Annotated in this window: 46 protein-coding genes; 22 read left to right on the forward strand and 24 right to left on the reverse strand. The window is 64.0% G+C overall.

Translation table 11 applies throughout. The features are described from left to right. Positions 1-171: 171 nt before the first annotated feature. Complete coding sequence (gene hemN / locus H2509_RS18555) at positions 172-1,521, forward strand: oxygen-independent coproporphyrinogen III oxidase (protein WP_182167963.1); 1,350 nt, start codon at positions 172-174, stop codon at positions 1,519-1,521. 72 nt (positions 1,522-1,593) lie between these two features. On the opposite strand, the gene H2509_RS18560 is transcribed toward hemN, so the two are convergent. The 6 genes from H2509_RS18560 to mscL all read right to left on the reverse strand — a co-directional run bounded on the left by H2509_RS18560 (position 1,594) and on the right by mscL (position 6,786). Next, positions 1,594-2,301, reverse strand: a complete 708-nt coding sequence (locus H2509_RS18560) for a Crp/Fnr family transcriptional regulator (RefSeq protein ID WP_182167964.1) — start codon at positions 2,299-2,301, stop codon at positions 1,594-1,596. A gap of 328 nt (positions 2,302-2,629) precedes the next feature. Next, the gene (locus tag H2509_RS18565; protein ID WP_209002058.1) at positions 2,630-2,968 is read right to left on the reverse strand and encodes a response regulator; all 339 of its coding nucleotides are present in this window, start codon (positions 2,966-2,968) and stop codon (positions 2,630-2,632) included. 169 nt (positions 2,969-3,137) lie between these two features. Beyond that, on the reverse strand, positions 3,138-3,758 hold the full coding sequence (locus H2509_RS18570; RefSeq protein WP_182167966.1) for a response regulator transcription factor: 621 nt from the start codon (positions 3,756-3,758) through the stop codon (positions 3,138-3,140). Positions 3,759-3,786: 28 nt separating this feature from the next. Next, positions 3,787-4,938, reverse strand: coding sequence for a two-component system sensor histidine kinase NtrB (locus tag H2509_RS18575; RefSeq protein ID WP_182167967.1), 1,152 nt, complete (start codon positions 4,936-4,938; stop codon positions 3,787-3,789). Positions 4,939-5,029: 91 nt separating this feature from the next. Continuing rightward, entirely contained in the window at positions 5,030-6,199 is a 1,170-nt protein-coding gene (locus H2509_RS18580) for a pyridoxal phosphate-dependent aminotransferase (protein ID WP_182167968.1), read from the reverse strand. 158 nt (positions 6,200-6,357) lie between these two features. Continuing rightward, positions 6,358-6,786, reverse strand: a complete 429-nt coding sequence (gene mscL, locus H2509_RS18585) for a large conductance mechanosensitive channel protein MscL (RefSeq protein WP_182167969.1) — start codon at positions 6,784-6,786, stop codon at positions 6,358-6,360. A gap of 241 nt (positions 6,787-7,027) precedes the next feature. Between mscL and H2509_RS18590 the strand changes: the two genes are divergently transcribed. After that, positions 7,028-10,549: a PAS domain-containing hybrid sensor histidine kinase/response regulator gene (locus tag H2509_RS18590; RefSeq protein WP_182167970.1), complete on the forward strand. Its 3,522-nt coding sequence runs from the start codon at positions 7,028-7,030 to the stop codon at positions 10,547-10,549. A gap of 31 nt (positions 10,550-10,580) precedes the next feature. Here H2509_RS18590 and H2509_RS18595 read toward each other — a convergent pair whose 3' ends face one another. Further along, positions 10,581-11,249 carry a response regulator transcription factor gene (locus tag H2509_RS18595; protein WP_182167971.1) on the reverse strand — a complete coding sequence of 223 codons (669 nt, stop codon included), beginning with the start codon at positions 11,247-11,249 and terminating at the stop codon, positions 10,581-10,583. 411 nt (positions 11,250-11,660) lie between these two features. Here H2509_RS18595 and H2509_RS18600 point away from each other — a divergent pair, with 411 nt between their 5' ends. From H2509_RS18600 to pip, 3 genes are all read left to right on the forward strand, one after another. Next, positions 11,661-11,978 carry a DUF4212 domain-containing protein gene (locus tag H2509_RS18600; RefSeq protein WP_182167972.1) on the forward strand — a complete coding sequence of 106 codons (318 nt, stop codon included), beginning with the start codon at positions 11,661-11,663 and terminating at the stop codon, positions 11,976-11,978. Continuing rightward, positions 11,969-13,804: a sodium:solute symporter family protein gene (locus H2509_RS18605; protein WP_182167973.1), complete on the forward strand. Its 1,836-nt coding sequence runs from the start codon at positions 11,969-11,971 to the stop codon at positions 13,802-13,804. The genes H2509_RS18600 and H2509_RS18605 overlap by 10 nt, the downstream gene beginning before the upstream one ends. A 187-nt stretch (positions 13,805-13,991) precedes the next feature. Beyond that, entirely contained in the window at positions 13,992-14,948 is a 957-nt protein-coding gene (pip, locus tag H2509_RS18610) for a prolyl aminopeptidase (RefSeq protein ID WP_328805122.1), read from the forward strand. A 24-nt stretch (positions 14,949-14,972) separates the two neighbouring features. Here the strand turns inward: pip and H2509_RS18615 are convergent, their stop codons facing one another. Continuing rightward, positions 14,973-15,431: a secondary thiamine-phosphate synthase enzyme YjbQ gene (locus H2509_RS18615; RefSeq protein ID WP_328805123.1), complete on the reverse strand. Its 459-nt coding sequence runs from the start codon at positions 15,429-15,431 to the stop codon at positions 14,973-14,975. 188 nt (positions 15,432-15,619) lie between these two features. On the opposite strand from H2509_RS18615, the gene H2509_RS18620 reads away from it, so the two are divergent. Together H2509_RS18620 and H2509_RS18625 are read left to right on the forward strand one after the other, a co-directional pair. After that, positions 15,620-16,594 (forward strand): alpha/beta hydrolase, encoded by a 975-nt coding sequence (locus H2509_RS18620; protein WP_182167974.1) that lies wholly within the window; start codon positions 15,620-15,622, stop codon positions 16,592-16,594. Between the two features lie 135 nt (positions 16,595-16,729). Next, positions 16,730-17,599, forward strand: a complete 870-nt coding sequence (locus tag H2509_RS18625; protein ID WP_182167975.1) for a thioesterase family protein — start codon at positions 16,730-16,732, stop codon at positions 17,597-17,599. A 19-nt stretch (positions 17,600-17,618) separates the two neighbouring features. Here the strand turns inward: H2509_RS18625 and H2509_RS18630 are convergent, their stop codons facing one another. The 5 genes from H2509_RS18630 to H2509_RS18650 form a co-directional block, all read right to left on the reverse strand. Then, positions 17,619-18,107, reverse strand: coding sequence for a hypothetical protein (locus tag H2509_RS18630; RefSeq protein ID WP_182167976.1), 489 nt, complete (start codon positions 18,105-18,107; stop codon positions 17,619-17,621). A 131-nt stretch (positions 18,108-18,238) separates the two neighbouring features. Beyond that, positions 18,239-18,859: a 2-hydroxychromene-2-carboxylate isomerase gene (locus H2509_RS18635; RefSeq protein WP_182167977.1), complete on the reverse strand. Its 621-nt coding sequence runs from the start codon at positions 18,857-18,859 to the stop codon at positions 18,239-18,241. Between the two features lie 82 nt (positions 18,860-18,941). After that, on the reverse strand, positions 18,942-20,573 hold the full coding sequence (locus H2509_RS18640) for a cisplatin damage response ATP-dependent DNA ligase (protein WP_182167978.1): 1,632 nt from the start codon (positions 20,571-20,573) through the stop codon (positions 18,942-18,944). Between the two features lie 19 nt (positions 20,574-20,592). After that, positions 20,593-21,018 carry a DUF4440 domain-containing protein gene (locus H2509_RS18645; protein WP_182167979.1) on the reverse strand — a complete coding sequence of 142 codons (426 nt, stop codon included), beginning with the start codon at positions 21,016-21,018 and terminating at the stop codon, positions 20,593-20,595. Positions 21,019-21,101: 83 nt separating this feature from the next. Continuing rightward, on the reverse strand, positions 21,102-22,118 hold the full coding sequence (locus H2509_RS18650) for a ligase-associated DNA damage response exonuclease (protein ID WP_182167980.1): 1,017 nt from the start codon (positions 22,116-22,118) through the stop codon (positions 21,102-21,104). A gap of 112 nt (positions 22,119-22,230) precedes the next feature. Here H2509_RS18650 and H2509_RS18655 point away from each other — a divergent pair, with 112 nt between their 5' ends. Both H2509_RS18655 and pdeM read left to right on the forward strand, forming a co-directional pair. Beyond that, the gene (locus tag H2509_RS18655) at positions 22,231-24,744 is read left to right on the forward strand and encodes a ligase-associated DNA damage response DEXH box helicase (protein WP_182167981.1); all 2,514 of its coding nucleotides are present in this window, start codon (positions 22,231-22,233) and stop codon (positions 24,742-24,744) included. Continuing rightward, positions 24,741-25,469, forward strand: coding sequence for a ligase-associated DNA damage response endonuclease PdeM (gene pdeM, locus H2509_RS18660; protein ID WP_328805124.1), 729 nt, complete (start codon positions 24,741-24,743; stop codon positions 25,467-25,469). The genes H2509_RS18655 and pdeM overlap by 4 nt, the downstream gene beginning before the upstream one ends. A gap of 3 nt (positions 25,470-25,472) precedes the next feature. Here the strand turns inward: pdeM and H2509_RS18665 are convergent, their stop codons facing one another. Further along, entirely contained in the window at positions 25,473-25,946 is a 474-nt protein-coding gene (locus H2509_RS18665) for a DUF3429 domain-containing protein (RefSeq protein WP_182167982.1), read from the reverse strand. A 150-nt stretch (positions 25,947-26,096) separates the two neighbouring features. On the opposite strand from H2509_RS18665, the gene H2509_RS18670 reads away from it, so the two are divergent. After that, on the forward strand, positions 26,097-26,411 hold the full coding sequence (locus tag H2509_RS18670) for an ArsR/SmtB family transcription factor (RefSeq protein WP_182167983.1): 315 nt from the start codon (positions 26,097-26,099) through the stop codon (positions 26,409-26,411). Positions 26,412-26,556: 145 nt separating this feature from the next. Further along, positions 26,557-27,510 carry a permease gene (locus H2509_RS18675; RefSeq protein WP_235975104.1) on the forward strand — a complete coding sequence of 318 codons (954 nt, stop codon included), beginning with the start codon at positions 26,557-26,559 and terminating at the stop codon, positions 27,508-27,510. Positions 27,511-27,621: 111 nt separating this feature from the next. Here the strand turns inward: H2509_RS18675 and H2509_RS18680 are convergent, their stop codons facing one another. The 3 genes from H2509_RS18680 to H2509_RS18690 all read right to left on the reverse strand — a co-directional run bounded on the left by H2509_RS18680 (position 27,622) and on the right by H2509_RS18690 (position 33,453). After that, positions 27,622-28,398, reverse strand: coding sequence for a TIGR02186 family protein (locus H2509_RS18680; RefSeq protein WP_182167985.1), 777 nt, complete (start codon positions 28,396-28,398; stop codon positions 27,622-27,624). Further along, on the reverse strand, positions 28,395-29,324 hold the full coding sequence (locus H2509_RS18685) for a sulfite exporter TauE/SafE family protein (protein ID WP_182167986.1): 930 nt from the start codon (positions 29,322-29,324) through the stop codon (positions 28,395-28,397). The genes H2509_RS18680 and H2509_RS18685 overlap by 4 nt, the downstream gene beginning before the upstream one ends. 229 nt (positions 29,325-29,553) lie before the next feature. Beyond that, positions 29,554-33,453: a peptidoglycan-binding protein gene (locus tag H2509_RS18690; RefSeq protein WP_182167987.1), complete on the reverse strand. Its 3,900-nt coding sequence runs from the start codon at positions 33,451-33,453 to the stop codon at positions 29,554-29,556. Positions 33,454-33,885: 432 nt separating this feature from the next. On the opposite strand from H2509_RS18690, the gene H2509_RS18695 reads away from it, so the two are divergent. The 5 genes from H2509_RS18695 to H2509_RS18715 all read left to right on the forward strand — a co-directional run bounded on the left by H2509_RS18695 (position 33,886) and on the right by H2509_RS18715 (position 41,308). Further along, complete coding sequence (locus H2509_RS18695) at positions 33,886-34,353, forward strand: MerR family transcriptional regulator (RefSeq protein WP_182167988.1); 468 nt, start codon at positions 33,886-33,888, stop codon at positions 34,351-34,353. Between the two features lie 267 nt (positions 34,354-34,620). Beyond that, positions 34,621-36,405 (forward strand): acyl-CoA dehydrogenase C-terminal domain-containing protein, encoded by a 1,785-nt coding sequence (locus H2509_RS18700; protein WP_182167989.1) that lies wholly within the window; start codon positions 34,621-34,623, stop codon positions 36,403-36,405. Between the two features lie 247 nt (positions 36,406-36,652). Further along, positions 36,653-37,777 carry an acyl-CoA dehydrogenase family protein gene (locus tag H2509_RS18705; protein ID WP_182168134.1) on the forward strand — a complete coding sequence of 375 codons (1,125 nt, stop codon included), beginning with the start codon at positions 36,653-36,655 and terminating at the stop codon, positions 37,775-37,777. An 84-nt stretch (positions 37,778-37,861) separates the two neighbouring features. Beyond that, complete coding sequence (locus tag H2509_RS18710; RefSeq protein WP_182167990.1) at positions 37,862-39,070, forward strand: acetyl-CoA C-acetyltransferase; 1,209 nt, start codon at positions 37,862-37,864, stop codon at positions 39,068-39,070. Positions 39,071-39,091: 21 nt separating this feature from the next. Beyond that, entirely contained in the window at positions 39,092-41,308 is a 2,217-nt protein-coding gene (locus H2509_RS18715; protein WP_182167991.1) for a 3-hydroxyacyl-CoA dehydrogenase NAD-binding domain-containing protein, read from the forward strand. Between the two features lie 52 nt (positions 41,309-41,360). Here the strand turns inward: H2509_RS18715 and H2509_RS18720 are convergent, their stop codons facing one another. The 4 genes from H2509_RS18720 to H2509_RS18735 form a co-directional block, all read right to left on the reverse strand. Continuing rightward, positions 41,361-42,479, reverse strand: coding sequence for a Gfo/Idh/MocA family protein (locus H2509_RS18720; protein ID WP_182167992.1), 1,119 nt, complete (start codon positions 42,477-42,479; stop codon positions 41,361-41,363). A 19-nt stretch (positions 42,480-42,498) separates the two neighbouring features. Beyond that, a complete protein-coding gene (locus H2509_RS18725; RefSeq protein ID WP_182167993.1) occupies positions 42,499-43,278 on the reverse strand; it encodes an ATP-binding cassette domain-containing protein in 780 nt (259 codons plus the stop codon). Position 43,279: 1 nt separating this feature from the next. Next, positions 43,280-44,413, reverse strand: a complete 1,134-nt coding sequence (locus H2509_RS18730) for an ABC transporter permease (protein WP_182167994.1) — start codon at positions 44,411-44,413, stop codon at positions 43,280-43,282. A gap of 92 nt (positions 44,414-44,505) precedes the next feature. Further along, entirely contained in the window at positions 44,506-45,456 is a 951-nt protein-coding gene (locus H2509_RS18735) for a sugar ABC transporter substrate-binding protein (RefSeq protein WP_209002061.1), read from the reverse strand. Positions 45,457-45,803: 347 nt separating this feature from the next. Between H2509_RS18735 and H2509_RS18740 the strand changes: the two genes are divergently transcribed. Beyond that, positions 45,804-46,628, forward strand: a complete 825-nt coding sequence (locus tag H2509_RS18740; RefSeq protein WP_182167995.1) for a MurR/RpiR family transcriptional regulator — start codon at positions 45,804-45,806, stop codon at positions 46,626-46,628. A gap of 61 nt (positions 46,629-46,689) precedes the next feature. Here the strand turns inward: H2509_RS18740 and iolG are convergent, their stop codons facing one another. Beyond that, entirely contained in the window at positions 46,690-47,697 is a 1,008-nt protein-coding gene (gene iolG / locus H2509_RS18745) for an inositol 2-dehydrogenase (protein WP_182167996.1), read from the reverse strand. A 207-nt stretch (positions 47,698-47,904) separates the two neighbouring features. Here iolG and H2509_RS18750 point away from each other — a divergent pair, with 207 nt between their 5' ends. From H2509_RS18750 to iolB, 4 genes are read left to right on the forward strand one after another with little or no spacing between them, the layout of a single operon-like run. After that, positions 47,905-49,839 (forward strand): bifunctional 5-dehydro-2-deoxygluconokinase/5-dehydro-2-deoxyphosphogluconate aldolase, encoded by a 1,935-nt coding sequence (locus H2509_RS18750; RefSeq protein ID WP_182167997.1) that lies wholly within the window; start codon positions 47,905-47,907, stop codon positions 49,837-49,839. 57 nt (positions 49,840-49,896) lie between these two features. Further along, positions 49,897-51,747, forward strand: a complete 1,851-nt coding sequence (gene iolD / locus H2509_RS18755; protein WP_182167998.1) for a 3D-(3,5/4)-trihydroxycyclohexane-1,2-dione acylhydrolase (decyclizing) — start codon at positions 49,897-49,899, stop codon at positions 51,745-51,747. Positions 51,748-51,791: 44 nt separating this feature from the next. After that, positions 51,792-52,676: a myo-inosose-2 dehydratase gene (gene iolE, locus H2509_RS18760; protein WP_182167999.1), complete on the forward strand. Its 885-nt coding sequence runs from the start codon at positions 51,792-51,794 to the stop codon at positions 52,674-52,676. Between the two features lie 11 nt (positions 52,677-52,687). After that, positions 52,688-53,491: a 5-deoxy-glucuronate isomerase gene (iolB, locus tag H2509_RS18765; RefSeq protein WP_182168000.1), complete on the forward strand. Its 804-nt coding sequence runs from the start codon at positions 52,688-52,690 to the stop codon at positions 53,489-53,491. A 3-nt stretch (positions 53,492-53,494) separates the two neighbouring features. Here the strand turns inward: iolB and H2509_RS18770 are convergent, their stop codons facing one another. After that, the gene (locus H2509_RS18770; RefSeq protein ID WP_182168001.1) at positions 53,495-54,838 is read right to left on the reverse strand and encodes an MATE family efflux transporter; all 1,344 of its coding nucleotides are present in this window, start codon (positions 54,836-54,838) and stop codon (positions 53,495-53,497) included. A gap of 111 nt (positions 54,839-54,949) precedes the next feature. Between H2509_RS18770 and H2509_RS18775 the strand changes: the two genes are divergently transcribed. Next, a complete protein-coding gene (locus tag H2509_RS18775) occupies positions 54,950-55,852 on the forward strand; it encodes a histone deacetylase family protein (protein ID WP_182168002.1) in 903 nt (300 codons plus the stop codon). Between the two features lie 11 nt (positions 55,853-55,863). Here the strand turns inward: H2509_RS18775 and H2509_RS18780 are convergent, their stop codons facing one another. Next, positions 55,864-56,136 carry a DUF6460 domain-containing protein gene (locus H2509_RS18780; protein ID WP_182168003.1) on the reverse strand — a complete coding sequence of 91 codons (273 nt, stop codon included), beginning with the start codon at positions 56,134-56,136 and terminating at the stop codon, positions 55,864-55,866. Between the last annotated feature and the right edge of the window lie 786 nt (positions 56,137-56,922).

Below are 56,922 nucleotides of genomic sequence, written 5' to 3' on the forward strand. Positions count from 1 at the left end.
CCCGCGCCACGCTCCATCGTCACCCCGGCCCGCATGAGCGCCGGCCGCGCCGCCAGTGCCGGGGCCAGATATCTTCCGCCCGTGGGCCACGGCTTTAAATTGAAGGAGGAACGGGGCGAGCGCTTGAGGAAGATCAAGGCGAAGACTTCCGCCTCTGTGCGAACTGGCGCCATGACACAGCTCGAACATCGCTACGCGACCCGCAACGTTCCCCGCTACACCAGCTATCCGACGGCGCCGCATTTCCATGCCGGCATCGACGGCGAGGCCTATGCCGGCTGGCTTGCCGGGCTTGATTCCTCGCACGACCTGTCGCTCTACCTGCATGTGCCCTACTGCCGGCAGATCTGTCACTATTGCGGTTGCAACACCAAGGGCGCGCGCAAGGACGCTCCCGTCATTGCCTATGCACGGACCCTGCTTGCAGAGATCGACCTCGTCGTGAAGCATTTGGGCAAGGGCCGCAACGTCGCCCACATCCACTGGGGTGGCGGTACGCCGAGCCTGCTGCCTGCCGACAGCTTCCTTAGGATCGTCAAGCGCCTGCGCGGAAATTTCACCTTCAAAGAAAGCCTGGAGCACGCGATCGAGCTCGATCCGCGCACGGTGACGGAGGAGCTTGCGGACAGGCTGGCCGCCGCGGGCGTGAACCGGGCAAGTCTCGGCGTGCAGGACTTCGACGCCGGCGTGCAGATGGCGATCGGTCGTCACCAGCCCTTCAGCGTCGTCGAGCGCTCTGTGGAGGCGCTGCGCAAGGCCGGGATCGACCAGATCAATTTCGATCTGATGTACGGCCTTCCGCACCAGACCCGCGAGACGATCCTGCATACGGTGGAACTGACGCGACTGCTGTCGCCGGGGCGCGTGGCGCTCTTCGGCTACGCCCATGTACCCTGGATGAAGAAGCACCAGAGGCTGATCGACGAGGCCGCCTTGCCGGGAGCGAAGGCGCGCATCGAACTTGCCGACAGCGCCAGGGCGGCATTGCTCGACGCCGGCTACGAAGCGATCGGGCTCGATCATTTCGCGCTGGCCGATGACAGCATGGCAATCGCGCTGCACGACGGCACGCTTCGCCGCAATTTCCAGGGCTACACCACCGACACGGCAGGCGCCCTAATCGGCTTCGGTTCGTCCTCCATCGGCTTCCTGCCGCAGGGCTATGTACAAAACGCTCCGGATGTCGGCACCTGGACGCGACAGGTAAACAGTGACCGCCTGCCGATCGCGAAGGGGATCGCGCTGTCGTCGGACGACCGGGCACGGGCGGAAATCATCGAGCGGCTGATGACGGTCTACGAGGCCGATATCGGGGCGATCGCGCGCAAGCACGGGCTGGACTTCGCTGGCTTTGCCGAAAGCTTCGGCCAAATCGGCGAGATGGTCGCCGATGGCCTAGCGACGACCGATGGCATGCGCGTGCATATCAGCGAGGCGGGACGCCCGTACGTGCGTGTCGCGGCGGCCACCTTCGATGCCTATCTGGCGCGCGGCGCCGCCCGGCACTCCGTCGCCGTCTAGAATAGAAAAGCCCCGGCCGGAGCCGGGGCAGTGCACTCAGAGAGAAGAGCTGAAAATTCTGCCGGGAGCGTTCTAATGTGCGCCGGTGAGCTGGCACATCCCGCAGACATTGTTGATGCGGATATGGTCCTGCCGCTCGATCTTGATGAAACCGCGGCGCTTGAGATCGGATATCACACGGCTGACCGTCTCGATGGTCAGGCCCAGATAGTCGGCGATTTCCTGGCGCGTCATGGTCAGCGTGACGTTGAACTCGTCTTGCGGCTTGCCATCCGCCGGCCCGAGACAGCCCACGCCACCGCGATTGGGCACCAGGCGCATCAGGAAGGTGGCAACCCGCTCGACCGCCGACTTGCGGCCAAGCAGCACCGCGTGATCGTGCAGGGTCTCCATCTGCGACATCAGGCAGCGGGTAAGCTGCTTCTGCAGCGTGGCGGAGGTCTCGATTTCGCGACGGTCGAAGGAGGACACCCTGATCGGCGTCAGCGATTCCGCCGAGCAGTCGTAAACGTCGTGGCCGGGCACGCCGAAAACGGCGCCCGTATTGAGGATTTCGACCACCTGGCGGCGACCGTCGGGAAGAAGCTTGTAGAGCATCACGACACCGTCTTCGAGCTCGAAGAGCCGGTCGGCCGGGTCGCCTTCGTAGAATAGAACCGTATGTTCGTGATGGCGTTGGGTCTTGATGTGGGAGAACGGAACCGCCTCGCGGGCACTGAACGCCGCGCCGCCTGCGCCATGCCCACCATTGCTTGCAAGCCCACGATCCAGATATGCCATCTCACCCTCCTAATTCGGCGCGAAAACGGGGCATGATCCGTCCAGCCCTGCACTGTCGTGCCCGGAAAGCCACATCCCGTCCGATGCCGCTCGCCGCATTTTCCATGGTGAAATTACCTAATTGCAACGACCGGGGATATTCGGTCGTTTTCGTACGACTTTCTACCTAGTATCAATCACTTACGCGGTAATCGTAGTGCGATTAGAGCCACTTGGCCAAAACCCTACTCTACGTAATCGATCTCAAAAATTCCCGCGCAGACCGATACCTTCGCAGTTGAGGAGCACAATCTCCATATCCATCAGCGCGTGCAGTAATTGAACCCGCTTATAGATACTTCGTCAATGCTTCTTCGCGTAGCGGCTTACGTAAAAGGATATCAGGAGTTTCGCCCTGGAGCATGCGACGAATTGAAGCTTGCGGCTGGCCGGATATGGCAATGATTTTAAGTTGGAGGTTCAAGCTCTTCAGCCAGCGGATGACCTGCATGCCCGGCATACCCGGCAGGCAGAGGTCCACGATCACCGTGTCCCCGTCCACGGGCGGGGTATGGCGGAAAAAGGCCTCCGCATCGGCATAGACAATCGTTTCATGACCGAGTTGCTGCAAAAGCAGCGACAGGGCATCGCCGACGCCAGGGTCATCTTCCACGATGTGGATGGTCACGTGCACTCTCGTCCGGATTGCGTTTCAAAAAATCCGCATTCGGACTATAGCGCCTTTGGGTAGCGACTAAACTACGCACAAACCCTGAAGACGGGCTTATGCGTAGAGTAAAAACACTTGCCAGCACACTGATAACGCTGCGGAATGCAAATTCACCTGAGTCCGGCTGTCATGCCTCGGGCGGCTCTCCTGTCAGTACGATGCGCACCAAGTCGGCCGCATTGCGTGCTCCGAGTTTTTCCATGATGCGGGCGCGATGAACCTCGATCGTGCGCGGGCTGATGCCGAGCGTGCGCCCGGCCTCCTTGTTGGAGGCGCCGGCCGTAATCTGCTCAAGCACCTCCCTTTCGCGCGGCGTCAGTTCCTCGGCGCCCGGAAAGTCGACCTTCGGCCCGCCATTGGCGCTCCGGTTGCGGCGATTGGCGGCTATCGCGTCGCGCACCCGCATGACCACGGTTTCCGCGTCGAAGGGCTTTTCCAGGAAATCGTGCGCGCCCTGCTTGATTGCCTCCACCGCCATCGGAATGTCACCCTGGCCGGAGATGACGAAAACCGGCTTCGTGAATTCCCGCCCGTTGAGTAGGCGGAGGATCTCGATGCCGGATTTTCCGGGCATGTGCACGTCGAGCACTACGCAGTCGGGCTCTCCCTCGTCCAGCCGCACCATGAAGGAATCGCCCGTCTCGAAAGCTTCGACATCAAATCCCTCGATGTCGAAGATCACGGTAAGCGCGTCGCGGACCGAAGGATCGTCGTCCACGATGTGGATCGACAGGGATTCGTCGTTCATACGCTCGGTCCTTTCATTCTAATCGCAATCATTCGCCTGCCGCACTGGGCTCGTCGATCGGCAGCTTGAGCGTGAAGGTGGCTCCGCCGGAGGGGCCGACCGGATCGACGGCTAGGTCGCCGCCATGGTTCTGGGCGAGCGACTTGGATATCGCCAGGCCGAGGCCAAGACCGCTGCGCTTGGAACCGGAGAAAGCCTTGAACAGATTGGCGAGATTTTCCTGAGGCACGCCGGGGCCGGAGTCCGACACCGCGATCGATATGGCCTCTTCGTCGTGCCATGCGCGGATATCGACCGCCTTCTTCTGGCACCCTTTCACGGCGTCCATGGCGTTGCGGATCAGGTTGACGACGATCTGCTGGATCTGCACCGGATCGGCGTTAAGCTCCGGCATGTCCTCGCCGACCTCCAGGCTCAGCAAAACCCCCTCACCCATCTTGCCGAGAGTAACCAGATCCACGCATTCGCGCAAAAGCGTGGGAACGTCGACCGGTTTGCGCTCCGGCTCCCGCTTCTCGACGAATTGTCGCATGCGCTGGATGATCTGGCTGGCGCGTTCCGCTTCCTTAACACCCTTGTCGATGACATCGATCAGCACGCCCTCAAGGCCCACCACGCCTTCTGACTTGCGCTTGATCGCCTGAAGATAGAGCATGATCGCCGTCAACGGCTGGTTGAGTTCATGGGCAATCGCCGCGCCCATCTCGTCGAGAGCATTGATGCGGGCCATCGAGACAAGCTGCGCCTGCGCCTTTGACAAACGCTCCTCGACGAGCTTGCGCTGCCGAATATCGCGCATGATGCCGATAAACTGCCGCCCTTCCGGCGTCTGAGCCTCGCCCACCGACAACTCGATCGGAAATTCCGTCCCGTCACGATGGCGCGCCTTTACTTCCCGACCGATGCCGATGATCCGCCGGACGCCCGTGTCAATATAGCTTCGTACGTAGCCATCGTGCTCACGGGCATAGCTCTCGGGCATCAGGATCTTGACGTTCTTGCCGCGTACCTCTTCCGACTGATAACCGAAAAGCGCCTCGCAAGCCTTGTTGTAAAGAATGATGCGGGCGCTTTCGTCCATGATGACGATACCGTCCACCGCCGTATCCAGTACGCTCAGCAACCGCGCCTTGGAAACGCTGGCCGTCATCGCGAGGCTATCGGTATAAGAGTCGGGCATGTTCGCCTCGTCCCGCGTAACTATGGAATCGGCGCAATCAAGACTTGTTTCTTATTACGCAAAAATCCGTACCTCAAAGATTGCCACATCGTCAACGTGGCAACCATACGGATAGTCGCTCCGCTGCCTTCGCCAAATCGACCTCGCTTCTGGCGAAACAAAGCCGCACGAATCCCTCTCCTGCGGTGCCAAAAGCACTGCCCGGCGCAAGCCCCACGCCCGTCTGCGAAACCAGGCTCTTGGCAAGTTCCCGACTGTCGGCAAATCCCTCGACGGAGAAGAACAGGTAGAAGGCGCCCTGCGGCGGCGCGTAGCGGACACGCGGGCTTTCGTCGAGCGCCCGCCGCATGATCGCAAGACCCCGGCGCGCCCTGGCGATCTGCTCCGCCACGAAGGCTTCGCCCTCCTCCAGCGCGGCGATGCCGGCCCGCTGCATGAAGGCGGCGACACCCGACGTGTTGTACTGGATCAGGTTCTCAATCACCTGCCCCATGACCGGCGGCGCGGATAGCCACCCGATGCGCCAGCCCGTCATCGCCCAGTTCTTGGAGAAGGTATTGACCTGCAGGATGAGGTCGTCCTCCTCGGCGATATCGTAGAAGGACGGCGCGCGCTCCTCCGGACCGTAGGTGAAGCGGCCATAGACCTCGTCGGCGATGATCCAGAGACCGCGGGCGCGCGCTTCCGCCAGCACGAATTCCAGCCACGCCCGGTCCGCCATCCAGCCGTTCGGGTTGGACGGCGAATTGACGTAGATCGCCTTCGTTCGCGGCGTGACGGCAGCAAATAGCCGCTCAGGATCGAGATGCCAGCCATTGGCTGAAAAGGTCATCGGCACACAGACGGCGCGCGCACCCATGATCTCGACGGCTGCCGCCAGATTGGGCCAGGCGGGATCGGGCAACACGACCTCGTCGCCCTCGCCCGCTACCGCCTGCACCGCAAGCTGGATCGCCTGCATGCCCGAACCGGTGACGAAGAAGCGCTCCGGCGAGAAGGGCCGGGAATAGAGCCGGGCGTGATAGTCCGCCAGGGCTTGGCGCAGTGCCGGGATACCGCGCTGCCAGGTATAGAAGGTCTCGCCCGCGGCAAGCGAGCGGTTCGCCGCCTCTGAAATGAAGGAGGGCGTAGGCAGGTCGCCCTCGCCCACCCACAGCGGAATGAGGTCTTCCCGCTCCCGGGCGAAATTGACGACCTCGACGATGCCGCTTTCCGGCGCCAGCCGCGCCTGCGGCCTCAGTTTGGAGAGAATGTCGGTCAACGCAATGCTGCCTTCCAGGTTCGATTCGGAAGCGAGGTTACAACCAAGTGCCTTCCCTCAACCATCCGCCCCAGGCGGGCGGCAGCATTGCATTTCCATAACGTCTTTGTGCCAACGGCGAGCGTCGCGCCGCTCATACCCTCTTGTCGGCCGCAACGCTATTTCGACTTAAGGAGATCCCGGATTTCCTCAAGCAATACCTCCTCGCGCGGGGGAGCGGTGGGCTCCGCCGGCTTCTCCTCCTCCTTGCGGCGAAGGCGGTTGACCATCTTGACCACTATGAAAAGTGCAAAGGCTACGATGAGGAACTTGATCACCGCATTGATGAAGAGGCCGACGTTCCAGGTGACCGCGCCGGCATCCTTGGCCGCCTGCACCGTGGCATAGGCCCCTTCCGGCGTCCCCTGCTTCAGGACCACGAAAATTTCCGAGAAATCGACATTGCCAAGAAGAAGGCCGATGGGCGGCATGATGATGTCGTCGACCATCGAGGACACGATCGCGCTGAAGGCCGCACCGATGACGATGCCGACCGCCATGTCGATCATGTTGCCCTTCATGGCGAATTCCTTGAATTCCTTGAGCATGATTTCACTCCCTCTTGGGAATTGGACAATTCATGGAAGAAATGCAGCTCTCGAAACTTCATAGCACCGCGAATGGCGCCGAAAAACACGCAAGGAAGAACATTCCCCAACGGAATTATCATACAAGGGTGGGTGGCAGGGACGTCCACCTGCGAAGTGCTGATTTACAGCGGGCAAGCTCTGTGGTCGGATTGATGCTGGAAACGCCGGACGAAGGAGGCGTTGAGGAAACGTAGAGTCCATGCTCGACGGATGGATCGTCATTTTCGCAGCCCTCGGCTACGTGATCCTCCTGTTCGCCATCGCAAGCTATGGCGACCGGGCCACCCGGCTCAATGTGCCGGGCAAGGGCCGCCCCTTCATCTATGCTCTTTCACTGTCCGTCTACTGCACGTCCTGGACCTTCTTCGGTTCGGTCGGCGGAGCGACACGTAACGGCATCGAATTCCTGACAATCTATATCGGACCGGTGATCGTCTTCGCGCTCGGCTACCGGCTGCTGCGGCGCGTGATCCGGCTGGCCAAGAGTGAGCGCATCACGTCGATTGCCGATTTCATCGGAGCCCGCTACGGCAAGAACCAGTCGGTCGCCGCCGTGGTTACGATCATCGCCGTGGTTGGCGTCATTCCCTATATCGCGCTGCAGCTGAAGGCCGTGTCGCTGTCAGTGACGGCGATGATCACGGAGCTGAGGATTCCGCTCGGCGAGACCAACGTGCCCGTCTTCGGCGACATTGCCCTGCTGATCGCCATCTGCATGGCTATCTTCGCCTGGGCCTTCGGCACCCGCCATATCGACGCGACGGAGCATCAGGAAGGCATGATGCTGGCGATTGCCTCCGAAGCGATCGTCAAGCTCATCGCCTTCCTTGCCGTGGGCATCTGGGTCACCTATTCGCTGTTCGACGGGCCGGGAGAACTGATTGCCGCAATTGCCGCCCATCCGAAGGTGAGCGACGTCTTCACGCAGGAACTGCACGGCGGCAACTGGATCGTCATGACGACGCTGTCGCTGTTTGCGATCCTCATGCTGCCGCGCCAGTTCCACGTTACGGTAACGGAAAACAATTCCGACGCGGAGCTGAGACGGGCGACCTGGCTGTTCCCGCTCTACCTCGTCGCCATCAACATCTTCGTCGTGCCGATCGCCGCCGCCGGCATGCTGTTCATAGGCGAAGGCACCAACCCGGACACCTACGTGCTGGCCCTGCCGCTCGCCATGGGCGAGCCGTGGCTGGCCCTTTTTGCCTTCATCGGCGGCCTTTCGGCGGCAACCGCCATGGTGATCGTCGCCACGGTGGCGCTGGCAATCATGGTATCCAACGACCTGGTGATGCCCTTCATCCTGCGGCAGAGCTCCGAAGACCAGATCATTTCCTCATCGGGCGAGGATATGAGCCGGCTGCTTCTCAGCATCCGGCGGGTGGCGATCTTCGTCATCCTGATCCTCGCCTACGCCTATTATCGCGCGGCGGGCGATACGGCGGCGCTCTCCTCCATTGGCCTTCTGTCCTTTGCCGCGATCGCCCAGTTCGCGCCGTCCTTCTTCGGTGGCCTCATCTGGCGGCGGGCAACGGCGCGCGGTGCCATCGCGGGCATGCTGACCGGCTTTGCCATCTGGCTCTATACCCTGCTCTTGCCGACCTTCGCCAAATCCGGGCTGATTTCTGCCGACTTCCTGGAAGCCGGTCCTTTCGGCTTATGGCTGTTCAAACCGCAGGCGCTGTTCTCGCTCTCCTTCAACCCCTTCATTCACGGCGTCTTCTGGAGCCTGTCGCTCAATCTCGCCGTCTACGTCATCGTCTCGCTTGCGCGCGCGCCGGAGCCGATCGAACGCCTGCAGGCCAATATCTTCGTGCCGTCCGAGCTTTCCCCCGCGCCCTCGCTTCGGCTGTGGCGCACGTCGGTGACGGTCGGCGACCTGAGAGCGACGATCGCCCGCTATCTCGGCGAAGAGCGCACCGACCGTTCGTTCGCCCGCTATGCCCGCGACCGCAACCAGGAAATGGCGCCGAATGCAACGGCCGACCCGCAAATTCTGCGCTTTGCCGAGCAACTGCTGGCCAGCGCCATCGGCGCCGCCTCCTCGCGGCTGATCCTGTCGCTTCTCGTCAAGCGCAGCGAGCCGTCCGGCAAGGGCGCGATGAAACTGCTGGACGATGCTACGGCCGCCATCCAGTACAATCGTGACCTGCTGCAGACCGCCCTCGACCAGGTTCGCCAGGGTATCAGCGTGTTCGACCGCGACCTCAGGCTCATCTGCTGGAACCGGCAGTTCCGAGAACTGCTCGGCCTGCCGGCCGAATTTGGCCAGGTGGGAACCCCGCTCGACGCCATCATCCGCTTCAATGCCGAGCGCGGCGAGTTCGGCTCCGGCCCGGTGGCAGGCCACGTCGCGGAGCGGGTCGACAAGCTGGTCGTCCATCAGGAGACCTTCCAGGAAAGGCTCTCCTCGACGGGGACGGTGCTGGAAGTGCGCACCAGTCCGATGCCGGATGGCGGCATCGTGACCACCTACACCGACATAACCGAGCGCGTGCTGGCGGAGGAGGCACTTGCCCGCTCGAACGAAACGCTGGAACGGCGGGTGCGCGAGCGCACCCATGAACTGACCCGCGTCAACGAGGAACTGGTGCGCGCCAAGCGCGAGGCGGATGACGCCAATATCGGCAAGACGCGCTTCCTGGCCGCCGCCGGCCACGACATCCTGCAACCACTGAACGCCGCGCGCCTCTATGCCTCAAGCCTCGTCGACCGTTTTGCCGACGGCCAGAACCGAGATCTGGTGCGCAATGTCGAAGCCTCGCTGGAATCGGTTGAGGAGATCATCGGCGCGGTGCTCGACATGTCGCGGCTCGACACCGGCGCGCTGAAACCGGAGGTCACGGTCTTCCGCCTGGACGAGATCTTCAACACACTGCGCACCGAATTCGAGCCTATCGCCGAGGAAAAGGGCCTCGAATTCCGCGTCATGCCGACAAGCCTCTCGGTACGCTCCGACCGCAGGTTGCTGCGTCGCCTGCTGCAGAACCTCGTCTCAAATGCGATCAAATACACGGCAACCGGCCGGGTGTTGCTTGGCTGCCGGCGCCGGCAGGGCAAGGTGGCCATCGAGGTGCACGATACCGGCATGGGCATCCCCGCCTCCAAGCAGCGGCTGATCTTCCTCGAATTCCAGCGGCTCGACGACGGTGCCCGCGTAGCCCGTGGCCTCGGACTCGGCCTGTCGATCGTGGAGCGCATCAGCCGCGTCCTCGACCACCCTGTCGTTCTGGCTTCGACCGTCGGCAGGGGCTCCGTTTTCCGGGTCGAACTGCCTGTTTCCGCGTCCTTGCCCGCCGAGCCCGCCCCCGCCGCCCCGCCTGTTGCGGCAAGCCAGCTCGACGGACTGACCGTGCTTGCAATCGACAACGAGCCGCAGATCCTGGCCGGCATGGAAGTGCTGCTGACGGGTTGGAACTGCAAGGTAATCACGGCGCGCGACGCCCGTGAAGCGGCGCAAAAGATCCTGGATAGCGGGGAGGTGCCCGAAATCCTGCTCGTCGACTACCATCTGGACGAGGGAACCGGCATCGACGCGGTCGTCCATCTGCGCTGGAGGTTCGGTGCCGACCTGCCGGCGATCCTGATCACCGCCGACCGTTCCCGCGCCGTGCGCGCCGAGGCGGAAGAAAAGGACATCGGCCTGCTGAACAAGCCGGTGAAGCCGGCGATGCTGCGCGCCCAATTGTCGCGCGGCCGCGCCAAGGCCGCCGCCGAATAGGCCGCGCCTTTCGTTCAGGAAAAGACCGGAATCAGTCCTGTGTGACGGCCTGCCACTGCCCCTGCTCGATCTTCGAAGCGGCGATGACCGCCTGGGTGCGGCTCTCCACGCCAAGCTTCTGCAGGATCGCCGAGACATGCGCCTTCACCGTCGCTTCGGAGACGCCGAGTTCATAGGCGATCTGCTTGTTGAGCAGGCCTTCCGACAGCATCATCAGCACACGCACCTGCTGAGGCGTCAGGCTCGACAACCGCTGTACCAGGTCGGCCACGTCATCATCGGCGGCTTTCAGGTCGACATCGTCCGGAACCCACATGCCGCCGTCCATGACCACGCGCACCGCGTCGCGGATGACGTCGATGCCGAGCGACTTGGGGATGAACCCGGCAGCCCCGAACTCCATGCAGCGACGGATCGTCTGATGGTCCTCGGTGGCCGACACGATGACGACCGGAACTGCCGGATATTGCGCACGCAGATACATCAGGCCCGAATAACCGCGCATGCCGGGCATGGAAAGATCGAGCAGGACCAGATCCACCTCGTCGCGCGCATCCAGATCGGCGACCGCGTCCTCCAGCGTTCCAACCTCGGTTATGCCGGCAGAGGCGAACAACGTCACGAGCGTCTGCCGCAGAGCGCCGCGAAACAGCGGATGATCGTCCGCGATAATGAAATGATAGGCTGCCGTTTCCGTCACGCCCTTGACCTCCCCTCCCGCCGTCGTCGCGGCGGCGCTATCTTTCTTGCGGATGGCGTTGCGAACCGCCTGCCATCCGGGGCATTTCTTGCGGATGGCGCTCTTTCGAGCCGCCCGCCATCCGGATTGGCCCGAACGTTTCTTGTGCTTCGTGGCCGGTGCAATAGTTCAACACTCTAACAGTCTGATCGATTGGGCGGAATACTTACCAGTTGACCTTACGGCGGAGGGCGCGCGCTCCGACCGCATCTCTAGGCCATTTTCCTGATTTCGCTTTTGTGAAACTCGTATAAGGATCGGCTGGGGTTCAATACCTTGAGCATATCCTTACCGCCAAGTCCGATCCAGATTTGGCGGGATATGCACTGGCGGCACCCATCGGCGATTCGGCCTGCAGCGGGGGAGCAAGGGATGGCACGGCGCAAAAGCCCGAAGGCGCGCGGCGAGACGGCATGGTGGGGACGCACCCGACGATTGATGATCATCACCCTCGTGCTTTGGGCCATTGCCGGATTCGGTCTGCAAGCTTTTGTCGAACCCCTTGACGCAATTACCATCGCGGGTTTCCCCCTCGGCTATGCGGCGGCGTCTCATGGCGCGCTTGCCGCTTTCGTGATCATCGCCTTCTGGTTTGCCGCCCGCCAGGAGCGGATCGACGCCGAAGCCGGCTTTGCCGAACCTGAAGATGACACCGACGAGCTGACGGAGGATCAGCAGACATGGGCGTGAACCCGCAAGGCGATTCGTTCCGACGCAACCTGGGGCGCATCTTCGGCACCTATACCGGCGGCCTCGTCGCCTTCGTCATCCTCCTGGCGGTGTTGGAACAGCTTGGCCTGCCGGACAGCCTGATCGGCTATCTGTTCGTCGCGGCGACCTTCGCCGTCTATGCCGGCATCGGCATCGTCGCCCGCACGGTCAGTCTGTCCGACTATTATGTCGCCGGGCGCCGGGTACCGGCTGTCTACAACGGCATGGCGACGGCGGCCGACTGGATAAGCGGCGCCTCCTTCGTCGGCATGGCCGGCACGCTTTACGTTTTGGGCTATGACGGGCTGGCCTTCGTCGTCGGCTGGAGCGGCGGCTTCATCCTCGTCGCCACGCTGATTGCACCATACCTGCGCAAGCTCGGCGCCTATACGGTGCCCGACTTCCTTGGCGCGCGCTTCGGCGGCAATATCGCCCGCCTCGTCGGCATCATAGTGCTGCTCGCCTGCTCCTTCACCTATGTGGTCGCCCAGATCTATTCGACCGGCCTGATCGCCTCGCGCTTCCTTGGCATCAGCTTCGAATTCGCCGTCTATGTGGGGCTTGGCGGCATCCTGTTCTGCTCGCTCTTCGGCGGCATGCGCGCCGTCACGTGGACGCAGGTCGCGCAATATATCGTGCTGATCATAGCCTACATGCTGCCGGTACTGATCCTGTCGGCGCAGAAATACGGCTTCCCCATCGCCCAACTGACCTACGGCCGCGCGCTGCAGGAGATCGCCGGGCGCGAACAGGAGATGGTGGCAACGGGCCTCGCCTCCGGCGAGGTACTGAAATCCTATATCGAGCCATTCACCTCGCTCGACCGGACGAATTTCTTCGCCCTCATCGCCTGCCTCATGATCGGCACGGCTTCGCTGCCGCATCTCCTGATGCGCTTCTTCACCACCTCCTCGGTGCGTCAGACGCGGCGCTCCGTCGGCTGGTCGCTGCTTTTCATCGCGCTGCTCTATGTGACGGCGCCGGCCTATGCCGCCTTCGCCAAGCTGGAGGTCTATCAGAACGTCATCGGCGCCAGCCTCGATGCGCTGCCGGAATGGATCTACACCTATGGCCGGCTGGGTCTCGTCGACGTCTGCGGCATCAGCGCAACGACGGCGGACGCGGTGCGCGCGGCCTGCGCGGAAATTCCCGGCCATGGCGGCGTGCTGCGACTCGGCGATTTCTCCATCGACCGCGACGTGGTGCTGATCGCCACGCCGGAAATTGCCGGCCTTCCCTACGTGATCGCCGGGCTGGTGGCAGCGGGCGGTCTCGCCGCCTCCATCTCTACCGCCGACGGGCTGCTCCTGGCGATCGCCAACACGCTCTCCCACGACGTCTATTACCGGATGGTCGACCGCAAGGCGCCATCGAGCCGGCGGCTGGTGATCGCCCGCTTCCTGCTGCTGGCAGCCGCGGCGGTCGCTGCCTGGGCAGCCTCCACCCGGCCGGCCGACATCCTGTCGATCGTCGCCTGGGCCTTCTCGCTGGCAGCAGCCGGCAATTTCCCCGCCCTGGTGCTCGGCATCTGGTGGAAACGCTGCACCTCGGCAGGTGCTGTCGCCGGCATGGTCGCCGGCTTCGGTGTCACGCTCTACTACCTCGTCATGACGCAATATTTCGGAATGCCCGAATGGTTCGGCGTCAACAATATCTCCGCTGCCGTCTTCGGCCTGCCTGTCGGTTTCGCCGTGACGATCGCCGTCAGCCTCGTCACCCGCAAGCCGTCGGCGGAAACGGAAGCTCTGGTCGATGCCATGCGCCGCCCGTCCGGAGACCCGGTCATGGGTGAACGCAGCAGCTGAACATACTTCCTCCAAATCGCTTGCAGGCGGCGGGCAACTATCCGCCGCTTTCAGCGCATCGCCGACCTCCGCGTCTTGTCCTGCATCCGCCCGGCATATGAGTTACCTTACGTAATTAAGAAATGCCTCAACATTGATTGATCCCGAGACGGCGGCAGGCCGTATTTCGAGAAAGCGGAGATTTCCAGTGCAGGACCATTTGTTTCCCGAAATTGCCCCTCACAGAACCGGCCGGCTGAAAGTGAGCTCCATCCACGAGCTTTACTGGGAGGAAAGCGGCAATCCGGAAGGCAAACCCGTGGTCATCCTGCATGGTGGTCCAGGCGGCGGATCGAACCCTGCCATGCGCCGGTTCCACGATCCCGAGCGCTATCGGATCGTGCTCTTCGACCAGCGCGGCTGCGGCCGCTCCACGCCCCATGCCGAGCTTGCGGAGAACACGACCTGGGACCTCGTTGCAGATATTGAGCGGCTGCGGACGCATCTGGGGATCGAACGCTGGCAGGTCTTCGGCGGCTCCTGGGGCTCGGCGCTCGCGCTCGCCTATGCTCAGACCCACCCGGGCCGGGTGAGCGAACTGGTGCTGCGCGGCATCTTCACCCTGCGCCGGGCAGAACTGCTTTGGTTCTATCAGGACGGAGCGGGCTGGTTGTTCCCCGAGCTCTTCGAGATCTACCGAAACCATATTCCGGAAGACGAACGCAGCGACATGATCGCCGCCTACTACCGACGCCTGACCCACGCAGACCGCGGTGTACGGGTGACGGCGGCCCGGCACTGGGCCCAGTGGGAAGGCGCCACCCTGTCGCTCAGGCCGGATCCGCGCCGTGTCGCCACCTTCGGCGAGGACGACTTCGCCCTGGCCTTCGCCCGCATCGAATGCCACTACTTCGTCAATGGCGGCTTCTTCGAGCGCGATGACCAGTTGATCGCCAATGTCGACCGCATTCGCCATATCCCCGGCGTGATCGTGCAGGGCCGCTACGATGTGGTGACGCCGGCCCAGACGGCCTTCGACCTTGCAAGGGCGTGGCCGGAAGCGGAATTCGTGATGATAGGTGACGCCGGCCATACCGCCATGGAACCGGGGATCGGCGTAGCACTCGTCGCCGCGGCCGAACGCTTCAAGGATCTCCCGGCCTGACGCGCAAAGCGCTTTCGCGCCCGCTCAGGTCCCCTGATAGTGCAGGGTCATGCTGCGCTGGTGCGGACCGCAGCGATGCTCGATGACAAAGACTTCCTGCCAGGTGCCGAGATCGAGACGACCGTCGACCACAGGCACCTGCAGGCTGACCCCGGTCAGGACGGTCTTGATGTGAGCCGGCATGTCGTCCTCGCCTTCCAGGGAATGCCTCCAGCCGCCGTCGGCCGGCGCCATCCTGTCGAGCGCGTCAAGGATATCGTCCTGTACGTCCGGATCGGTGTTTTCCTGCACGGTGAGCGATGCGGAAGTGTGACGGAGAAATATTGTCAGCAACCCGTCGCAGGCATCGACAGACTGCAGCCAGCGATTGAGTTCCCCGCCGATGGCCAGGAACGACCGTCCGCCGGTGGAGACGACGAGCCGGCCCATATGCTGGCGCAGCTCGCGCGCTTCTTCCTCAAGTGTCCATACGCCTATACTCAAGGTCGAAGCTTTCGGACGCATCGTTTCCCCCGTTATCGTTACGAAAGCGGCAAAGACTATGAGCCCTGTCACACTGAATCGCAAGATTGCATCGACTACCGCAACGTATTCGCGAAAGCGGTCGCGAAACGGCCTGCGGCCTCTCGCACCGCTTGCAAAAATCGGTCTTACGCAGGTAAATCAGAACCATGTCCCTGATCGATCCGAAGCTTTTTCTCGATGAAGCGGTTAGCGCGGAAACGCAGGCGTTCAACCGCGACCTCGCCGGACGCCTCGGCGCCCTGCCCGACCAGTGGAGCTTTCCTCCGGCCGTGATCCGGGAAAGGCGGGCGCAAGGTCTGGGACCGTTTCCGATGCCGGAAAAAAGCCCCTACGCCGAAACGATCCATATATCCGGCCCGCACGGAGACATCCCCTTACGCCTCTTCGTCCCGGCGGCGCGCCGACCAGCCGGCGCCTACCTCCACATCCATGGCGGCGGCTGGACGCTCGGCTCGGCCGAAAACCAGGATCCCCGGCTGGAAGAAATCGTCGAACGCACCGGGCTTGCCGTCCTTTCGGTCGACTACCGGCTCGCGCCCGAACACCCCTATCCGCAAGGGCCGGACGATTGCGAGGCCGCAGCCCTTTGGCTCGTCTCCGAAGGCGCCAAGCGGTTGAATGTCTTACGCTTCGCCATCGGCGGCGATTCGGCCGGCGCCAATTTGGCGGCCGCAACGCTGATCCGCATGCGCGACAGGCACCTCGGCATGCCGTTTCAGGCAGCGATCTTCGAATGCGGCTGTTTCGACCTTTCGCTCACACCGAGTGCCCGCTCATGGGGCAGCGAGAAACTGGTACTGAATACCCGTGACATCACAATGTTCGTGCGGCACTACCTTGCGCATGGGCATGACGCCTACCAGCCGGATATCTCGCCGCTTTATGCCGACCTTCGCGGCCTCCCTCCCGCTCATTTCGCCGTCGGAACGCGCGACCCTCTGCTCGATGACACGCTGTTCATGGCCGCGCGCTGGCAGGCGGCCGGCAACCAGTGCGAACTGGCCGTCTATCCCGGCGGCTGCCACGTTTTCCAACAGTTCGCGCTCGGCATTTCGCGCGCGGCAAACGAAGCGGCAGATGCTTTCCTCTCGACACATGCCGCGTCGGCCAAGAGCGCCTGATTTCGCACGTACAAAGACGAACTCGCAGCATCGGCCAAAATAGCTTAGTATAAATTTCAAAATATACGGCAGGGCGATAAGCCTGGCCGAAATAATCACTACTGTGCATTCGGGCCCCACAACCAGGAAAAGACCATGCCCGCCGTGGAAACCCTGTTTTCCTTCGTGAACAGGTGGGAGTGCGACGAGAACGAGCATCTGAACGTTCAGTACTACTTCTCGCGCTTCGAGGAAGCCGACCGCCAATTTCGACTGCTCACCGGCCTGAGCGATGCGCTGGCCGGGCCCAGGCGCTGCCGTCACGTACGGTATCATCGTGAGTTGTGTGTCGGCCATGTCCTCCTCATGACCTCATATGCAGCGGTCGACGGGCCGCATATGCTGACGATCGTCCACGAGTTGAGGACCGATGACGGTGCGCTGGCCGCGACCGCCATTGATGGCTATTCGGCAGCCGAGGGGACCGTGCGCGAGCTGCGCCGCCGCTTCAAGCCGGTGGAGCTCGCGATGCCGGAATATGCTATGCCGCGCGGCCTGCCGGCAGCCGTCAGCGCGATGAAGAGCACGCTGGACGGCCTGATCGCCGGCGGCGCGGCCATCGTCAACCGCTCGACCGTGACGCCCCGCAACCTGGGGCCGGAAGGGCGGGCCGACGACGAACTGGCGATCGGCCGCTTCACGGAAGCCGCGCCGCATGTCTGGAACATGACGCCCATGACATCGTCATGGCTGGCGGAGCGCGATCTCGGTCGCGTCGCCGTGGAGATGAAGCTTGCCTGGCTTGGACCGCTGAAGGCAGGTGATCCCATCATCGTCGTCAGCGCGCCGATTGCCGCCTCCCGCAGCACCTTCGCATTCCGTCATCATCTGTTCGAGACGCGCGCAAGCCGCCTCGCCGCCGTCTGCGAGACCGTCGCCCTGACCATGGACCTGAAGACACGCAAGGCCGTCCCGCTACCCGACGACATACGCAAGGCAATCCTGGAGCGCACCCTTTCCTCGTAAGGCGCGTGGGGAGAATCGCTCAGTTCGGCTTTTCCTCGAGCTCCTCGCGCAGGCTTTGCATCAGCCCGAAGAAACGCCGCATTGCCTTCTCGGTGAAATCGAGCGCCCTATCGAGCTGCTTTTCGTCTTCGGCCGACAATCCGTCCGGCGAAGGCCGCGCCTCCTTGCCGTTCAGTCCGCCCATGGCTTCTTCTGCAGAGCGGCCAATAGCGAGGATCTTTGCCTCCAGCTCGCGATTGCGTGCCGTCAGTCGCTCGTTTTCTATGGCGAGCGCGGCGATTTCCTCTTCCAGCGCCCGCTCGGCATCGGGCAGGGGAACGCACCGCCAGGCGTCGTTCACCTTCTTGCAAAGCGAGACTCGGCCGCTCTGGCGGTCGAGCCGAAGGAAGCCATCGCCCGTCTCGCTAAGCGAATAGCGATCCTTGTCGAGCGGATTGTCCGCAGCCTGGACGGGCGCCGCTGCCAGCAGAACAGCTGCCAGAGGCGCCGCCAATATCCGTGCCGTCATTCCTCGTCATCCCTGCATTATGGCCTATCCTGTGGCCTGCATCGTGGCATCTGCCATCAACTGCCGCATGGCAACAGTCTATCCCCGGATGGACGGGAAAGCACGGGCGGTGGGCGTTTTCCCCCCCGAACTCAGTCGGCGGTATAGGCCGCGCGGTCCGAGGCAAGCGCATCGGCAAGAAGTTCCAGCCGGTCCTGGCCCCAGAACACCTCGCCCTTCCATACGTAGCTCGGGGAGCCAAAGACGCCCGCATCGACCGCTTCCTGCTGATGGGCGGCATAGCGGTCGGCAATCTCCGTCTTTTCCGAAAGGTCGAGAATGCGCGCCGCATCCTGGCCGAGGTCGGTGAGGATCGACGTCAATACCTCTCGATCGGCGACATTGCGCTCTTCCGCCCAGACCGAGCGCAGCACGCGCTCGGAAAAGAGGCCGACCGGGCCGCCTTCCAGCGCCAGCGCAATCGCAGCGCGGTCTGATGGCCCCGCGTCCACCGGGAAGAAGGCAGGGCGCAGATTGAGAGGCAGGTCCCGCTTGTCGCGCCAGCGCTGCAGTTCGAGGAACCGGTAGGCCTGGCGAACAGCATGACGCTGGCCGAGCGGCAGGCCGCCGGTTTCGGCGAAAACCTGGCCGAGATTCACCGGCTTGAAGCGAACGGCATAATTATGTGCTTCGGCCAGATCGAGGAATGCCCGGTGGCCCATATAGGCCCAGGGAGAAGGATGCGAGTAGTAGTAGTCGATGACACGCTGCATAGCAGATCGTTTCCTGGAAAAAGACCGGTCATGCCTTCATGACCCATTTCGGCGGCAACCCTGCGCCGTGGAACCGTGACGATCAAGCCTTGACGTTGCCGGGAACCAGTGCCTCCAGCAGCTCTATGCGGTCGGCATCCTCCGGCTTCTTGTCCCAGCGCAGGCGATGAACGCGCGGAAAACGCATTGCCAATCCGGACTTATGGCGGGTCGAGCGGGCGATGCCTTCGAACGCGACCTCAAGAACGAGCCCGGTCACTTTTGTGTGGGCAACCTCGCGAACCGGCCCGAAACGGTTGGTCGTATTGTTGCGGACGAAACGGTCGATCTCGAAAAGTTCCTCGTCGGTGAAGCCGAAATAGGCTTTGCCGACGGGTACCAGTTCCTCGTCCCGCCAAACGCCGAACGTGTAGTCGGAATAAAAGGACGACCGCTTGCCGTGGCCGCGCTGGGCATAAAGAAGCACGGCGTCGACCAGATAGGGATCGCGCTTCCACTTGAACCAGAGGCCCTTGGGGCGGCCCGGCACGTAGGGCGCGTCGCGCCGCTTCACCATGACGCCTTCTACGGCCTCCGCATCCCCGGCTTCGATGTGGCCAGCCGGATTGGCACGCGCGGCAGCTAACTCGTCCCAGTCGCGGAAGCCGATCAGCGGCGAAAGTCCGATTGCCGGCAGCGACAGGCGTTCGACGAAACTTTCGAGCTCCCCGCGGCGCGCCTCGAAGGCAAGCTCCCGGAGATCGCGCCCGTCAGAGGAAAGAAGATCGTAGGCGCGGATTGCCACAGGATGGCTTTTCAGCAACGCCTTGGTGACGGACTTGCGGTTGAGACGCTGCTGCAACTCGTTGAAGGATTGGACGCGCCCCGCCCGAACCACCAGAAGCTCGCCGTCGATCGATCCTTCGAAGTCGATTTGCTCGACCAGGTCGGGAAAGGCTTCGGAGATGTCTTCGCCCGAGCGTGAAAAAAGGCGCCGGCGGAAGGTTCCGCTCTCGTCGCGGCCGGCTACGGCCTGAACGCGAATGCCGTCCCACTTCCATTCGGCGGCGAAATGGGCTGGATCGAGTTCGGCGAAAGTTTCCGGCTCGATGGGACGCGCCAGCATCGGCGGACGAAACGGCGCGGGATCCGAGCTTAGGGGCGCAGGGGCACGCCCCTCCGCCCAGGCGAAGAGAGCCTCGTAGGGAGGATCCAGCCCGTGCCAGGCTTCCTCGATCCGGTCCGTATCGAGAGGGCCGAGGCCGGCGACCGCCGTTTTCGCCAGCCGCGCCGATACGCCCACCCGCATGCCGCCGGTGACGAGCTTCAGTAGCGCCCAGCGCCCGGTCTCATCGAGCGTATCGAGCCAGCCGGCGATCAACCCCGGTACCTCGGACTTGCCGGCGCTGCGCAGGCCCACAACCACGTCCGACAGCAGCGGCGGCGGCGCATTGACGCCCCTGTTCGCCGGCCACATCAGGGCGATCGTCTCGGACAGGTCGCCAACGAAATCGTAGGACAACGCGAAAAGTTCAGGATCGGTGCGTTCCGCGATCAGCCCTCGCAGCATCGCCGGCTTGGCATGGCGAAAATCGAGGCCGTCGGTAAGCGCGGCAAGGGCAAGCCCGCGCTCGGGATCCGGGGTCGTGCCGAAATATTGCGTCAGGAGCGCCAGTTTGGCATTGCGCCGCGGCTCGTAGGAGAGCCGATCCAATAGCTCCGAAAACCGTTGCATGCGTGCGGGTAAAGATGCCTCAGGTTTCGTTGACGATCATCGCGATCCGCCAATCCTCGCCGTCGAGGACGAGGTGATAGTGGCAGGCGAATTCGAAGACGGATTCATCCGCGCCGTTGTCCTGCGTCCAGGCCAGTGACACCAGCGCCGTCGAGCCGCTGACATGTGCGGATAGTACCTCGAAGTCCGAGCGCACGACCTCTTCGCGATCGAGCGCTTCGAGCAGCTTCTCGATATTTTCCAGCAGCTCTTCCTCGTCGGCGAAGACGTTACCCTTGCCGAACTGCCATATCACCGCCGGATAGGCGAAGCAATCGGCGATCGCCTCGGCATCGTAGTCGTCGAAGGCCGCGCGGTAACCCTCGAAAAGTTCGGCGATCGCTGCCTGCGCCTCATCGGCATAGGCATCGTCCTCTGCCGGGTTGATTGCGCTCTCGTCGGCCATGGCACCTGCCCTCCCCGCCAAATGATATGTCCACAGGCTCGGCCCGGATCGAATGTGCCTTTTGAATATAACCACAGTCGCGGCTAAACAATGCCCACCGTTTCGCCGTCCCCGCCATCCTCGTAGCCGGCGAGATTGAGCGGCCGCGCGTTCAGCCCGCGGCTGCGGCACCAATGCACCAGCGCGTCTTCAGCGCCATGCGTGACCCAGATGTCCTCGGCGCCCGTCTCGACCACGGTACGGCACAGGTCGTCCCAGTCCGCATGGTCCGAAATGATCAGCGGCAGTTCAGCCCCGCGCTGCCTTGCCCGAGCCCTCACCCGCATCCAGCCGCTGGCAAGCGCCGTCACCGGATCGCCGAAGCGCCGGGCCCAACGATCCGTCAGCTGTCCGGGCGGACACAGGACGATTTCGCCGGCGAGTTCCTTCCCGCGACCGCCGACCGGCTCCAGCGGCCCGAACGCAACGCCTTCGGCCTCGTAGAGGGCGCAAAGCGGCTCCAGCGCCCCGTGCAGATAGACCGGACGATTGTAGCCGCTCTCCCGCAGATGGGCGATTAGGCGTTGCGCCTTGCCCAGCGCATAGGCGCCGACGAGATGGGTCTTGTCGCCGAAAAGCCCGAGCGAGGCCGTAAGTTTGCCGATCTCGCCGGTGGCCGGCGGATGGCGAAACACCGGCAAGCCGAACGTTGCCTCGGTGACGAAGAGATCGCAGGGCACCAGTTCGAAGGGCGCGCAGGTCGGGTCGGGCTGCCGCTTGTAGTCGCCCGAGACCACGGCGACGAAGCCGCCGAAATCGAGCCGGATCTGGCACGAGCCGAGCACATGGCCGGCCGGATGGAAGGAAACGCCGACACCGGCGACCGACAGCCGCTCGCCCGGCGCGATCGCCTGCGTAGTGCCGGCAAATCCGGCTCCGTAGCGCACGGCCATGATCTTCAGTGTCTCGGAGCTTGCCAGTACCGAGCCGTGGCCGGCGCGGGCGTGATCGGCATGGCCATGGGTGATCAGCGCGCGCTCGACCGGACGCACCGGATCGATGAAGAAATCACCGGCGGAACAATAAAGACCGGCATCGGTTAGGATGAGGTTTTGCTGCAAAATCGCCGTATCTTCCGTCGCTGGGACCGGACCCTGCCATCAACTTAGTTCCGCCGACCGGAAATGCCAGCAGCCCTCGTGACCGCCTTTCGTTTCTGCTATTCAACGTTTCATGCATGCGCCCGCCGACGACCTACTGCCGCAGGCCTTCCAGACCTGGTTCGCCAGCCGTGGCTGGGCGCCGCGCGCGCATCAGCTCGACCTGCTGCGGTTGACGGAGAGCGGGCACTCGACGCTGCTGATCGCCCCGACGGGCGCCGGCAAGACGCTGGCCGGCTTCCTGCCGAGCCTCGTCTCGCTGACAAAGCGCGGGCGGACAAAACCGGGCATGGCAAGACGCGGCATCCATACGCTCTATATCTCGCCGCTGAAGGCGCTGGCCGTCGATATCGCCCGCAACCTAGAGGCCCCCGTCTCCGAGATGGGACTGCCGGTCACGGTCGAGACCCGCACGGGCGACACCCCGGCGCACAAGCGACAGCGGCAGAAACAGGCCCCGCCGGACATATTGCTGACGACACCGGAGCAGGTAGCGCTGCTGCTGTCCGATCCCGCAGCAGCCCGCATGTTCGACAATCTCGACACGATCATCCTCGACGAATTGCATGCGCTGGTGACGTCGAAGCGCGGCGATCTCCTGTCGCTCGGCCTCGCCCGGCTGCGCCGCATCGCGCCCGGGCTCAAGGCAATCGGCCTGTCGGCAACCGTCGCCGAGCCGGACGACCTGCGCGCCTATCTCGTCGCGCAGCCCGCCGAGGAAACGCGCCTACTGGCGGAACTGGTGAAGGTGGACGGCGGCGCCACGCCCGACATCTCGATCCTCGAAACGGCGGAGCGCCTGCCCTGGTCGGGCCACACCGCCCGATATGCGCTTGCCGGCCTCTACCGCGTGCTGAAGGAGCACAGGACGACGCTTATCTTCGTCAACACCCGCAGCCAGGCGGAGATGCTGTTTCAGGAACTCTGGCGCATCAACGACGACAACCTGCCAATCGCGCTCCATCACGGCTCGCTCGATGTCGGCCAGCGGCGCAAGGTCGAAGCGGCTATGGCAGCCGGGTCGCTGCGGGCAATCGTCTGCACGTCGTCGCTGGATCTGGGTATCGACTGGGGCGACGTCGACCTGGTGGTCAATGTCGGCGCACCGAAGGGCGCAAGCCGTCTTGCGCAGCGCATCGGCCGCGCCAACCATCGCATGGACGAACCGTCCAAGGCGATCCTCGTGCCGGCCAACCGCTTCGAGGTGATCGAATGCCAGGCAGCGCTTGCCGCCTCGAAGGCAGGGGCCCAGGACACGCCTCCCCTGCGCGACGGTGGCCTGGACGTACTCGCCCAGCACGTGCTTGGCATGGCCTGCGCCGCGCCGTTCTTTCCGGAGGAGCTCTATTTCGAAGTCCTGTCTGCCGAGCCTTACCGCCGGCTTGATCGGGCAACCTTCGACAGGATCGTCGATTTCGTCGCGACCGGCGGCTATGCGCTGAAGACCTACGAGCGCTATGCGCGGCTAAGGAAGGCGGCGGACGGCAGCTACCGCATCTCCCACCCGCGCGTCGCGCAGCAGTACCGGCTCAATGTAGGCACGATTGTCGAAGCACCCATGCTGAAGGTGCGGCTGGTGCGCTCCAGGGCCGCGGGACGACAATCGCCGCTCGGACGCGGCGGACGCCCGCTCGGCGAGATCGAGGAATGGTTTGTCGAGCAACTGAGCCTTGGCGACACGTTCCTGTTTGCCGGCGAGGTGCTGCGCTTCGAGGGGATCCGGGAGAACGAGGCCTATGTCTCGCGCACTCGATCCGAAACTCCGCAGATCCCTTCCTATCAGGGCGGCAAGTTCCCGCTGTCGACCTATCTCGCCGACCGGGTGCGGCACATGTTGGCCGAACCCGAAAGCTGGGGCCAGCTTCCCGATCAGGTGCGCGAGTGGCTGGAGATCCAGCGGCATCGGTCGAAATTGCCCACAGCCGATGGACTTCTTGTGGAAACTTTCCCAAGGGCAGGAAAGCATTACATGGTCGCCTACCCGTTCGACGGCAGGCTTGCCCACCAGACGCTCGGCATGTTGCTGACGCGGCGGCTGGAGCGCGCCGGCGCGCGGCCATTGGGCTTTGTCGCCAATGACTATGCCCTCGCCGTCTGGGGCCTGGGCGATCTATCGGCCATGATCCTGCAAGGCCGATTGTCGCTCGACGAACTCTTCGACGCCGACATGCTGGGCGACGATCTTGACGCCTGGCTCGCCAGTTCCAGCCTTCTGAAACGCACATTCCGCTCTTGCGCGGTGATCGCCGGATTGATAGAGCGCCGCCATCCGGGCAAGGAAAAGACCGGCCGGCAAGTGACCGTGTCCTCAGACCTCATTTACGACGTATTGCGCTCGCATGAGCCCGATCACGTGCTTTTACGCGCGACCTGGCACGACGCGGCCACAGGACTTTTGGATATCTTAAGATTGAATGAACTTCTTTCCCGAACCCACGGTCGAATCACGCATACTGCGCTCGCCCGAGTATCGCCGCTGGCCGTTCCGGTCATGCTCGAGATCGGGCGCGAGCCGGTCTACGGCGAGGCACAGGAGGCGCTGCTTGCCGGTGCCGCCGACGACCTGATCGGGGAGGCTATGGGGTGAGGCTTTTCGCGGCCACGCAGAAATCACGCGGCTTCGTGCCCGTGTGCCATGATCTTTCGATCGCGGGCACACTTGTCGGCCTGCACGACAGCGGCGCCATGTGGCTGCCGGACGAGCACACGCTGGTCGTCGCCGACCTCCATCTCGAAAAGGCCTCAAGCTTTGCCCGGCGCGGTGTGATGCTGCCGCCCTATGACACCGGCGCGACGCTGGAAAAGCTCGCCGAGGCCATCGACGCCTTCGAGCCGCGACGGGTGATTGCGCTGGGCGACAGCTTCCACGATCGCAACGGCTCCGACCGCCTGCCTGCCGCCTACCGCGCCATGCTCACGACGCTGCAACTCGGGCGGGAGTGGATCTGGGTAACCGGCAATCACGATCCAATCGCTCCGGTCGGCCTTTGCGGCGAGACGGTTGAAGAGGTGAGTTTCGCCGGCCTCGCATTCCGCCACGAGCCAAGGGCTTTGGCCGAGGGCTTTGCCGAGGTCGCAGGCCATCTTCATCCGGCCGGCAAGGTACGGCGTTACGGTCGCTCGGTACGTCGTCCCTGCTTCGCCACCAACGGCGAGCGGTTGGTGCTTCCCGCCTTCGGCGTGCTGACCGGTGGCCTCAACGTGCTGGATCCCGCCTGGGAAAGCGTTTTTCCAGCCCGGCGTTTTTCGGCCTTCCTGCTTGGCGAAGGCCGCCTCTATCCCTTTACCGCGAGCAAGCTGGTGTCCGACTGATTGTCACGCGGAAACCAGACCGGCGGAAATCAGCCCGGTCATGGCGATGGCCGTCATGTGCAGACGGATCTTGCCGAACCAGGCAGGCAGACCGCCCTTGCCTGATTCAGTGAAATCGATGGCGCCCTGCACGCCGATCGCCAGGGCAAGAACGAAAAAGCCGACGGTCTCTGGAAGAAACACTGCGTCCCAGCCGATCAGCGGCGGCACGATCGACCAGAAAAACAGCCGGTCGCGCCGATCCTTGTCAACCTGCGAGAACAGTCCCTGCCCCCAGCGAATTCCGGCAAGGAAGGACAGGATCAGCGCCGCATAGACGATGGCGCCGCGCGTCGATGGACCGTCTTCCGCCTCTTCCAGGTAAATCATCAAAGGCGCGGCGAGAAACGGAACCGCGGCCGCATAAGCCAATAACCGCGCGACGAGAGGAACGTCGCTGGCAGTCGCTTCCTGTCGGTTGGTACTGGCTGTCCACATGGCGCCTCCACAACCTTTGCGGATAGTCCGCTAATTGATTCATATGCGCGCTTTGCGGCACGTCAAGGGCTATCACCCGGATCATTGCCGAAGTGCGAGCAGAAGCGATCGAATATTGACATAACTAGTTATATAGTTATATTAACGTCCATGACATCAACCTCTCCAATCGCACGCGCTCTGGCTGCGCTCGGTCATGATACGCGTCTGCAAGTCTACCGGCTTCTCGTTCGAGCGGGCCATGACGGCCTGAACGTCGGTGAAATCGGCTCCCTTCTCGAGATGCCGGCTTCGACCTTGGCACACCATCTGAGCTCGTTGGTCGATGCGGGCCTCGTCATTCAGGAGCGCAGAGGCAGGGAAGTGACGAACCGGGCGGATTATGACGCAATGCAGCGCACCCTCTCCTACCTCACGTCGGAGTGCTGCTCTGGCGTGAAACTCACGCACGAAGACGCGGCCTGACCAAAAATTTTTTGTCTATTATCACCATAAATCTAGAGGTGTCGTTATGTCAGGATTAACACTGGTTGCCCGCGACAAAGCAAAGTCAATCGGAACATCGCTCTTGGCCAGGGAGCAGGCTTGGCTGGTGTCGGGAGCGATCCTCTTGGCGACCTTTGCGCTTGATCCTGTGCAGGGTATCGAAAGCGCTCTTTTCACCGCGGGCAACCTCATCGATGTCGCACCGTTTCTCGTTCTGTCGATCGGCCTTGCCGCCTTTGCCGGCGCCTCCGGCGCGGACGGTCTGATCGCGCGGGCGTTTACCGGGTCCCCTGCGATCATGATCCTCCTTGCAGCTGCGGCCGGCGGATTGTCGCCGTTCTGTTCCTGCGGAGTTATCCCGCTTATCGCGGCGCTGCTCAGCATGGGTGTGCCGCTTTCCGCTGTCATGGCGTTCTGGCTGGCGTCCCCAGTCATGGATCCGTCAATGTTCGTCCTGACTTCAGGCGTGCTCGGCCTCGACTTCGCGATCGCCAAGACCCTTGCCGCCATTGGCCTTGGCCTCTTCGGCGGCGCAGCCGTTGCGCTGTTCACAAAAGCCGGCAGCTTTTCCAGTATCCTGAGGGAGGGTGTAGGCAATGGCGGCTGCGGCGGCGGCAAGGTGCGGACCGTGCAACCGATTGTCTGGCGGTTCTGGACTGACCGCTCACGGCTTTCGAAGTTCAGCCGTGAGGGCCTGAAGGCCGCACTCTTCCTTGCCAAGTGGCTGACGCTGGCCTTCCTGCTCGAAAGCCTGATGCTGGCTTACGTTCCAGCAAATCTGATTGCCGGGGCCCTTGGCGGAACGGGGCTTGCGCCGATCGCCACTGCGACGCTGGTCGGGGTTCCGGCCTATCTGAACGGCTATGCCGCTCTGCCACTCGTCAGCGGGCTTGTCGATCAAGGCATGGCGCCTGGCGCTGGTCTCGCCTTCCTCGTCGCCGGCGGCGTCACGTCCCTACCCGCTGCCATCGCCGTCTGGGCATTAGTCAATCGGACAGTATTCGCCCTGTATATCGGCCTCGCGCTCGCCGGTTCGTTCATCTCCGGCGTTCTTTACCAGCTATGGTGTATCCTGTGACGGAGAACCATTGCATCGGAGATTGCAAACGCCAGAAAGCAAAACTCGAAAGAGCAAACGGACATGATGGAGGGGTAATTCTCCCCTCCGTCGATCTCGGAAGGGTGACGCTCAGTCCCTGCGGAAGATCACGCCGGCGAGCCACCCGGTAAAAAGCGCAAGGAACACAGCCACCGCCCCGTAGATGGCGGAATATTTGTAGGCGGCAGTATAGGTAAGCTGCTCGAAGCCGGTCTTGGCGATCGTCAGGTCGTTTTCCTGGCTGGCCAGAAGCGCACCGCCACGCAGGAGATAGGTGCGCACCTTGTAAGCCCCGACCGGCACGTTCGACGGTATCGGTATGGTGGTGCGAAATAGACTGTCGCTGAGAAACTCAACGGAACCGGCACGCTCGGAATAGAGGCCGTTGCGGATCAGCAGCCGCAGAAAAGCGTTACGGAAGTCGAACCGTTCCGAGATCGGAACGGGCGAATCCTCGAGCACGCGCAGGCTGATGTTGTGCAGGCCGATCTGGAACCTCTCCAGCGTGTTGCGCTGGGCGAGATCGCCGACCGGACGGGTCACATGCGCGGCGTAAAAGCCCGGCACGCCAATGAACGTCTCCGCATCGCGATTGACCCACAGGCCCAGAAACCGCTGCTTGCGCCTCGTTGTGACGTCTTGCTCAGGCCCGGTTACGATGACAGCGATATCGTACGGATCGGCGCGGGCGACGGTGGCGAAATCGCGGACGATCTCGCCGAAGACGACGATCTCGGTACCCGTGAAATTGGATTCGATCCGGACCCGGTCGGAAGACAGCGCCGCAACCAGGGCCTCCGACCGCGCCGACCCTGCCCCCGCGAGCCAAAGCACCAGCAGGCAGGCGGCGAGCGCGCGCCCCCTCATCTCATCAGTCCCGAAATGACGGAATAGGAATATAGCTCTTCCGGCATGATCAGCAGGCCGACGGCGAAGCGCACGCCGACGGCCAGAACCAGCAGGGCAAGGAGCAGGCGGAGCTGGTCACCGCGCAGCTTTTGCCCGGTGCGCGCCCCGAATTGAGCGCCGATCACTCCGCCGACCATCAGGATCAGGGCCAGCACGATATCGACCGACTGGGTGGAAACGGCATGCAGGAAACTTGCCGCCGCCATGGTGACGAGGATCTGCAACAGCGACGTGCCGATGACGATATTGGTCGGCACCCGCAGGATATAGATCAGCGCCGGCACCATCATGAAGCCGCCGCCGATGCCAAGCACTGTGCCGAGAAAACCGATCGTTGAACCGAGGAAGATGATCGGAATCACGCTGACATAGAGGCGTGACTGGCGAAACCGCATCTTGAGCGGCAGTCCGTGCACCCAGTTATGACGTCCCGGCAACCGGACGGGTGCGTTCGCGCCGGAACGCCGGCGGGCGATGGCACGCATCGATTCCATCAGCATCAGAACACCGATCGTGCCGAGGAATGTGACATAGGACAGGGAAATGACGAGATCCAGCTGGCCAAGCTTGCGCAGGATATCGAAAAGCCAGACGCCGATACCGGATCCCACGATGCCGGCGGCGAGCAACAGGCCGGCGAGCTTGAAATCGATCGCCTTGCGCCGCCAGTATGCGAGCACTCCCGACGCGGACGAAGCCACGATCTGGGTCGTCACGGTGGCGACCGAGACGGCGGGAGGGATACCGGAAAAGATCAGAAGCGGCGTCAGCAGAAAGCCGCCGCCGATACCGAACAGGCCGGACAGGAAGCCGACCGCTCCCCCCATTCCGAATACCGTGAACATGTTCACGGGCAATTCCGCAATGGGAAGATAGATCTGCACGGGGCACCCCGGCTTGTCCCGCCGGCTTTCTACCGGCACGATGATTTCGGTTCAGTTCGTCCGCAAGCCCACAAGCCTGAAGAGGCGAACTGTTTCAGGCAGCCGGTGCGACCAGCCCCTGCGCGGATAAGGGCGCTGACAGCATCCTCTGTCAACGCCGAATACGTACTTTCAGCTATCTTCCTGCGATGACGGACCGAACTCAATTTGAACTTTCGGCCCAAGCGCGTCAGATCGAGCGGCCAAGCAGTTCCTTGATAAGATCCTGATCGATCGTGCCGGTGGCCGGAAGCCCCTCCCGTTTCTGGAAGGCGATCACCGCATCGCGGGTCTTCGGCCCGATCTGCCCGTCCGCGGTACCGGGATCGAAGCCGAGGCGCGCCAGCAGCTTCTGCGCGGTCAGCACCATCTCCTGCGGCCCCAGCGACAGAGCGGCCTTGGAGACGACATCCGCCGGCGCAACCCAGGACGGATCGGCCACGACCTCGTTCGAGGATGGAGCGAGCGGCACATCCTTCCAGGTGTCGACGGCAAGCCGCGCTTCCGCGAGTTCTTCCTTGGACAGGATATTCGCGACCTCGTCGCGCTTCTTGGCGGCATCATTGTCGCCCTGCCGGGCCGCCAGGGCGAACCACTTGTAGCTCGCCACCAGGTCTTTCCCGACGCCGAGGCCTCGCGCATAGAGAATGCCGAGATTGTACTGGCTGTCACGCACGCCGTAGCCGGCCGACTGTTCGAACCATTCGGCAGCCTTGATGAAATCCGGTTCGCCATCGACGCCTTCCGCATGAAGTACGGCGAGATTATGGATCGCCTTGGCATTGCCCTGGACCGCGGCAAGCTCGTACCAGGTGCGTGCCTTCGCGATGTCCTTCGCAACCCCCTGCCCCTTCTCGTACAGGCTGCCGAGGCGGTACTGCGCGGGAGCCAGGCCGCTCTCCGCCGCCCTCTGATAGTAGCGGGCGGCTTCGGCCAAGTCGGGCCGCACGCCGATCCCGTCGCCATAACGGGCAGCGATCTCGAAATTCGCGCGTGGATCGCCGTTGGCCGCGGCCTTGCGCAGCGCCAGCGGGCCGACGTCTTCCGGCGGCAGGGAAACGACCTTGTCCTCGGCGGCCGGTTCCCCGATGCCGCCGGCTTTGGACTGAGAAGGTGCAAAGCCGGCCGAAGACTGAACCGATGACTTCGGTACGAAGCTGCTGTCCACTCCGACCGGAGGAGCAAAGGCGACATCTCTCTCGCCGTGGCCGTTTTCGGAGCGTGGCGACGGGGCGGCCGTCTGCGGCCCGGGCGTTGTGGCATCGGCTCCAGCCGTACCCTCCGAAGGAGGTGGCGAAGGCGGCTTCACGACACCGGCGGAGACGGGCGTCACCGGAGCGGAAGGAGGCGTCGCCTGGCTGACGGACGACGGCACTTCGGGCGAGACGATCGGCGCAGGCGTTTCGATTGCGGCGACATCGTCCGCCGGAGCGGAGACGAGGCGGAAGACCTGCAGCGTACCGATGGCCAGCACGATGGCGGCAGCGGCCAGCAGCAGCGCGCGCCGGCGCGAGGACATCGGCGCGCCGCCCTTCGCGGCGGGCTTCTTTTCCTCATCGCCGCCTGCAGCGTCTTCAGCCGGTCGGCGGTCGGCGCGAAGGTTCGCCATCGAGGCCGCGATCTCCGCGCGGATATCCTTGCGGCTTGGCCTGGCCAACTCAACGGCGGGAATCTCGGTGGGCGACTTGCCACGCTTGCGCCCAAGGCGAGACTTCAGCCAGCCCGCCTTTTCTTCGGCCTGCGCTTTGACGGGCGGCGCTTCGATCGCGGCAACCGCATCAACGACGGGCTCCTGTCGTGCTGCGCTTCTGGAAATCCTGCCTTTCGACGGCTGCGCTTTGGCGGTCTTGTCCTTGCCGCCGGCAGCTTCTGCGGCGGCGGCCTGCGCGGCGCGGCGTGCCGCCGCGATGAAATCGGCCTTGCGGTTGCGCGCTTCTTCCTCCGGCGACCCGGCAGGACGCCGGGCAGAGCGCTCCTGCCCCGCCCCCCGCGCTACAGCAGGAGGCTTGCCCGATCCCGGTTCAAGCGGCCGGTCGTCGTCGGGAGAGTTTCCCGTCCTGGCCTTTCCGAATACGCGGGCCGGCTCGACCTTGTCGTCGTCCAGCGCCTCCAGGCGATCGCCGATCGATGTCAGCAGGCCCTGTATATCGCCGGTGTCACCGCCGCCCGGACGCTCGGCGCGGCCGGCGGCCGCAGCGGCGGAAAGGAGCTGCTGGAGATCATCCCGCAACGCGTCGACCGCCCGGCTCGTGTCATCGGCGCCTGCACGGGAGGCTGGCCTGCCGAGATTGGCCAACCGGCTTTCGGCCGCGTCAATCTCCGCGGCGAGACGCGCGACCTTGCCCTCGAGCAACGCTATGGCCTTGTCATCACCTCCGCGCGACACCGCTTCGGCCAGCTCGCGCAGCCGCGCCTCGATATCCCCGGCGTTGCCTTTCGGCTCGGCAAACGACAGGCGAAGCTCGGCGATTTCCCGCTGCACGTCCGCAAGGCCCGCCAGGTCGCCGGACCCGCCATCGTCCAGACGGGCATTGAGGCGCTCAATTGCGCTTTCAAGACGGGCGAGCTGTTCGCCGTCGAGCCCACCGGCGGCCGCACGAAAGTCAGGCCGGTCGAACGCGTCAATCTTGCCGTCGATCGCCGCAAGCCGCTTTTCCAGCAGTGTGAAGGCCGCGTCATAGCTGCGTTGTGACGAGCGGTGATGCTCGATGCGATCGAGCCGGTCGACGAGATCGTCGAACCGTGCATCGAAATGCGGCGCGATGTCGGCCTGGGCGCGATCCTCGCTCAGCATCAGCGAAATCTGCTCCAGCCGCTCCTGCAGCCGGTCGACGGCGCGGGCGTCCGGCAGCCGATCTTCCATATTGGCCAGTCGCTCGGCGATGCCGCGCTGGCCGGCGACCAGCCGATCGATATCGTCGAGACGATGGGTCACCTCGCGCAGGCGCTCGTCGATGCCCGCCGCAAGACCGCGCATGTCGAGATTTTCCACCAGGGCCCGAATGTCCCGAAGCTCCTCGCCGAGCAGCCGCAATTCCGGGCCGCCGGCGTATTGCGCAACGCTCTCGAGGCGGCTCGACATGTCGACCACCCGGTCCTCGAGCGCCGCCATCTGGTCCGCGCTTGGCAGCACCTGGAAAGCGCTTTCGATCTCGCGCAGCCGCTGGCCGATGCCGGCGAACAAGGCTGGATCCGCGCTGCGAGAAAGCTCGTTGAGCCGCTCGACGAGATGCGAATAGCCGCTTTCCAGCGTCTGCAACTGCCCCTCGACATTGGACTGGCCGAGCCGCGCCTTCAACTCACCGATCTCGGCGCGAAGATCGTCCACAAGCCGCGCATCCGGGTGGGCTGTCCGCAAGTCCTCGATCGCGTCCGCAAGTCTGCGGATCTGCGGATCGTCCCGCCGCTCCCCGCCCTTCGCATGCACCGCCTCCCGCAAGGAGGCGATTTCATCGCGCATGGCGCCATAGGCTTCGTGATAGGGATCGTTGAGGCGCTCAATCTGGCGGGAGATTTCGCGCAACAGAGCGCGCGTATCAGCCTGCTCGCCACTTTCCATCCGCACGGCATGGCCGGACCGAGGTCGAGGCTCAGGCCTGGACTGGGACGGGCGCGGATCGCCTTCCGGACGGCGATGATGGAGCGCGCGCTCCTCGCGGGCGGCAGAGACGTCGCGCCGGTACGCACGCTCGTCCTCGTCGGGCGCCTGCCTGGACAGGTCGTCCACGCGCTGGTCCAGACGGTCGAGCGCCCGCAGCACCGCCTCGATCCGGTTGGCGCGCTTGTCGCTCGCCCCCGCCTTCCCAGAACCCGCGCGCTCGCGTGAAGCCTGGGCTCGCTCCGGCAGCAGCCGGTCCAGCGACTTCGCGATATCGGAGAGGTCCTCGCGAACCGGACGCTCGGGGACCTGAACGGCGGTCGACGAGCGCGTCAGCCTTTCGGCACGCTGCTCGGGACGCTCCCGGTCAATGAACCTGCGCGCGCCGGCAGCAGGAGAGACCCACTCGTCCCGCCAGGACGCGGCATCGCCGCCGCGCTCGCGGACGGACAGGCCCCGCTCCTCATCGCGATGTCGGTCGGTCCAGGACATTAACGGCCTCGTGATCCTGCTTTTTCGGCATCCGGTCGCTCAGCCCCTGCCCGTGGCAGGGTGTCGTAGCGGTAACTTCAGGAGAGTCGGGATCCGGCCCGATACACGAAACGCCAGCCCGGATAGCTCGTTTCACAATTCACCTGTTACGGTAAACAGCCGGTTAATGGCGCTGATTCCGCACGGTACGCTCCCTCGCTCGGCGCCCGGAATCTTTCGCCCTTACCGCGTTCCCGACAAACGGAGATTGGACTGTCATTTGCCGATTCGCAGTGCGAATCCGGCTAATTCGTTGACGTTTACGTACGCGTAAATTATTTCTGACCCCATGACGTAATGTCACGTCGCCCGGTCCCTGCTGCGATCACGCGGCGGACGGCGGCCTCCACGGCCCGCCCGGCGACGGACACACCAAAGGGAAAGAACGACATCATGAGCGAAGCGCTCTCCCTCAATCACGACATCGTCGAGGCCGTGGCGGCCAAGGACAAGTCGACCAAGAAGACCCAGTTCACGATCGGCGACCTGGCCAAGGAATTCGACGTCACGCTGCGCACGCTGCGCTTTTACGAGGACAAGGGCCTCCTCAATCCAAAGCGCGACGGTCTCAACCGCATCTACAACCGCCGCGACCGCGCCCGGCTGAAGCTCGTGGTGATGGGCAAGTCGGTCGGTTTCTCGCTCGCCGAAATCCGCGACATGCTGGACCTCTACGACCTTCGCGACGGCCAGATTACCCAGCTCAAGGTGGCGCTGTCGCGCTTCAACGAGCAGATCGACGTACTCAAGAAGCAGCGCAGCGACATCGACAAGGCGATCGAGGAGTTGGGCCGCACGGTGGAGATCGTCTCCGGCATGCTTAAGGAAAAAGAGAACGAAGAGCCGGAATTCGGCGGCTGAGACCTGCTTTTCGTTCTGCCAGACACGGTTTTCACTGATTTTGGCCGGATTTCGGAGCATATTTTCCGAAATTCGGCCTTCACCTTTTCTGGAAACGGGTTGCCGAGACCCGCAGCCTCGCGTATACCTCTCCTCAAGGTGACGTTTACGGAAACGTCAAGTCAGGCGATTGCTGGTGGAAATCGAGCCGGAATGCCTGAATGCCTATCGATTTTAAGGCCCCCTTCAAGGTTCGCGGCCAGAATTTGATGCCGGGAGGATTTCGAAATGCCGAGCTACAAGGCTCCTGTCGATGACGTGCTGTTCCTGCTGAACGATGTCCTGGGCTATCAGCGCTACTCCAACCTGCCCGGTTTCGCCGACGCCTCCACCGACGTACTGGAGGCGATCCTTGCCGAAGGCGCGAAATTCGCCGAGGAAGAACTGCAGCCGCTGAACGCCGTAGGGGACAAGGACGGCTGCAAGCGCCACGATGACGGTAAGGTGACGACGCCGGAAGGCTTCAAGGCGGCCTACGACACCTATCGCGAAGGCGGCTGGATCGCCCTTTCGATGCCGGAAGCCTATGGCGGCCAGGGCCTGCCGACCACCGTCAACACCGCGCTTGGCGAGTTCGTCTCTTCCGCAAATCTTGCCTGGGGCATGTATCCCGGCCTTTCGCAGGGTGCGGCCGCCGCGATCCTCGTTCATGGCAGCGAGGAACAGAAGGCCCTGTACCTGCCGAAGCTTGCGACCGGCGAATGGACCGGAACGATGAACCTGACGGAGCCGCATTGCGGCACCGATCTCGGCCTCATCAAGACCAAGGCCGCACCGCAGGCCGACGGCTCCTACAGGATTTCCGGGCAAAAGATCTTTATTTCCGCCGGCGAGCACGACCTTTCCGACAATATCATCCATCTGGTGCTGGCGCGCATCGAGGGCGCTCCGGAAGGCACGAAAGGCATCTCGCTCTTCATCGTGCCGAAGTTCCTGCCCGAAAGCGGCGAGCGCAATGGCGTGTCCTGTGGGTCCATCGAGGAGAAGATGGGCATTCACGGCAACGCCACCTGCGTCATGAACTATGACGAGGCTACGGGGTGGCTGATCGGCGAGGCAAATCGCGGCCTCAATGCCATGTTCGTGATGATGAACGAAGCGCGCCTCGCCGTCGGCGTGCAGGGCTTGAGCCAGTCGGAAGTCGCCTATCAGAACGCCGTGACCTATGCGCGCGAACGCCTGCAGGGCCGCGCGCTGACCGGGCCGCAAAATCCCGCCGGCAAGGCAGACCCGATCATCGTCCACCCGGACGTCCGCCGGGTATTGCTGAACATCCGCTCCTTCAACGAGGCGGCGCGGGCGCTGGTGCTGTGGACCGCGCTGATGTCGGACGTCGCCCATCGCACGGATGACGAAAAAGAGCGCCAGAAGGCCGACGACCACATGGGCCTGATGACGCCGGTCATCAAGGGTGTGCTGACCGACAAGGGTTTCGAGAACGCCTATCAGGCGCAGCAGCTTTACGGCGGCCACGGCTATATTGAGGAATGGGGCATGTCGCAGTTCGTGCGCGATGCCCGCATCACCATGATCTACGAGGGCGCCAATGGCATCCAGGCGCTCGACCTGGTCGGCCGCAAGCTGCCGCGCGACGGCGGCCGCGCCATCATGGCTTTCTTCGCCGAGGTGACAGCGTTCCTGAAGGAGAATGGCGAGGACGAGGCCATGGCCCGCTTCACCAAGCCTTTGAAGGAAGGCCTTGACCACCTGCAGAAGGCGACCATGTGGTTCATGCAGAACGCCATGGCCAAGCCCGACAATGCGGGCGCCGGCTCGACCGACTACATGCACCTCTTCGGCCTCGTCGCCCTTGGCTACATGTGGGCACGGATCGCCAAGACGGTGAACGACAAGCTTGCCGAGGGCGCCGGTGGCCGGGAAGAATGGCTGAAGACCAAGCTCGTGCTCGGCCATCACTTCATGGAGCGGCTGATGCCGGAAACGGCGGCCCATCTCGCCCGTATCTCCACCGGTTCCGACACGATGATGAGCCTGCCGGCCGAGGCTTTCTGAGGTCGGCCGGGATACACCACACGCCGGCTTTCTGGATTGCCGGGTCAAGCCCGGCAAGGACGAATTGAAAGGCCGAGACTGAAAGCTTTCCGCCTTTCTGCATCTGTTTGGGGCACCGCCTCTCCCGCGTCATCGCCGGGCTCGACCCGGCGATCCACCGGAGACCCCATCGCGGAGCGCGGAAGAAACGAGACAAGACGGGGAGGAGACCGGATTGACTGCGCTTGACGTGCCAAGACCAGGCTGGATGGACGAGGACCTCAATCTCCTCGATGATGCCTTTGCCCGTTTCCTGGAGCAGGAGATCGCGCCGGACTACGAGAGCTTCGTGGACGCTGGCTGCGTGAGCCGCGAGGCATGGAGGAAAACCGGCGAAGCCGGCTTTCTCTGCGCCGCGATCCCGGAAGAGTACGGCGGAGCCGGCGGCACCTTCGCCCATGAAGCGGTGATCGATCACCGCCTCGGGCTCGACGGCTACGACCATTTCGGCATCGCGCTGCACTCCGGCATCGTCGCGCCCTACATCCTCCACTACGGATCGGAGGACCAGAAGAAGCGCTGGCTGCCGGGCCTCGTCTCGGGCGAGAGGATCGGTGCCATCGCGATGACGGAACCGGGCGCCGGCTCCGACCTGCAGGGCATCAAGACGACGGCGCTGAAGGACGGCAACCACTACGTCATCAACGGTTCCAAGACCTTCATCACCAACGGCCAGCTTGCCAACCTTATCATCGTCGTCGCCAAGACGGACCCGAGCCAGGGCGCCAAGGGCGTTTCGCTGTTCGTGGTCGAGACCGATGAAGTCGAAGGTTTCCGCCGCGGCCGCAACCTCGACAAGATCGGGCTGAAGGGCAACGACACCTCGGAACTGTTCTTCGACAATGTGCGCGTGCCGGCCGATGCGCTGATCGGCGAGGAAGAGGGCCGCGGCTTCTTCCAGCTGATGGAACAACTGCCGCAGGAACGGCTGATCGTTGCTGTTCAGGCGATGGCGGCTGTCGAACGCGCGCTGAACGTCACCCTCGACTATGTCAAGGAGCGCAAAGCCTTCGGCAAGGCGGTGATCGACTTCCAGAATACCCAGTTCAAGCTTGCCGAGCTGAAGACGGAGGCGACCATCGGCCGCGTCTTTGTCAACGACTGCATTGCCCGCCATGTTGCCGGCGGCCTCGATACGGTGACCGCCTCCATGGCCAAGTACTGGACGACCGATCTCCAGTGCAAGGTGATGGACGAATGCCTGCAGCTCCATGGCGGCTACGGCTACATGAACGAATATCCCATCGCCCGTCTCTACGCGGATGCGCGCGTACAGCGCATCTATGCTGGGACGAACGAGATCATGAAGGTCCTGATCGCGCGCAGCCTGTGACGGGACCGCACTGCAAGACGACATGCCATTGCGCGGGACACTTCGCCCCGCCCCTTTCAAACGACGACTTTTCGGGAGGCCTTGATGCCTGACGCACTGATATTCGATCACGTTCGCACGCCGCGCGGCCGCGGCAAGAAGGATGGCTCGCTGCACGAAGTGCCGGCCGTCCGCCTCGCCGCCTCGGCCCTCGAGGCCATGCGCGACCGCAACGACCTCGACACCACGCTCGTCGACGACGTGGTGCTCGGCTGCGTCGATCCGGTCGGCGAGGCCGGCGGCGATATCGCCCGCGCTTCGGTTTTCGCGGCAGGCTACGACAAGGCGGTGCCCGGCATCCAGATCAACCGCTTCTGCGCCTCGGGCCTCGACGCCGTCAACTTCGGCGCCGCCCAGGTCATGTCCGGCCAGCACGACCTCGTCATCACCGGCGGCGTGGAAAGTATGAGCCGCGTCGGCCTCGGCGCGTCCGGCGGCGCCTGGCCGGTCGATCCGCAGGTGGCCCTTCCCTCCTATTTCATGCCGCAAGGCGTGTCGGCCGATCTGATCGCCACCAAATACGGCTTCTCGCGCGACGACGTGGATGCCTACGCGGTGCAGAGCCAGAATCGCGCCGCCAAGGCCTGGGAGAAGGGCTACTTCAAGAACTCGGTCGTGCCGGTGAAGGACATCAACGGCATCACCATCCTCGACCGCGACGAGCACATGCGGCCGGGCACCGACATGCAGGCGCTGGCCTCCCTCAACCCCTCCTTCGAGATGATGGGCGCCATGGGCGGCTTCGACGCGGTCGCCATCCAGGCCCATCCGGAGATCGAGACGATCAAGCACGTGCACCATGCCGGCAACTCCTCCGGCATCGTCGACGGCGCGGCCGCCATTCTGATCGGCTCGCGCAAGGCGGGCAAGAAGGCCGGCCTGAAGCCCCGCGCGCGCATCCGCGCCTTCGCCAATATCGGTTCCGAGCCGGCGCTGATGCTGACCGGTCCGGTCGACGTCACCGAGAAGCTTCTCAAGAATGCCGGCATGGGCCTGAAGGACATCGACCTCTTCGAGATCAACGAGGCCTTCGCGTCCGTCGTGCTGCGCTACCAGCAGGCCTTCGACCTCGACCCGGACGTGGTCAACGTCAATGGCGGCGCGATCGCCATGGGTCACCCGCTGGGCGCCACCGGCGCCATGCTGCTCGGAACCGTGCTCGACGAACTGGAGCGGCGCGACCTGAACACCGCCCTCGTCACGCTGTGCATCGGCGCCGGCATGGGCACGGCGACGATCATCGAGCGCGTCTGATTTCGGTCTCAGGAGGATAGAATGACCTACAAGAACTTCACCCTTGAGATCGACACCGACGGCATCGCGCTGATCACCTGGGACATGGCCGACAAGTCGATGAACGTCATCGACCTGAGCGTCATGGACGATCTCGACAAGATCATCGACGACGTGGTCGCCAACGAGCGCGTCAAGGGCGCTATCATCACGTCCGGCAAAGCAACCTTTTCCGGCGGCGCCGACCTGACGATGCTGGAGGGCCTGCTCAAGGGCTTCCACAAGAAACGCGCCAAGGATCCGGAAGGCGCCGCGAAGGAGCTTTTCGAAGGCTCGCGCCGCCTGACGCTCATCTACCGCAAGCTCGAGACCTGCGGAAAGCCCTTCGTCGCGGCGATCAACGGCACCTGTATGGGCGGGGCGACGGAACTGGCGCTTGCCTGCCATGCCCGCGTGGCCGACGAGAGCGATGCCTTCAAGATGGCCCTGCCCGAGGTCAAGGTCGGCCTGTTCCCGGGCGCCGGCGGCACGCAGCGTGTCATGCGCATGGCGGACGGCCAGCAGGGCATGCAGTTCCTGCTTCAGGGCAAGACGCTGAACGCCGCAAAGGCCAAGGCGATGAAGCTCGTCGACGAGACCGCCGCGCCCAAGAAGCTCGTCGCGGTTGCCAGGAAGATGCTGAAGGACGGCGTCGATCCGGTGAAGCCCTGGGACAAGAAGGGTTTCAAGCTGCCGAATGGTCCTGTCTATTCGCCCGCCGGCTTCCAGTTCTGGCCGGCGGCGAATGCCATCTATCGCCGCGAGACCTACGACAACTATCCCGGCCCGCGCGGCGTCATGCATGCCGTCTATGAGGGCCTGCTCCTGCCGATGGATCAGGCGCTGACGGTGGAAAGCCGCTACTTCGCCCATGTGCTGCAGACGCCGGAAGCGGCGAACATGATCCGCTCGCTCTTCGTCTCCATGCAGGAGCTGAACAAGGGCGCGCGCCGCCCTGCCGACGTTCGCCCGAACAAGATCAGGAAGATCGGCATTCTCGGCGCCGGCTTCATGGGCGCGGGCATAGCCTATGTGACGGCGAAGGCCGGTATCGACGTCGTGTTGATCGACCGCGACCAGGCCGCCGCCGACAAGGGTAAGGCCCATTCCGACGAATTGATGACCAAGGCGATCTCGCGCGGCAGGGGAACGGCGGAGGACAAGGAGAAGCTCCTGTCCCGCATCACCGCCACGGTTGACTACGACCAGCTCGCCGACTGCGACCTCGTCATCGAGGCCGTCTTCGAGGATCGCGAGATCAAGCGTGTGGTGACGGAGAAGGCGGAAGCGGCCATGAAGTCGCGCGCAATCTATGCCTCCAACACCTCGACCCTGCCGATCACCTCGCTGGCGGAAGCCTCCAGCCGGCCGAAGAACTTCATCGGCATCCACTTCTTCTCGCCGGTCGACAAGATGATGCTGGTCGAGATCATCATGGGCAAGAAGACGGGCGACCGGGCTCTTGCCATGGCGCTCGACTACGTGAAGGCGATCAAGAAGACGCCGATCGTCGTCAATGACTCACGCGGCTTCTATACCTCGCGCGTGGTCATGACCTATATCCGCGAAGGCCTGATGATGCTGGCCGACGGCGTGCCGCCGGCAATGGTGGAGAACGCCGGACGCATGGCCGGCATGCCGGTGGGTCCGCTGGCGCTCGGCGACGAGGTCGCCCTGGACCTTGCCTGGAAGATTGTCTCCGCCACCCGCAAGGACCTCGGCATCAACTACGTCAACGGCCCGCTCGACGACATCCTGGAAGCGATGGTCGTCAAGCGCGAGCGCTTCGGACGCAAGAACGGCAAGGGCTTCTACGACTACCAGGGCAAGAACAAGCAGCTCTGGCCCGACATCCACGAGGTGGTCGGCAAGGCCAAGCCTGCCTCGAGCTTCAATATCGAGGAGATCAAGCAGCGCCTTCTCGTCATGCAGGCGCTGGAGACGGCCCGCATCTTCGAGGAAAACTGCCTCACCGATGTGCGGGAAGCGGATGTCGGCTCGATCCTCGGCTTCGGTTTCGCCCCCTATACCGGCGGCACGCTCAGCTACATCGACATGATGGGCACCGCCAACTTCGTCGAGCTTTGCAAGAAGTTCACGAAAAAATGGGGCCCGCGCTTCAAGCCCAACAAGCTGCTGCGCGACATGGCCAAGACCGGCGACACCTTCTACGGCCGTTTCCCGCCAAAGGCGGAGGAAGAAGCCAGGAAGGCGGCTTGATCAAGCCTGCAACGCAAGCTTAAGGGCGACCTTCGGGTCGCCCTTTTTCGTTTCACGCCCCGACAGCCACCCACCGTCCTTCGGCGAACGACCGGGCTGCGGCATGAACTGTCCGCTCGATGGCAAGGCCGTCCTCGAAACCGATCAGCACGGCCTCGTCACCGGCGATCCGCTTCAGCAATTGCCGGCATTCGATGATCTTCAATTCGTTGAAGCCGAGTTGATGGCCAGGCGCAGGCAGGAAGCTGTCGTAAGGCGGATGGGTCGGGCTCATCAGCACTCGCTTGAAGCCCTGATGGCTGACGGGTCCCTGTGCCTGGTAGATTTCCACCTCGTTCATCCGCTCCTGGTCGAAAAAGATCGAGCCCTTCGACCCGAAGATCTGGATAACAAGGCGGCTCTTGCGCCCCCAGGCGGAGCGGTTGGTTTCGATCGTGCCGCGCATGCCGTTTTCAAGCTTCAGCAGCATGGTCGCAACGTCATGGGTCTCGACCGCGCGCCGCCCGCCTTGCGCCGTCGGCCGATCGGCGTAGGGCATCGACATATCGCAGAAGACGGACGCAACACCGCCGAACAGTATGCGGATCAGCGACAGCGGATGGACCGCAAAATCGTCGAGCGCGCCATAGCCGGACGACCGCTCGCTCTTCCAGTAGAAAAGCGCCTCCGGGTCGGCCATGAAATCCTCGTCCATCTCGATCCGCAACTGATAGGGATTTCCGATCGCGCCTTCGTCGAGCAGCGAGCGGATAAACCGGATAGCCGGGTTCTGGATGTAGTTGTAGCCAAGGATCGCCACGCGGCCCGAAGCGCGCGCCGCGGCAAGCATCCGCTCGGCATCAGCTTCGGCTGGCGCCATCGGCTTCTCGCACCACACGTGCTTGCCCGCTTCAAGGGCCGCGATCGCCATCTCGGCATGGAAGGCGTTTGGAGTGGTCACCGAGACGACGTCGACTTCCGGGTCGGCAATCAGTTGCCGCCAGTCGCCCGTCGCCTTCTCGAAGCCGAATTCGTCCGCCTTGCGGCGGGCAAGCTCGGCATTCACCTCGCCAAGATGGACGAGGCGCGGGTGGGCGCAATCGCCGAAGACGGGGGCAACGCCGTTCCAGGCAAGCGCATGGCACTTTCCCATATAGCCGGTGCCGATAAGGCCGACGCCGATGCTTTTCATGCAAGACCCCTGACCGAAGCTAGACCGTTCCACCGAGGACTTCGGCGAGATCGGCAAGCTCCCTGCCGCCAGCCATCATGTCCTGCAGTTCCTCGGCCGTGATTTCCCCGCGCAACGCCGTGCCCAGCGTCTTGCCGCGGTTAAGCACCGTGAAGCGGTCGCCCACCGCCATGGCATGGCGGACGTTGTGGGTGATGAAGACGACGCCGATCCCCTTCTCGCGAACCTTCGCGATGGTCGCGAGCACGTTGGACGTCTGCCTGACGCCGAGCGCCGAGGTCGGTTCGTCGAGGATCAGCACCTTGGCGCCGAAATAGACGGCGCGCGATATCGCCACCGTCTGGCGCTCGCCGCCCGACAGCGTGCCGACCGCCTGGGCAGGCTCGCGCAGATGGATACCCATCTTGGCCATCTCTTCCATGGTGACGCTGTTGGCCTTGTCGAAGTCGATGAACTTGAACGGGCCGACGCGCTTTTGCGGCTCGCGGCCCATCCAGAAATTGCGCGTCACCGACATCAGCGGGATCATTGCAAGATCCTGGTAGACCGTTGCGATGCCCGCTTCCATGGCGTCGCGCGGGCTGTCGAAAACGGTCTTCCTGCCTTCCACCAGGATCTCGCCATGGGTGGGCATGTGCACGCCCGACATGGTCTTGATGAAGGTGGACTTGCCCGCGCCATTGTCGCCGAGCAGGCAGTGGCATTCGCCGGGCAATACGCTCAGCGACACTCCTGCCAGCGCGATGACGGAACCGAAATGCTTCTCGATGTCGCGCAGTTCGATCAAGGGCGTGGTCATGTCAGCGCTCCCCCGTGATCATGCGGCGAATGTAGGTGTTGAGAATGACCGCCATCAGCAGGATCACGCCCAGGAAGACGCGGAAGAGCGAGCTTTCCACCCCGGCGAAGAACAGGCCCTGCTGAACGACGCCGAAGATCAGGGCTCCCAGAGCCGCGCCGATCACCGAACCGTAGCCGCCGGTCAGCAGCGCCCCGCCAATGACGACGGAAATTATCGCCTCGAATTCCTTCAGCAAGCCGCGATCCGCCGCCGCCGAGCCGAATTCGATCACCTGGCAGGTGGCGAAGACGGTGGCGCAGAAGGCCGTCAGCATGAACATGGCGATCTTCACGCGATTGACGGGGACGCCGACATAACGGGCGGCCTGCGCATCGCCGCCGGAGGCGAAGATCCAGTTGCCGAAGCGGGTGCGCGTCAGTAGCAGGTGTCCGGCTACGATGAGGACGAGTGCCCAGACCACCAGCATGGGAATGCCGTCGACGACCGGATTGCCGTTGCGCAGTTTGCCGATCCAGCCCCAGTCGGCGAGCGTCACGAACAGTCCGTTCAGGATCTTGCCGCCGAAGAGCGGCGCCAGCCAGTCTCCCTCGGCCGCTTCCCTCACCCCGCCGATGATGGTCTTGCGGGTGGTGGCGATGGAGGCAAAGATCGTCAGGCCGCGCAGGATGTAGAGAAAGGCGAGCGTCACGATGAAGCTCGGCAGCCCGGTGCGGATGACGAGATAGCCGTTCAGCCATCCAAGTGCGAGGGCAAGCGCAAAGGCGGTGAGGATGCCGGCCCAGACCGGCCAGCCCCAGGTCACGCTGGTAATCGCGATGACGATACCGGAGAAGCCGATCATTGAACCGACAGAAAGGTCGAATTCGCCGGCGATCATCAGCAGGCATGCACCCACCGCGAGGACGGCGAACTGCGCCGAGACGACGGTCCAGTTGAGCGCACCATCGGCGGAGAACATGCCGCTGTCGCGTGCGACGGCGAGAAAAAAGACGAAGACGAGGATCGTGCCGCAGATCGCACCGAGCTCGGGGCGGATCAGCGCCTTTCTCACCGGTGAGATCTCGCGCACCCGCTCGTCGCGTGCGGCCTGCTGAGGCGAAGACTCCGGGTTTCTGTCTGCCTCGACGGACATGGGCCATCCCTCCCTGATCGGCCTAGGGTCCGGACCCTAGTCATGTGCATTGACGGGCGGGGCGCGTGCCCCGCCCGTCAACGAGGCTTTTGTCAGCGAATCTCGCCGGCGAGCTTTTCGACCTGCGCGATATTGCTTTTGGTGACGAAGCCCGGCCCCGAATTCACGTGGCTGGCCGGGATCACGCCGTAGCGCGCGTAGTTGGTCAGGAAGACGACCGGCAGGTAGCCCTGCAGGTAGGGCTGCTGGTCGATCGCGAAAGCGATCACATCACCCTTGATCGCCTCGGCGATCTCGCCCGAAAGGTCGAAGGTGCCGAAATGCATGCTCCCCACAAGCCCGCCTTCCTGGACGGCGGCGATCGTCGGATGCGCGGAGGTGGGGCCGAGCGTCAGGATGCCGTTGGTCTCCGGATTGGCGCGCAGATAGGCCGAAACCTTGTTCTTGATCTCCGCCGGGTCCTGGCCGCTGTCGATCATCTGGTTGCCGAGTTCGACGCCGAGCGCATCGGCATAACCCTGGCAGCGTTCCACCGAGGCCGGATTGGTGATGTAGTGGTTCACGCAAAGGAATTTGGTGACGCCCGCTTCCTTGGCGCGCTTGCCCGCACCGAAGCCCGCATCATATTCCGGCTGGCCGACATGCAGCAGCGCATGCAGCTTTTCCGATTGCTCCTTGGTGCCGGAATTGATGGTGATCACCGGAATGCCCTTGTCCACCGCGCCATTAACCGGACCGGAAAGCACGTCGAAATCGGCAATCGTCACGATGATGCCGTCTGGGTTGGAAGCCGTTGCCTGCTCGACGATGCGGGCCATGTCGGCGAGATCGCCCGTCGGCGGGTTGCGGTATTCGACCGTCACGCCCATTTGCTCGCCGGCAATGTTGATGGCGTTCTTGATCGTATTCCACCAGCTGTCGGAATCCGGCGCATGGCTGACGAGCACGAAACGCTCGCCATCGGCATTGGCGGGCATCGCCGCCATGCCCAGCGTTCCGGCAAGCGCGACTGCGCCAAGCAGCATCCTGGACAGAGTTTTCATGTTTTCTCCTCCCGATAGGCTCGACCCGTAGGTCGCAGGTTCGTCCGGCGAGGTCCGCGGCTTTCCTAGACCGCCCCGCCGCAACCGTTTCCCGACAGCGACCCTCCCCGGTCGCCGGCGGGCAGTCCGTCACGTGCAACGCGATTTCGCCGCCCTGCACGTCATAAAAATGGAATATTCAATCCACGTCCATCTTTATATGGAATTTTTATTTCATTTATTGCCGGAAGGTGTCAAGCTGAAAAAGAATATGAGATAGAAGGGCCGCGCCGGCTTCCGCGGCTGGCGCCGCAAATCGGGCACGCGTCGAAGGCGCGCGCGGGCATGCGGGGCAAACGGGCAAAGCCATGAGCGAAAAATTCATTCCACCGCGTGATTACGACAGCCTCAAGACGCTGATGATCGCCCGCAAGCCGGACCTGCCCCGCCGGCTGGCGCAAGTGGCGGAATTCGCGGTGGCGAGCCCGGACGAACTGGCCTTCGGCACGGCGGCGACGGTCGCCGAAATGGCGGATGTCCAGCCCTCGACGCTGGTGCGCTTCGCCAAGTCGCTCGGCTATGACGGCTTCTCCGACCTGCAGACGGTCTTCCGCTCCCGGCTGCGCGACCGCTGGCCGGACTACGACGAACGGCTGGAGGCACTGCGCAAGCGGTCCGAGAACGACACGCATGCCCTGTTCGCGGACTTCTGCAATACGGCCGTCGCCTCGCTTCGCCGCCTGCAGGACGGCGTCGACCCCGAAGAACTGGAGCGCGCCGTCGCCATCCTCGCCAAGGCGCGGATCATCTATCTCGTCGCCCAGCGCCGCGCCTTCCCGGTCGCAGCCTACATGGCCTACGCCTTGAGCAAGATGCGCCTTCCAACCGTCCTTGTCGACAATGTCGCAAGCCTCGGGCCGGAACAGATGCTGGCCGCAGGTGCAGAGGATGCAATGGTCGCCATCAGCTTTACGCCCTACGCTCCGCTGACCGTCGAGATCGCCAACAAGGCGGCCGAGCGCGGTGTTCCGGTGGTCGCCATCACCGATTCCGCCTTCAGTCCGCTGGCGCATGGCGCGGCCGCGCGCCTCGACGTCGTGGAATCGGACCTTGGCGCCTTCCGCTCGCTTTCCGGCACGCTCTGCCTTGCCATGGCGCTTTGCGTGGCGGCGGCGGAGAAGAAGCGCGGCTGATCGGCGACAAAAAAACGGGGTGGCTCGATACCACCCCGCTTCAGGTGAACCGGTTGGTCGATCAGCTCCAGCTGAGCTTCACCGGTTGGGAGGACTTGGCCGATGCGGTCGCCGCGTCGGCAAGGATCTGCGCTTTCAGCCCGTCATGGCCATTGGGCCAGGTGGCCTGCTCGCCTTTGACAACGGCGATGAAGGCCGCAAGCTCGCGCCGATAGGCTGCCTCATAGCGCTCCAGGAAGAAGTTCTGCACCGGATCGGCGGTGATGCCGCCACCATTCGCCAGTTCGACCGTCGTTTCGTGGACGTTGCCCGCGCGCAGCATGCCCTTCGACCCGTGCACCTCGATGCGCTGGTCGTAGCCGTAGGTCGCCCGGCGCGAGTTGGAGATCTGCGCGATCCGGCCGGATGCCGTCTTCAAAAGCACCGCCGCCGTGTCCACATCGCCGGCAGCGCCAATCGCCGGATCGACCAGGGCCGAGCCCACCGCGTGCACTTCCACCGGATCCTCGCCCATCAGGAAACGGGCCATGTCGAGATCATGCACCATCATGTCGCGGAACAGGCCGCCGGAGCGCTCGATATAGGAAACCGGCGGCGGGGCGGGATCGCGCGACAGGATCGTCACCAGTTCCACGTCGCCGACGGCGCCGGTTTTGATGCGCGCCTTCAGGCTTGCGAAATTGGGATCGAATCGCCGATTGAAACCGACGAGCAGCTTCACACCCTTCGCCTCCACGGCGGCAAGCACCTTCCGGATCCGCCCGGCGTCCAGATCGACCGGCTTCTCGCACATGATCGCCTTGCCGGCATTCGCGGCGCGCTCGATGAACTCGGCATGGGTGTCGGTGGGCGACGCGATGAGGACCGCATTGGAGGTGCCCCCTTCCAGCGCCTCCTCAAGGCCGACCGCCTTGCTGCCGACCCTGGCGGCAAGCTCCTCGGCGGCTTGCGGGATCGCGTCGGCAATGCCGGCAAGGCGGATATCGCCATGCGACGACGCGCGCGCCGCAACATTGGCGGCATGGATCCTGCCGATCCTGCCGGCTCCGATCAGACTGAGGGAAATCAAGGCGTTGGCTCCTCCTGCGTTCACCTTCCCCCACACAGGAAAGGGAACAAATATTCCACGTTGACTAGATAATAGAATTCCTATTTCATTTGAGCAAGGATTTTCGCTGGCGCAGGCGAGCCAAAGGTGCGCCATGGATGCGCCATCAATGCGCGAGAAATGCGCCGGTTCGTGACATTTGCGGGCGCCGGCGGCGGGAGGAATGGAATGCCGGCAGAACGCTCGCTCGACGTCATTACGATCGGCCGCGCCTCGGTCGATCTCTATGGCCAGCAGATCGGGTCGCGGCTGGAGGATATCGGCACATTCGCAAAGTCGGTCGGCGGCTGCCCGGCCAATATCGCCATCGGCACGGCGCGCCTCGGCCTCAAGTCGGGCTTCATCACCCGGGTCGGCGACGAACAGATGGGCCGGTATATCCTGGAGCAGCTCCAGCGCGAGGGCGTCGAAACGAAGGGGATCGTCACCGACAGGGAACGGCTGACGGCGCTGGTGATCCTGTCGGTTCGCGACGAGGAAGCTTTCCCGCTGATCTTCTACCGCGAGAATTGCGCCGACATGGCGCTTGTCCCCGACGATATCGACCCAGACTTCATTGCCAGCGCCAAGGCGATCGTCGTCACAGGCACCCATTTCTCGAAGCCCGGCCCGGACGCGGCAAGCCGCAAGGCGATCGCCGAAGCGAGGAAGGCCGGCGTCAGGGTGGTGTTCGACGTCGACTACCGCCCCAATCTCTGGGGCCTTGCCGGCCATGACGCGGGCGAGAGCCGCTATATCGCCTCCGACACGGTTTCCGCGCATCTTCAGTCGATCCTGCCCGATTGCGACCTCGTGGTCGGCACAGAGGAAGAACTGATGATCGCCGGCGGTGCGCGCGAACCGCTGGACGCGATCCGGGCGATCCGCGATCTCACCGATGCCGTCATCGTCTGTAAGCGCGGGCCGATGGGCTGCGTCGTTTTCGACAGCGCCATCCCCGCCTCTATCGAGGACGGCATCAAGGGACCCGGCTTTCCCGTCGAGGTGTTCAACGTTCTGGGCGCGGGCGATGCCTTCATGTCCGGCTTTCTGCGCGGCTATCTGGCCGGCGAAAGCTTCGAGACCTGCGCCAAATGGGCGAATGCCTGCGGCGCCTTCGCCGTCTCGCGGCTGCTATGCTCGCCGGAAATCCCGACCTGGGAGGAAATGCAGTATTTCCTCACGCATGGCTCGCCCCATCGCGCACTGCGACTCGACGAGGATGTGAACCACGTCCACCGCGCCACGACCCGCCGCCCGCTTTACGAAGATCCGGCCTGCGATACGCTGATGGCCTTCGCCATCGACCACCGCGCCCAGCTTGAGGATCTCGCCGACCGGCTCGGCGCACCGCGCGAAAGGATCGCCGCCTTCAAGCGCCTTGCCGTCAAGGCGGCGACACGGGTCGCCGACGGGAGGCCCGGTTTCGGCATGCTTCTCGACGGCACCCATGGCCGGCAGGCGCTCTTCGACGCGCCGGCGCAGAATTTCTGGATCGGCCGCCCGGTCGAGGCGCCCGGCTCCCGACCGCTCGATTTCGACGGCGGCGGCTCGCTCGCCGCAAAACTCGTCGAATGGCCGGTCACCCATTGCATCAAATGCCTGTGTTTCTACCATCCCGATGATCCGGCGGATTTGCGGCAGAAGCAGGAGCGCGAACTGCTGCGCCTTGCCGATGCAGCGCACAGGATCGGCCGGGAATTGCTAGTGGAGATCATCGCCGGCAAGCATGGGCCGCTGGAACCCGACACCCTGCCGCGCGTGATGAACCGGCTCTACGACCTCGACATCAAGCCCGATTGGTGGAAGCTTGAACCGCAGGCGGACAAGGCGGCCTGGGACGCGATCGGCAAGGTGATCGACAGCCGCGATCCGCTCTGCCGCGGCATCGTCCTGCTCGGACTGGAAGCGCCGGAAGCGGAACTCGAGGCGGCCTTCGCCGCGGCCGCCGGCACGCCCCGGGTCAAGGGCTTTGCCGTCGGGCGGACGCTGTTTGCCACGGCGGCGGAGCGATGGCTGAGGGGCGATATCGACGACGAAGCGGCGATTGCCGACATGGCCACGCGCTTTTCCCGTCTGGCCGGCACCTGGCAGGCCCTGACCGCCAAGCGCCGCGCCGCCTGAGCCGATTGCAAAAAACAGAATTTGCGGCTTCGCCCGGCGAAGCCCGGGAGGATTGGAATGAAGACCCTTCGACTGACCATGGCGCAGGCGCTTGCGCTCTTTCTCAGCCGCCAGATGACGGAGATCGACGGCGCGAAAGTACCGATCTTCAAGGGCGTCTGGGCAATCTTCGGCCATGGCAACGTCGCCGGCCTTGGCGAAGCGCTCTACGGCCTGCGCGAGACGCTGCCGACCTACCGCGCCCACAACGAACAGGCGATGGCCCATGCGGCGATCGCCTTCGCCAAGGCCTCAGGCCGCCGCCGCATGATGGCCTGCACCACGTCGATCGGACCGGGCGCCACGAACATGGTCACCGCCGCCGCGGTTGCCCACGTCAACCGCCTGCCCGTCCTCCTTTTGCCCGGTGACGTCTTCGCCAATCGCCGCCCCGATCCGGTGCTCCAGCAGATCGAGGACTTCGGCGACGGTACGGTTTCGGCGAATGACTGCTTCCGCCCGGTCTCACGCTATTTCGACCGCCTGACGCGGCCCGAGCAACTAATGCCCGCCCTTCGCCGCGCCATGCAGGTGCTGACGGACCCGGCCGATTGCGGTCCGGTGACGCTTGCCCTGTGCCAGGACGTGCAGACGGAAGCCTTCGACTATCCCGAAAGCTTCTTCGAAGAAACGGTCTGGAACCAGCGCCGCCCCCGGCCCGACCATGGCGAACTCGACCGTGCCGTGAAGGCGCTGCTTGCCGCGAAGAAGCCGCTGATCGTGGCCGGCGGCGGCGTGCTCTATTCGCAGGCGTCGAAGGCGCTGGCGCATCTCGCCGAGACCTTCGCCATCCCGGTCGCGGAAACCCAGGCCGGCAAATCGAGCCTCCCCGCCAGCCATGTGCTGAACATGGGCGCGATCGGCGTCACCGGCACGAGCGCGGCCAACACGCTGGCCGAAGAGGCCGATGTGGTGCTGGCCGTCGGCACCCGCCTGCAGGACTTCACCACCGGCTCGCGCGCCCTGTTCAAGAATCCGGGCCGCAAGATCATCGGGCTGAATATCCAGCCCTTCGATGCCGGCAAGCATCACGCACTGCCGCTTGTTTGCGATGCGCGGGAAGGACTTGCCAATCTCGCCGGCGACCTTGCCGGATGGCAGGGCACGCCCGGCTGGGGCGCGAAGGCGAGCGCTCTCAAGCAGCAATGGGACGATGTCGCCATCGGCGTGACCGCCGCCCCCTCCAGCAACGTGCTGCCCTCCGACGCCCAGGTGATCGGCGCGGTCCAGCGCTTTGCCAACGACAACACCACCATGGTCTGCGCCGCCGGCGGCCTGCCGGGCGAGCTGCACAAGCTGTGGCAGGCAACCTCGCCGTTCAGCTACCACATGGAATACGGCTATTCCTGCATGGGCTACGAGATCGCCGGCGGCCTCGGAGTGAAGCTCGCTAGGCCCGACGACGAGGTTGTCGTGATGGTGGGAGACGGCTCCTACCTGATGATGAATTCCGAGATCGCGTCATCCGTGCAGCTCGGCCAGAAACTGATCGTCACGGTGCTCGACAATCGCGGCTTCGGCTGCATCAACCGCCTGCAGCGCGGCACCGGCGGCGCGTCCTTCAACAACCTGTTCGCCGATACCGAGCATGTGACGCTGCCCGACATCGACTTCGCCGCCCACGCGGCGAGCCTTGGTGCCATTTCCGAGAAGGTCGACGGCATCGGCGGGCTGAAGGACGCACTCGAACGCGCGCGCGGCAACGACCGCACCACGGTCATCGTCATCGACACCGATCCGCTGATCTCCACGTCGGAGGGTGGCCACTGGTGGGATGTCGCCGTGCCGGAGGTCTCCTCCCGTTCCGAGGTCGACGCTGCCCGCCGGAACTATGTCGAGAACCTCAAGGCGCAGCGGCTCGCCGACTGAAATCCAAGAACACAAATGGGCGAACACGCCTGACGGAGACACACATGAGCATTCGCATCGGCGCGAACCCGATCGGCTGGTCCAACGACGACATGCTGGAACTTGGCGGCAACATCCCGCTTGAACAATGCCTCACGGAGGCGAAGGCCGCCGGCTTCGAGGGCATGGAGCTCGGCAACAAGTTTCCGCGCGACGCGGCGAAGCTGAAGCCCATCCTCGACGCGCATGGCCTCGACCTCGTTTCCGGCTGGTATTCCTGCGAGTTGCTGAACCGCGACGCGGACGCCGAGATGGCGGCGATGCGCCCGCATCTCGACCTGCTGAAGGCCATGGGCTGCAAGGTGGTGATCGTCGCCGAGACGTCCAACGCCATTCATGGCGACCGCTCCAGGCCGCTGTCGGAGCGGCCGGTGCTGGAGAGCGACCGCTGGGAAGCCTTCGGCGCCCGCATGACGGAACTGGCGGAAAAGACCCTGAACGAGGGCCTGCGCCTCGTCTACCATCACCACATGGGCACGATCGTGCAGTCCTTCGAGGACATCAACGCCTTCATGGCGGCGACCGGCGACGCGGTGCACCTGCTCTTCGACACCGGCCACGCCCGTTGGGGTGGTTCTGAACCGGCGGCGATCGCCAGCATGCACAAGGCCCGCATCAGCCACATCCATTGCAAGGACCTGCGCGGCGACGTCGCTGCGCGCGCGGCGAGCGAGAACATGAGCTTCCTCGATGCGGTGGTCGAGGGCGTCTATACGGTGCCGGGCGACGGCGGCATCGATTTCGTCTCGGCGTTGAAGCCGCTGGCCGGCTATTCGGGCTGGGTCGTGGTGGAAGCCGAGCAGGACCCTGAAAAGGCGCATCCGGCGACCTATGCGAAGATGGGCTACGACAATCTGAGCCGGTACCTTCGCGAAGCCGGATTGATGTGAGGGAGAAGACCATGGCGAAGCTGCTGGTCAAGCCGTCCGCGCCCGACCGCGACGGCCGCGTGGTTCACGTCACGCCGGAGAGCGCCGGCTGGACCCATGTCGGCTTCAGCCTGCACAGGCTGAAGGCCGGCGAAAGCGTCGGCGCGGAAACCGGCGGGCGCGAAGCTTGCCTCGTCTTCGTGTCCGGCAAGGGCAGGGTCGGAGCAGGCAATAGCGACTTCGGCACCGTCGGCGAACGCATGTCGCCTTTCGAGGGCGGGCCGTGGTCGGTCTATGTGCCGGGCGACAGCCATTGGCAGGTGACGGCCGAAACCGACGTGGAATTGGCCGTCTGCACGGCGCCCTCCCTGAAGGGCGGGCTGCCGGCCCGCGTCATCCCCCCGGACGGCATTTCACGCGAGACCCGGGGCAAGGGCTCCAATATCCGCCATGTCGCCAACATCCTGCCGGAGACGGAACCGGCCGACAGCCTGCTGGTGGTCGAGGTCGTCACCCCGTCCGGCAACTGGTCGAGCTATCCGCCGCATCGCCACGACGAGGACGACCTGCCGCGCCAGAGCCTTCTGGAGGAGACCTATTACCACCGCCTCAACCCGCCGCAGGGCTTTGCGCTGCAGCGCGTCTATACCGACGACCGCTCGCTGGACGAGACCATGGCGGTGGAGGACGGCGACGTGGTGCTGGTGCCGAAGGGCTACCACCCCTGCGGCGCGCCGCATGGCTACGACCTCTATTATCTCAACGTCATGGCCGGGCCGAAGCGGGTGTGGAAGTTCCACAACGACCCGGCGCATGAATGGATGCTGAAGGCGTGAGGTTCAGGCCGCCGCCGGGAAGGTCTCGGCGGCGCGCCGGCTGCACATATAGCCCAGCGTGATGCCGCGAATGCCGAGGAAGATCTCCAGCGCCAGCCACAGGCCGTGATTGCCGAAGGGCGGGAACAGGGCCCAGTAGGCGGCGAGGAAAACGGCGAGGGAAAGCAGCATCATGTTGCGCATGTCGCGCGACCAGGTGGCGCCGATGAAGACGCCGTCCATCTGGAAGGCGACGACGCCGAAAAGCGGCGTCAGGGCCGCCCAGACGAGATAGGTGGATGCGGTGGCCCTCACCTCCTCCGCCGTCGTCATCAGCGCGACGATGGCATCGCCCGCCACAAAGAAGAACAGCGCGGCCAGCCCCGCCAGCACGAAGCCCCAGACGAGAGTAAGCTTCACCGCGCGGTCGAAAGCCGGCCGGTAGCGCGCGCCGACCGCCCGCCCCGCGATCTGCTCCGCCGCCGTGGCGAAGCCGTCGAGGAAATAGCCGCCGACGAGGAAGAACTTCTCCAGGATCGCATTGGCGGCGAGGATCGTGTCGCCCTGCACCGCCGAACGCGAGGTGAAGAAGCCGAAGGCGAAGAGCAGCGTGAAGGAGCGGATCATGATGTCGCGATTGACGGCGATCATCCGCCGGAACGCCGCCTTGTCCAGAACCTGTTGCCGGGACGGCAGCACTCCGTGCCGCATGGCGCGGGCGACGAGCGCGAGGCCGATCGCCGCGGCCGTCACCTCGCTCAGCACCGTCGCCGACGCGACACCGGTTATCCCCCAGTCGAAATGGAGCACGAAGACGAGCGAAAGCAGGATGTTGAGCCCGTTCAGCACCGTCTGCAGCACCAGCCCGACCCCGGCCTGCCCGCGACCGATGAACCAGCCGAGAACCGCGTAGTTGATCAGCGCGAAGGGGGCGGAAAGCGCGCGGACCAGGAAATACTGGCGCGTGGCCGCCTGCACCTCGCCGCTGCCGCCCATGACGAAAAGGCCCGCTTCCAGCATAGGCGCGCGAAGCAGCACCACGGTGAGGCCGAGGACAAGCGCAAGCAGCGCGGCGCGGAAGAACACCGCCCGCTCCTCAACGTGATCGACGGCACCGACCGCCTGCGCGGTCAGGCCCGTAGTGCCGGAGCGCAGGAAATTGCAGGTGGTGAAGACGAGGTCGAACAGGATGCCGCCGAGCGCGATGCCGCCGATCAGCGCCGCATCGCCCAGTTGGCCGATCACCGCCGTGTCGACGAGGCCGAGGATCGGCGTCGACAGGTAGGCGAGCGTCATCGGCAGGGCGATGAGGAGAACGCTGCGGTTGCTGACGTCGAAGGGGCGAATCGCGCCGACAGAAGAATCCATGTGGATGACCCGATCCGGAAAGGCCGAAATGGCGTATAGAACATTCCGTGAACCGTCAAGCGCTGGCGTTTTTCGGTTTTCTTTCGCCTTCAACCGGTTACCTTCGCCGACATGCCGCTGCCGATCATCCATCACCCCGCCTTTCGCGCCGAGTTGCCGGCCGGGCATCGCTTTCCGATGAACAAGTTCGCAAGGCTTGCCGAAGTGTTGCAGGAGGACGGCCTCGTCTGCCCGGAAGGCTTCCGCGCACCGGGTCCGGCCCCGGCGGAATGGGTGGCCCTCGCGCATGAGCGCGCCTATGTGGATCAGGTTTTCACGGGCGCCGTGCCGGCGCGAATCGCGCGCGAGATCGGGCTGCCGATCACCGAACAGGTGGCGATGCGCGCGCGCTGCGCCGTCGCCGGAACGGTGCTGACGGCCATGCTGGCGCTGGAACACGGCATCGCCTGCAACACCGCCGGCGGCAGCCATCACGCCCGCAAGGGCCATGGCGCGGGCTTCTGCGTCTTCAACGACGTGGCGGTGGCGATCCGCGTGCTGCAGGCCGACGGCACGATCGACCGCGCCCTCGTCATCGACCTCGACGTCCACCAGGGCGACGGAACGGCGGAAATCTTCGCCGGCGATCCCTCCGTCTTCACCTTCTCCATGCACGCGGCCAGGAACTATCCGGTGAGAAAGGTGCCTTCGAGCCTCGACATCGCCCTGCCCGACCGAACCGGCGACGAGACCTATCTGGAGGCGCTGGGAGAAGCGCTGCCGGACATCCTGAAGCGTTTCCGGCCCGATATCGTCTTCTTCAATGCAGGCGTCGACCCGCATGAGGAAGACCGGCTCGGCCGCCTTTCGCTTTCAGACCGGGGCCTTGAGGCGCGGGACCGTTTCGTCGTCCGCACCGTGCGCAACGCCGGCTTCCCGCTGGCGGGCGTCATCGGCGGCGGCTACCTGGCCGACATCGACCGGCTGGCCAGACGCCATGCGACGCTCCACCGCGTGGCGTCGGATTACATCTAAGCTATTAAACCTTATCTCTTTCCGAGATCCAGAACGCGCAGGACCAGCCAGACCGGCACGACCACCATGGCGCCAAGCACGAAATAGTGGCCGACCCTGCCGAGCGCCTCGAAGCCTGCCTCCCAGAGACGGCGGATGAAGGTGATGACCCCGTCGAGAAGATCGAGGGGATAAAGTCCGAGCGCCGACATCAGCACCCCGGCGACGAAGGAGAGGAACACGAGGCGGAGCAGGACACGGCCGGGCGAGCCGCCGAGAAAGCGTTCAAGAGTGCCGTTCGCCATAAATACTGCTTCCGTTTCTTTTCGTGTCCGATTCCGTCGCAGTCCGCCTCATATGTCCGGATGGGACGGTGAGAGCCGGAACGACGCGTCCCCCTCTAGATGGACGGTTTGTCGCCGCGTTTCAATCCGGTGCGGTGAGGCACTGCCTCTCCCCTCGTCTTCGCCGGGCCCAGACCCGGCGATCCATGGAGAGTCTGCGGCAAGGGGAGACGCAGATTGGATACGCGGGTCAAGCCCGCGTATGACGAGCCGAGAGGTTGCGGCAGAAGAGCACCCACAAGCTCTGTCATGCCCGGCTCGACCGGGCATCCAGTAGCCGCCAGCGCTGGAGATTTGGCCGCTGAGACAGGTGTTTACTGGATCCCCGTTTTCACGGGGATGACATCAGGGTATGTGGCAAGCGCTTGTCCCAACCTCGACCATCGGATGACGCACAGCCTCTCCGCTCGTCATTGCCGGGCCCAGACCCGGCGATCCAAGGGCGGTGGTACACGATGCAGGCGCCGCGTGGATACGCGGGTCAAGTCCGCGTATGACGAGCCGAGAGGTTGCGGCAGAAAGGCAGCCGCACGCCCTGCCATGCCTGCGCAGCCGCACATCCTGTTGCGGACCAATGGGCCCACAATCTCTGTCATGCCCGGCTTGACCGGGCATCCAGTAGCCGCCAACGCCGGAGATTTGGCCACTGAGGCAGGTGTTTACTGGATCCCCGTTTTCACGGGGATGACATCAGAGTTTGGGGCAGGCGCCAGCCTCGCTCCTCAACTGTCGGATGACGCACTGCCT

The sequence above is a fragment of the Stappia albiluteola genome, assembly GCF_014050225.1.
Classification (GTDB): domain Bacteria; phylum Pseudomonadota; class Alphaproteobacteria; order Rhizobiales; family Stappiaceae; genus Hongsoonwoonella; species Hongsoonwoonella albiluteola.

What these genes read in the sequence shown, in the direction of transcription:
- hemN (WP_182167963.1), top strand. Translation starts at nt 172, where the DNA reads ATGACACAGCTCGAACATCGCTACGCGACCCGCAACGTTCCCCGCTAC.
- H2509_RS18560 (WP_182167964.1), bottom strand. Translation starts at nt 2,301, where the DNA reads ATGGCATATCTGGATCGTGGGCTTGCAAGCAATGGTGGGCATGGCGCA.
- H2509_RS18570 (WP_182167966.1), bottom strand. Translation starts at nt 3,758, where the DNA reads ATGAACGACGAATCCCTGTCGATCCACATCGTGGACGACGATCCTTCG.
- H2509_RS18575 (WP_182167967.1), bottom strand. Translation starts at nt 4,938, where the DNA reads ATGCCCGACTCTTATACCGATAGCCTCGCGATGACGGCCAGCGTTTCC.
- mscL (WP_182167969.1), bottom strand. Translation starts at nt 6,786, where the DNA reads ATGCTCAAGGAATTCAAGGAATTCGCCATGAAGGGCAACATGATCGAC.
- H2509_RS18590 (WP_182167970.1), top strand. Translation starts at nt 7,028, where the DNA reads ATGCTCGACGGATGGATCGTCATTTTCGCAGCCCTCGGCTACGTGATC.
- H2509_RS18600 (WP_182167972.1), top strand. Translation starts at nt 11,661, where the DNA reads ATGGCACGGCGCAAAAGCCCGAAGGCGCGCGGCGAGACGGCATGGTGG.
- H2509_RS18605 (WP_182167973.1), top strand. Translation starts at nt 11,969, where the DNA reads ATGGGCGTGAACCCGCAAGGCGATTCGTTCCGACGCAACCTGGGGCGC.
- H2509_RS18620 (WP_182167974.1), top strand. Translation starts at nt 15,620, where the DNA reads ATGTCCCTGATCGATCCGAAGCTTTTTCTCGATGAAGCGGTTAGCGCG.
- H2509_RS18625 (WP_182167975.1), top strand. Translation starts at nt 16,730, where the DNA reads ATGCCCGCCGTGGAAACCCTGTTTTCCTTCGTGAACAGGTGGGAGTGC.
- H2509_RS18630 (WP_182167976.1), bottom strand. Translation starts at nt 18,107, where the DNA reads ATGACGGCACGGATATTGGCGGCGCCTCTGGCAGCTGTTCTGCTGGCA.
- H2509_RS18635 (WP_182167977.1), bottom strand. Translation starts at nt 18,859, where the DNA reads ATGCAGCGTGTCATCGACTACTACTACTCGCATCCTTCTCCCTGGGCC.
- H2509_RS18640 (WP_182167978.1), bottom strand. Translation starts at nt 20,573, where the DNA reads ATGCAACGGTTTTCGGAGCTATTGGATCGGCTCTCCTACGAGCCGCGG.
- H2509_RS18645 (WP_182167979.1), bottom strand. Translation starts at nt 21,018, where the DNA reads ATGGCCGACGAGAGCGCAATCAACCCGGCAGAGGACGATGCCTATGCC.
- H2509_RS18655 (WP_182167981.1), top strand. Translation starts at nt 22,231, where the DNA reads ATGCATGCGCCCGCCGACGACCTACTGCCGCAGGCCTTCCAGACCTGG.
- H2509_RS18665 (WP_182167982.1), bottom strand. Translation starts at nt 25,946, where the DNA reads ATGTGGACAGCCAGTACCAACCGACAGGAAGCGACTGCCAGCGACGTT.
- H2509_RS18670 (WP_182167983.1), top strand. Translation starts at nt 26,097, where the DNA reads ATGACATCAACCTCTCCAATCGCACGCGCTCTGGCTGCGCTCGGTCAT.
- H2509_RS18680 (WP_182167985.1), bottom strand. Translation starts at nt 28,398, where the DNA reads ATGAGGGGGCGCGCGCTCGCCGCCTGCCTGCTGGTGCTTTGGCTCGCG.
- H2509_RS18690 (WP_182167987.1), bottom strand. Translation starts at nt 33,453, where the DNA reads ATGTCCTGGACCGACCGACATCGCGATGAGGAGCGGGGCCTGTCCGTC.
- H2509_RS18695 (WP_182167988.1), top strand. Translation starts at nt 33,886, where the DNA reads ATGAGCGAAGCGCTCTCCCTCAATCACGACATCGTCGAGGCCGTGGCG.
- H2509_RS18700 (WP_182167989.1), top strand. Translation starts at nt 34,621, where the DNA reads ATGCCGAGCTACAAGGCTCCTGTCGATGACGTGCTGTTCCTGCTGAAC.
- H2509_RS18705 (WP_182168134.1), top strand. Translation starts at nt 36,653, where the DNA reads ATGGACGAGGACCTCAATCTCCTCGATGATGCCTTTGCCCGTTTCCTG.
- H2509_RS18710 (WP_182167990.1), top strand. Translation starts at nt 37,862, where the DNA reads ATGCCTGACGCACTGATATTCGATCACGTTCGCACGCCGCGCGGCCGC.
- H2509_RS18715 (WP_182167991.1), top strand. Translation starts at nt 39,092, where the DNA reads ATGACCTACAAGAACTTCACCCTTGAGATCGACACCGACGGCATCGCG.
- H2509_RS18720 (WP_182167992.1), bottom strand. Translation starts at nt 42,479, where the DNA reads ATGAAAAGCATCGGCGTCGGCCTTATCGGCACCGGCTATATGGGAAAG.
- H2509_RS18725 (WP_182167993.1), bottom strand. Translation starts at nt 43,278, where the DNA reads ATGACCACGCCCTTGATCGAACTGCGCGACATCGAGAAGCATTTCGGT.
- H2509_RS18730 (WP_182167994.1), bottom strand. Translation starts at nt 44,413, where the DNA reads ATGTCCGTCGAGGCAGACAGAAACCCGGAGTCTTCGCCTCAGCAGGCC.
- H2509_RS18735 (WP_209002061.1), bottom strand. Translation starts at nt 45,456, where the DNA reads ATGAAAACTCTGTCCAGGATGCTGCTTGGCGCAGTCGCGCTTGCCGGA.
- H2509_RS18740 (WP_182167995.1), top strand. Translation starts at nt 45,804, where the DNA reads ATGAGCGAAAAATTCATTCCACCGCGTGATTACGACAGCCTCAAGACG.
- H2509_RS18750 (WP_182167997.1), top strand. Translation starts at nt 47,905, where the DNA reads ATGCCGGCAGAACGCTCGCTCGACGTCATTACGATCGGCCGCGCCTCG.
- iolD (WP_182167998.1), top strand. Translation starts at nt 49,897, where the DNA reads ATGAAGACCCTTCGACTGACCATGGCGCAGGCGCTTGCGCTCTTTCTC.
- iolE (WP_182167999.1), top strand. Translation starts at nt 51,792, where the DNA reads ATGAGCATTCGCATCGGCGCGAACCCGATCGGCTGGTCCAACGACGAC.
- iolB (WP_182168000.1), top strand. Translation starts at nt 52,688, where the DNA reads ATGGCGAAGCTGCTGGTCAAGCCGTCCGCGCCCGACCGCGACGGCCGC.
- H2509_RS18770 (WP_182168001.1), bottom strand. Translation starts at nt 54,838, where the DNA reads ATGGATTCTTCTGTCGGCGCGATTCGCCCCTTCGACGTCAGCAACCGC.
- H2509_RS18775 (WP_182168002.1), top strand. Translation starts at nt 54,950, where the DNA reads ATGCCGCTGCCGATCATCCATCACCCCGCCTTTCGCGCCGAGTTGCCG.
- H2509_RS18780 (WP_182168003.1), bottom strand. Translation starts at nt 56,136, where the DNA reads ATGGCGAACGGCACTCTTGAACGCTTTCTCGGCGGCTCGCCCGGCCGT.